General features: G+C 73.9%; 55 protein-coding genes and 1 pseudogene (1 of these 56 running past the window's edge). 24 read left to right on the forward strand and 32 right to left on the reverse strand.

Translation table 11 applies throughout. The features are described 5' to 3' along the window. Positions 1-72: 72 nt before the first annotated feature. Positions 73-1,449, reverse strand: a complete 1,377-nt coding sequence (locus AB0M16_RS15170; RefSeq protein WP_365342801.1) for a carbohydrate-binding protein — start codon at positions 1,447-1,449, stop codon at positions 73-75. 68 nt (positions 1,450-1,517) lie between these two features. Beyond that, a complete protein-coding gene (locus AB0M16_RS15175) occupies positions 1,518-2,477 on the reverse strand; it encodes a LysR family transcriptional regulator (RefSeq protein WP_365342803.1) in 960 nt (319 codons plus the stop codon). Positions 2,478-3,106: 629 nt separating this feature from the next. Between AB0M16_RS15175 and AB0M16_RS15180 the strand changes: the two genes are divergently transcribed. Then, positions 3,107-4,012 carry an arginase family protein gene (locus AB0M16_RS15180; protein ID WP_365342806.1) on the forward strand — a complete coding sequence of 302 codons (906 nt, stop codon included), beginning with the start codon at positions 3,107-3,109 and terminating at the stop codon, positions 4,010-4,012. Positions 4,013-4,030: 18 nt separating this feature from the next. Here the strand turns inward: AB0M16_RS15180 and AB0M16_RS15185 are convergent. Together AB0M16_RS15185 and rpmG are read right to left on the reverse strand one after the other, a co-directional pair. Next, positions 4,031-4,774 (reverse strand): annotated as a pseudogene (locus AB0M16_RS15185) (aminoglycoside adenylyltransferase family protein); the annotation flags it as partial. 184 nt (positions 4,775-4,958) lie between these two features. Beyond that, a complete protein-coding gene (gene rpmG / locus AB0M16_RS15190; protein ID WP_365342808.1) occupies positions 4,959-5,123 on the reverse strand; it encodes a 50S ribosomal protein L33 in 165 nt (54 codons plus the stop codon). Between the two features lie 330 nt (positions 5,124-5,453). Here rpmG and AB0M16_RS15195 point away from each other — a divergent pair, with 330 nt between their 5' ends. Together AB0M16_RS15195 and AB0M16_RS15200 are read left to right on the forward strand one after the other, a co-directional pair. Next, complete coding sequence (locus AB0M16_RS15195; protein WP_365342811.1) at positions 5,454-7,313, forward strand: serine/threonine-protein kinase; 1,860 nt, start codon at positions 5,454-5,456, stop codon at positions 7,311-7,313. Positions 7,314-7,414: 101 nt separating this feature from the next. Then, on the forward strand, positions 7,415-8,683 hold the full coding sequence (locus AB0M16_RS15200; RefSeq protein ID WP_365342813.1) for an MFS transporter: 1,269 nt from the start codon (positions 7,415-7,417) through the stop codon (positions 8,681-8,683). A gap of 599 nt (positions 8,684-9,282) precedes the next feature. On the opposite strand, the gene AB0M16_RS15205 is transcribed toward AB0M16_RS15200, so the two are convergent. Then, positions 9,283-10,182: a sigma-70 family RNA polymerase sigma factor gene (locus AB0M16_RS15205; protein ID WP_365342815.1), complete on the reverse strand. Its 900-nt coding sequence runs from the start codon at positions 10,180-10,182 to the stop codon at positions 9,283-9,285. 58 nt (positions 10,183-10,240) lie between these two features. Continuing rightward, positions 10,241-10,636 (reverse strand): DUF4440 domain-containing protein, encoded by a 396-nt coding sequence (locus AB0M16_RS15210; RefSeq protein ID WP_365342817.1) that lies wholly within the window; start codon positions 10,634-10,636, stop codon positions 10,241-10,243. A gap of 157 nt (positions 10,637-10,793) precedes the next feature. On the opposite strand from AB0M16_RS15210, the gene AB0M16_RS15215 reads away from it, so the two are divergent. The 4 genes from AB0M16_RS15215 (at position 10,794) to AB0M16_RS15230 (ending at position 14,976) form a co-directional block, all read left to right on the forward strand. Further along, on the forward strand, positions 10,794-11,708 hold the full coding sequence (locus tag AB0M16_RS15215; RefSeq protein ID WP_365342819.1) for a diiron oxygenase: 915 nt from the start codon (positions 10,794-10,796) through the stop codon (positions 11,706-11,708). A gap of 63 nt (positions 11,709-11,771) precedes the next feature. After that, entirely contained in the window at positions 11,772-13,412 is a 1,641-nt protein-coding gene (locus AB0M16_RS15220; protein ID WP_365342821.1) for an FAD-dependent oxidoreductase, read from the forward strand. 74 nt (positions 13,413-13,486) lie between these two features. Then, positions 13,487-14,416 carry a universal stress protein gene (locus tag AB0M16_RS15225; protein ID WP_365342824.1) on the forward strand — a complete coding sequence of 310 codons (930 nt, stop codon included), beginning with the start codon at positions 13,487-13,489 and terminating at the stop codon, positions 14,414-14,416. A 164-nt stretch (positions 14,417-14,580) separates the two neighbouring features. After that, positions 14,581-14,976 carry an STAS domain-containing protein gene (locus tag AB0M16_RS15230; protein WP_365342826.1) on the forward strand — a complete coding sequence of 132 codons (396 nt, stop codon included), beginning with the start codon at positions 14,581-14,583 and terminating at the stop codon, positions 14,974-14,976. Positions 14,977-15,005: 29 nt separating this feature from the next. Here the strand turns inward: AB0M16_RS15230 and AB0M16_RS15235 are convergent, their stop codons facing one another. From AB0M16_RS15235 to AB0M16_RS15245, 3 genes are all read right to left on the reverse strand, one after another. Then, on the reverse strand, positions 15,006-15,731 hold the full coding sequence (locus AB0M16_RS15235; protein WP_365342828.1) for a GNAT family protein: 726 nt from the start codon (positions 15,729-15,731) through the stop codon (positions 15,006-15,008). Positions 15,732-15,995: 264 nt separating this feature from the next. Then, a complete protein-coding gene (locus AB0M16_RS15240) occupies positions 15,996-16,694 on the reverse strand; it encodes an RNase H family protein (protein ID WP_365342830.1) in 699 nt (232 codons plus the stop codon). Positions 16,695-16,723: 29 nt separating this feature from the next. Then, positions 16,724-17,845 (reverse strand): PfkB family carbohydrate kinase, encoded by a 1,122-nt coding sequence (locus AB0M16_RS15245; RefSeq protein ID WP_365342832.1) that lies wholly within the window; start codon positions 17,843-17,845, stop codon positions 16,724-16,726. A 108-nt stretch (positions 17,846-17,953) separates the two neighbouring features. On the opposite strand from AB0M16_RS15245, the gene AB0M16_RS15250 reads away from it, so the two are divergent. Continuing rightward, on the forward strand, positions 17,954-19,174 hold the full coding sequence (locus AB0M16_RS15250; RefSeq protein WP_365342834.1) for an aromatic acid exporter family protein: 1,221 nt from the start codon (positions 17,954-17,956) through the stop codon (positions 19,172-19,174). A 42-nt stretch (positions 19,175-19,216) separates the two neighbouring features. Here AB0M16_RS15250 and AB0M16_RS15255 read toward each other — a convergent pair whose 3' ends face one another. The 5 genes from AB0M16_RS15255 to AB0M16_RS15275 all read right to left on the reverse strand — a co-directional run bounded on the left by AB0M16_RS15255 (position 19,217) and on the right by AB0M16_RS15275 (position 23,856). Continuing rightward, on the reverse strand, positions 19,217-20,545 hold the full coding sequence (locus AB0M16_RS15255; protein ID WP_365342836.1) for a radical SAM protein: 1,329 nt from the start codon (positions 20,543-20,545) through the stop codon (positions 19,217-19,219). 130 nt (positions 20,546-20,675) lie between these two features. Continuing rightward, positions 20,676-21,383, reverse strand: coding sequence for a DUF2993 domain-containing protein (locus AB0M16_RS15260; protein ID WP_365342838.1), 708 nt, complete (start codon positions 21,381-21,383; stop codon positions 20,676-20,678). Positions 21,384-21,440: 57 nt separating this feature from the next. Continuing rightward, entirely contained in the window at positions 21,441-22,352 is a 912-nt protein-coding gene (locus AB0M16_RS15265) for an AAA family ATPase (protein WP_365342840.1), read from the reverse strand. Positions 22,353-22,354: 2 nt separating this feature from the next. After that, positions 22,355-23,572, reverse strand: coding sequence for a T4 RnlA family RNA ligase (locus AB0M16_RS15270; RefSeq protein ID WP_365342841.1), 1,218 nt, complete (start codon positions 23,570-23,572; stop codon positions 22,355-22,357). Between the two features lie 62 nt (positions 23,573-23,634). Further along, positions 23,635-23,856 (reverse strand): peptidase dimerization domain-containing protein, encoded by a 222-nt coding sequence (locus tag AB0M16_RS15275; RefSeq protein ID WP_365342843.1) that lies wholly within the window; start codon positions 23,854-23,856, stop codon positions 23,635-23,637. Between the two features lie 176 nt (positions 23,857-24,032). Between AB0M16_RS15275 and AB0M16_RS15280 the strand changes: the two genes are divergently transcribed. The 3 genes from AB0M16_RS15280 to AB0M16_RS15290 all read left to right on the forward strand — a co-directional run bounded on the left by AB0M16_RS15280 (position 24,033) and on the right by AB0M16_RS15290 (position 25,364). Continuing rightward, a complete protein-coding gene (locus AB0M16_RS15280) occupies positions 24,033-24,254 on the forward strand; it encodes a hypothetical protein (RefSeq protein WP_365342845.1) in 222 nt (73 codons plus the stop codon). 38 nt (positions 24,255-24,292) lie between these two features. Then, complete coding sequence (locus AB0M16_RS15285) at positions 24,293-24,961, forward strand: class I SAM-dependent methyltransferase (protein WP_365342847.1); 669 nt, start codon at positions 24,293-24,295, stop codon at positions 24,959-24,961. A gap of 250 nt (positions 24,962-25,211) precedes the next feature. After that, positions 25,212-25,364 carry a hypothetical protein gene (locus tag AB0M16_RS15290; protein ID WP_365342849.1) on the forward strand — a complete coding sequence of 51 codons (153 nt, stop codon included), beginning with the start codon at positions 25,212-25,214 and terminating at the stop codon, positions 25,362-25,364. A gap of 1 nt (position 25,365) precedes the next feature. Here the strand turns inward: AB0M16_RS15290 and AB0M16_RS15295 are convergent, their stop codons facing one another. Then, positions 25,366-27,390: a prolyl oligopeptidase family serine peptidase gene (locus tag AB0M16_RS15295; RefSeq protein ID WP_365342851.1), complete on the reverse strand. Its 2,025-nt coding sequence runs from the start codon at positions 27,388-27,390 to the stop codon at positions 25,366-25,368. Between the two features lie 59 nt (positions 27,391-27,449). Beyond that, entirely contained in the window at positions 27,450-27,875 is a 426-nt protein-coding gene (locus AB0M16_RS15300) for a nuclear transport factor 2 family protein (RefSeq protein WP_365342853.1), read from the reverse strand. 224 nt (positions 27,876-28,099) lie between these two features. Here AB0M16_RS15300 and AB0M16_RS15305 point away from each other — a divergent pair, with 224 nt between their 5' ends. Then, positions 28,100-30,142, forward strand: coding sequence for a phosphocholine-specific phospholipase C (locus AB0M16_RS15305; protein WP_365342855.1), 2,043 nt, complete (start codon positions 28,100-28,102; stop codon positions 30,140-30,142). 60 nt (positions 30,143-30,202) lie between these two features. Here the strand turns inward: AB0M16_RS15305 and AB0M16_RS15310 are convergent, their stop codons facing one another. Continuing rightward, positions 30,203-30,589 carry a RidA family protein gene (locus AB0M16_RS15310; RefSeq protein WP_365342857.1) on the reverse strand — a complete coding sequence of 129 codons (387 nt, stop codon included), beginning with the start codon at positions 30,587-30,589 and terminating at the stop codon, positions 30,203-30,205. A 156-nt stretch (positions 30,590-30,745) separates the two neighbouring features. Between AB0M16_RS15310 and AB0M16_RS15315 the strand changes: the two genes are divergently transcribed. Continuing rightward, positions 30,746-32,113: an NAD(P)/FAD-dependent oxidoreductase gene (locus AB0M16_RS15315; protein WP_365342859.1), complete on the forward strand. Its 1,368-nt coding sequence runs from the start codon at positions 30,746-30,748 to the stop codon at positions 32,111-32,113. On the opposite strand, the gene AB0M16_RS15320 is transcribed toward AB0M16_RS15315, so the two are convergent. Beyond that, positions 32,058-33,311, reverse strand: a complete 1,254-nt coding sequence (locus AB0M16_RS15320; protein WP_365342861.1) for an MFS transporter — start codon at positions 33,309-33,311, stop codon at positions 32,058-32,060. The genes AB0M16_RS15315 and AB0M16_RS15320 overlap by 56 nt on opposite strands. A gap of 56 nt (positions 33,312-33,367) precedes the next feature. Between AB0M16_RS15320 and AB0M16_RS15325 the strand changes: the two genes are divergently transcribed. Beyond that, complete coding sequence (locus tag AB0M16_RS15325) at positions 33,368-33,943, forward strand: CGNR zinc finger domain-containing protein (protein WP_365342862.1); 576 nt, start codon at positions 33,368-33,370, stop codon at positions 33,941-33,943. Between the two features lie 4 nt (positions 33,944-33,947). Here AB0M16_RS15325 and AB0M16_RS15330 read toward each other — a convergent pair whose 3' ends face one another. The 3 genes from AB0M16_RS15330 to AB0M16_RS15340 all read right to left on the reverse strand — a co-directional run bounded on the left by AB0M16_RS15330 (position 33,948) and on the right by AB0M16_RS15340 (position 36,173). After that, positions 33,948-34,418 (reverse strand): hypothetical protein, encoded by a 471-nt coding sequence (locus AB0M16_RS15330; protein WP_365342864.1) that lies wholly within the window; start codon positions 34,416-34,418, stop codon positions 33,948-33,950. A 125-nt stretch (positions 34,419-34,543) separates the two neighbouring features. After that, positions 34,544-35,272, reverse strand: coding sequence for a helix-turn-helix domain-containing protein (locus tag AB0M16_RS15335; RefSeq protein ID WP_365342866.1), 729 nt, complete (start codon positions 35,270-35,272; stop codon positions 34,544-34,546). A 139-nt stretch (positions 35,273-35,411) separates the two neighbouring features. Further along, positions 35,412-36,173, reverse strand: coding sequence for a L,D-transpeptidase family protein (locus tag AB0M16_RS15340; RefSeq protein ID WP_365342868.1), 762 nt, complete (start codon positions 36,171-36,173; stop codon positions 35,412-35,414). A gap of 182 nt (positions 36,174-36,355) precedes the next feature. Between AB0M16_RS15340 and AB0M16_RS15345 the strand changes: the two genes are divergently transcribed. From AB0M16_RS15345 to AB0M16_RS15355, 3 genes are all read left to right on the forward strand, one after another. After that, entirely contained in the window at positions 36,356-36,799 is a 444-nt protein-coding gene (locus AB0M16_RS15345; protein ID WP_365343214.1) for a GNAT family N-acetyltransferase, read from the forward strand. A 483-nt stretch (positions 36,800-37,282) separates the two neighbouring features. After that, positions 37,283-38,362, forward strand: a complete 1,080-nt coding sequence (locus AB0M16_RS15350) for a dihydrodipicolinate reductase (protein WP_365342870.1) — start codon at positions 37,283-37,285, stop codon at positions 38,360-38,362. After that, the gene (locus AB0M16_RS15355) at positions 38,359-38,838 is read left to right on the forward strand and encodes a carboxymuconolactone decarboxylase family protein (RefSeq protein WP_365342872.1); all 480 of its coding nucleotides are present in this window, start codon (positions 38,359-38,361) and stop codon (positions 38,836-38,838) included. Before AB0M16_RS15350 ends, AB0M16_RS15355 begins: the two co-directional genes overlap by 4 nt. Before the next feature lie 62 nt (positions 38,839-38,900). On the opposite strand, the gene AB0M16_RS15360 is transcribed toward AB0M16_RS15355, so the two are convergent. The 3 genes from AB0M16_RS15360 to AB0M16_RS15370 all read right to left on the reverse strand — a co-directional run bounded on the left by AB0M16_RS15360 (position 38,901) and on the right by AB0M16_RS15370 (position 41,926). Then, positions 38,901-40,553: a GMC oxidoreductase gene (locus tag AB0M16_RS15360; protein WP_365342874.1), complete on the reverse strand. Its 1,653-nt coding sequence runs from the start codon at positions 40,551-40,553 to the stop codon at positions 38,901-38,903. A 216-nt stretch (positions 40,554-40,769) separates the two neighbouring features. Continuing rightward, positions 40,770-41,066, reverse strand: coding sequence for a hypothetical protein (locus AB0M16_RS15365; RefSeq protein WP_365342876.1), 297 nt, complete (start codon positions 41,064-41,066; stop codon positions 40,770-40,772). 95 nt (positions 41,067-41,161) lie between these two features. After that, the gene (locus AB0M16_RS15370; protein WP_365342878.1) at positions 41,162-41,926 is read right to left on the reverse strand and encodes an alpha/beta hydrolase; all 765 of its coding nucleotides are present in this window, start codon (positions 41,924-41,926) and stop codon (positions 41,162-41,164) included. 122 nt (positions 41,927-42,048) lie between these two features. Between AB0M16_RS15370 and AB0M16_RS15375 the strand changes: the two genes are divergently transcribed. After that, entirely contained in the window at positions 42,049-44,598 is a 2,550-nt protein-coding gene (locus tag AB0M16_RS15375; RefSeq protein ID WP_365342880.1) for a SpoIIE family protein phosphatase, read from the forward strand. Positions 44,599-44,615: 17 nt separating this feature from the next. Here the strand turns inward: AB0M16_RS15375 and AB0M16_RS15380 are convergent, their stop codons facing one another. Beyond that, positions 44,616-44,834, reverse strand: coding sequence for a hypothetical protein (locus AB0M16_RS15380; protein WP_365342882.1), 219 nt, complete (start codon positions 44,832-44,834; stop codon positions 44,616-44,618). A 53-nt stretch (positions 44,835-44,887) separates the two neighbouring features. Further along, positions 44,888-45,286, reverse strand: coding sequence for a hypothetical protein (locus tag AB0M16_RS15385; RefSeq protein ID WP_365342884.1), 399 nt, complete (start codon positions 45,284-45,286; stop codon positions 44,888-44,890). A gap of 311 nt (positions 45,287-45,597) precedes the next feature. On the opposite strand from AB0M16_RS15385, the gene AB0M16_RS15390 reads away from it, so the two are divergent. Beyond that, positions 45,598-45,849, forward strand: coding sequence for a type B 50S ribosomal protein L31 (locus AB0M16_RS15390; RefSeq protein WP_365342886.1), 252 nt, complete (start codon positions 45,598-45,600; stop codon positions 45,847-45,849). Between the two features lie 154 nt (positions 45,850-46,003). Further along, positions 46,004-46,843 (forward strand): NAD(P)H-binding protein, encoded by an 840-nt coding sequence (locus AB0M16_RS15395; RefSeq protein ID WP_365342888.1) that lies wholly within the window; start codon positions 46,004-46,006, stop codon positions 46,841-46,843. 98 nt (positions 46,844-46,941) lie between these two features. Here AB0M16_RS15395 and AB0M16_RS15400 read toward each other — a convergent pair whose 3' ends face one another. Continuing rightward, the gene (locus AB0M16_RS15400) at positions 46,942-47,439 is read right to left on the reverse strand and encodes a peptidylprolyl isomerase (RefSeq protein WP_365342890.1); all 498 of its coding nucleotides are present in this window, start codon (positions 47,437-47,439) and stop codon (positions 46,942-46,944) included. A gap of 132 nt (positions 47,440-47,571) precedes the next feature. Next, positions 47,572-47,790 (reverse strand): hypothetical protein, encoded by a 219-nt coding sequence (locus AB0M16_RS15405; protein WP_365342892.1) that lies wholly within the window; start codon positions 47,788-47,790, stop codon positions 47,572-47,574. Between the two features lie 182 nt (positions 47,791-47,972). Between AB0M16_RS15405 and AB0M16_RS15410 the strand changes: the two genes are divergently transcribed. The 3 genes from AB0M16_RS15410 to AB0M16_RS15420 all read left to right on the forward strand — a co-directional run bounded on the left by AB0M16_RS15410 (position 47,973) and on the right by AB0M16_RS15420 (position 50,390). Further along, complete coding sequence (locus AB0M16_RS15410; protein ID WP_365342895.1) at positions 47,973-48,494, forward strand: hypothetical protein; 522 nt, start codon at positions 47,973-47,975, stop codon at positions 48,492-48,494. A 157-nt stretch (positions 48,495-48,651) separates the two neighbouring features. Beyond that, a complete protein-coding gene (locus tag AB0M16_RS15415; RefSeq protein ID WP_365342897.1) occupies positions 48,652-49,563 on the forward strand; it encodes an ATP-binding cassette domain-containing protein in 912 nt (303 codons plus the stop codon). Next, a complete protein-coding gene (locus AB0M16_RS15420) occupies positions 49,560-50,390 on the forward strand; it encodes an ABC transporter permease (RefSeq protein WP_365342899.1) in 831 nt (276 codons plus the stop codon). The genes AB0M16_RS15415 and AB0M16_RS15420 overlap by 4 nt, the downstream gene beginning before the upstream one ends. Before the next feature lie 3 nt (positions 50,391-50,393). On the opposite strand, the gene AB0M16_RS15425 is transcribed toward AB0M16_RS15420, so the two are convergent. Next, on the reverse strand, positions 50,394-51,272 hold the full coding sequence (locus AB0M16_RS15425) for a YhjD/YihY/BrkB family envelope integrity protein (RefSeq protein ID WP_365342901.1): 879 nt from the start codon (positions 51,270-51,272) through the stop codon (positions 50,394-50,396). Positions 51,273-51,343: 71 nt separating this feature from the next. Beyond that, on the reverse strand, positions 51,344-51,817 hold the full coding sequence (locus tag AB0M16_RS15430; RefSeq protein WP_365342903.1) for a helix-turn-helix domain-containing protein: 474 nt from the start codon (positions 51,815-51,817) through the stop codon (positions 51,344-51,346). Positions 51,818-51,929: 112 nt separating this feature from the next. Between AB0M16_RS15430 and AB0M16_RS15435 the strand changes: the two genes are divergently transcribed. After that, positions 51,930-52,418, forward strand: coding sequence for a PaaI family thioesterase (locus AB0M16_RS15435; protein ID WP_365342905.1), 489 nt, complete (start codon positions 51,930-51,932; stop codon positions 52,416-52,418). Between the two features lie 60 nt (positions 52,419-52,478). On the opposite strand, the gene AB0M16_RS15440 is transcribed toward AB0M16_RS15435, so the two are convergent. Both AB0M16_RS15440 and AB0M16_RS15445 read right to left on the reverse strand, forming a co-directional pair. Further along, a complete protein-coding gene (locus AB0M16_RS15440) occupies positions 52,479-52,856 on the reverse strand; it encodes a luciferase family protein (protein WP_365342907.1) in 378 nt (125 codons plus the stop codon). A gap of 83 nt (positions 52,857-52,939) precedes the next feature. Continuing rightward, positions 52,940-53,813, reverse strand: partial view of a PP2C family protein-serine/threonine phosphatase gene (locus AB0M16_RS15445; RefSeq protein ID WP_365342909.1) — the 3' portion only. It continues 299 nt past the right edge of the window; the window shows 874 of its 1,173 coding nt (coding positions 300-1,173); its start codon lies beyond the right edge, outside the window — the gene reads right to left on this strand; its stop codon occupies positions 52,940-52,942.

Genomic DNA, 53,813 nt, shown 5'->3' on the forward strand with positions numbered 1-53,813 from the left:
GCGGGTCAGGGCCCGCACCCGGTGGAGCGGCACCACCGGGTGTCTCGGCGCGGCCCGCTCCGGGTCTCCTGCTCAGAGGCGCTGCCAGAGCGCCGGGACGTTCGGCGGCTCCCAGCCCGCCTGTGCCTGGTGGCCCTGGAGGCAGCGGTAGCTCGCACCGCCGTACGTGACGGTGTCACCGGCCGAGTAGACCGTGCCCGCCTTCCAGGTGCCGCCGGGCGCGGGCTCGCCGGGGCCGGGGCCCGGGCCGGGGTCGGAGCTGGTGGTCCGCAGGGTCAGGCCGTAGCTCTGCAGGATCGGGTTGAGCGGCTGGAAGAAGGTCGTACCGCCGCTGGAGCAGTTGCCGGAACCGCCCGAGGTGACGCCCTGGGCCTGACTGCCCGAGATGTACGAGCCGCCCGAGTCGCCCGGCTCGGCGCAGACCGTCGTCCGGGTCACGCCCGAGACGGTGCCCTCCTGGTAGGTGACGCTGGTGTTGTGCTGCTGGATGGTGCCGCAGTGCCACCCGGTGGTCGAACCGGAGCGGCACACGGACGAGCCGACGGGCTGCAGGACGGAGCCGGTCACCTGCACGTTGGCACCGCCGGCTCCCTTGACGTAGGGAGTGGCGGTCCAGTTCGCGTTGGCGGCCACCCACGCCATGTCGTTGCCGGGGAAGACCGAGGCCTGGAAGCTGCCCTGGGCGACCTGGTTGAAGCCGGTCGTGGTGGTTCCCGCGCGACCGCAGTGGCCCGCCGTGGCGAAGCCCTGCGTGGTGCCGCGGGTCACCGGAAAGCCGACCGAGCAGCGGCCGCCGCCCATGTAATAGGCGTCGCCGCCACGGAGGCCGTACAGCGGCCGGGGCGCCCCGGCGCTGCGGACGACCCCGACGAGGGCGCGCGGTACGCCCGTCGCGGCCAGGAGCCGTGCGGCGGCGCCGGGACGGGCCTCCTCGACGACGAGGCGGTTCGCGCGGACGTCGACGTAGCGGACGGGCGTGTCGGCGGTGGCGTCCCGGTCGAGGGCGGCCTTGGCGCGCTCCAGGGCGGCCAGGCCGTGCGGCACCAGGCGGGCCCGGGCGCCCGCGGCCCGTATCGCGGCCAGGTCGGCGGCGCGGGTGGTGGCCACGGTGAGCGTCGCCGACTCGGGCCCGTCCACCCAGGCGCCGGCGAACGCGTCGCCGAGGCCTTGGCGCGCGCGGGCGGCGGTGGCCCCGGCCTCGGCCTCGTTCGCGAGGCGCCGCAGGGCCTGGGGGCCGCTGAGCCCCAGGTCGCGCCGCAGGGCACGGAGCAGCTCGGGCGGGGCCTCGGCTGCGCCGAGCGCCTCGGCGGCGGTCCTTCCGGCGGTCGTGGTGCCTGCCCGGGCATCGGCGGCCTGGACCGCGGTGGCGGGAACGGCCTGCAGGCCGGCCAGCGCCAGCCCGGCGGCGGCCAGCACGGTGCCGGCCGCACGGGCGGATCGTCGGAGCATGGGGGTCTCCTCGGTTTCGTGGGGGAACTGCCGAAACCGTAGGAATCCCTTCGCTCGGGCGGGAGTTGTCAGTCGGCCCCTGTCATCGCGTTATGGCCCGTCCGGGCGGGCGCCGCGGTGCGGGCCGCACTGCGGGCCAGGGCGTCGGCGTGCGCGCCGCGCGCGTGGTCGAGGACGACCGGGGCCCGGCTCGCGGCGCGCCCCTCCGGATGCCAGCCGAGGAGGTGGCGCCACACCAGCGGGGTGCCGACGAGGGGCCGGGAGACCAGGCCGGGTGTGGCCGGGAAGGTGGCCCGGCACAGGCCGGCGGCGCGGCCCACCTGGACGAGGTGGACGCAGGAGGCGGTATCGGTCTCGTACACACAGGCCGGAGTGAAGCCGGCGCGGACGCAGGCGGCGGCGAAGCAGTCGCCGAAGCAGCCGTCGCCGGGCACGTCGGTCCAGGCCTCGCCGGCCAGTTCGGAGAGCTCGACCTCGGCGCGGGACGCGAGGGGATGACCGGCGGCCAGCATCACGTGGACGGGGTCGCGGGCCACCTCGGTCCAGGCGAGCCGCCCCGCCTCGGGCGGGCTGCTCTCGCCGCAGACGCCCACCAGCGCGAAGTCCAGCCGGCCGGCGACCACGCCTTGGGCGATCTCCCGTTCCGACCAGGAGGTGTACGTGGTCACCGGCGCTCCCGGCCCGGTCCGGGCGAGCCGGTCGACGAGACCGCCGAGCAGGGGCCCGTGCGTGCCGCCGAGCCGGTGGCCGGCGGCGCCCTCACGGGCGAAGCGCACCGCCGCTTCCTGGAGCTCGTGCACGGCGGGCAGCAGGACCCGGGCCCGGGCCAGGACGAGGTCCCCGAGCGGGGTGGCCCGCACGCCGTCGCGGCCGCGGTCGAAGAGCGCGCCGCCCAGGACCCGCTCGATGCGCTTGAGCTGAGCACTGAGGGCGGGCTGCGCCAGCCCGAGCGCGGTGGCGGCCCGGGTGAGGCTGCCGGCGTCCGCGATCGCCCGGATCGTCTTGAGGTGCCTCAACTCCAAGTCCATGCCCTGAGCTTGACGCCCCCTCCCCTCAAGGTCCAGACCAGCGACGCGGGGGGTGGGGAGGAGGGCAGGTGCCGGGCTCGGCGCGCCGCGGAGTGGGCCTCGCCTCGGGCGCCCCCGGGCACGGTCTCGACGTCGACCTCGGACCGGCCACCGGCCGCCGGTACAGCCGTGCGTCCGCACCGGGCCCCGTGCGCCGTGCGACGGGCCGGCACACCCGAGCGGGGCCCCGCCGTGCGGCCGGGGTGTCGGCCTGTGGGCGCGGGAGCAGGCCGTCACCCGACGCGGTCGCGTGCGCGGGCACCGGCCCGCCGGCCGTCGTCGCCTCATTCGCCGGAGACGGCGGGCGGGTCGAGCCGGCCTCGTACGCCGCGGCCGGGCGCCCGGGCCCGTGGTGCGCAGGCGGGAGCCGGAGGCGGTCGCCGCGGTCACGAACGCGGGGGCCGGAGGCGGTCGCCGGTCAGGTACACGGGAGCCGGAGGTGGCCGCCGCGGTCACGAACGCGGGGGCCGGCTATGGTCACCGCGGTCACGAACGACGGGAGCCGGTGCGTCAGCAGGCGTCGGCCCCCTCGCCGGAGGCGGCGCCCAAGTCCGTTGCGGTCGCGTACCGGCGCGGCGAGGATGGCGCTCATGAGGAACATCGTGGTCATCGACGCCCCCTCCAATCTCGGCCTGCGCCCGCCCTCCCCCGGCACCGTGCCCGGCTGCTACAAGCTCGCCGGCGCGCTGCGCGAGAACGGGATCGTGCGGCGGCTCGGGGCGTTCGAGGGCGGGGTGGTGGTGCCGCCGCGGTACGACCGGGGCGACTGGCAGGAGGGCGACGGCGTCTTCAACGCGGCCGCCCTCGCCGCGTACACCGTCCGGCTCGCCGACCGGATCGAACGCCACGTGACGGCCGGGGACTTCACGCTGGTCCTCGGCGGCGACTGTTCCATCCAGCTGGGCGCCGCCCTCGCCCTGCGCCGGCTCGGGCGCTACGGGCTCGCCTCGGTCGACGCCTCCCCCGACTTCCGCAACCCGGCCAACTCGGACCGGATCGGCGCCGCCGGCGGCGAGGAACTGGCCCTGGCGACCGGCCGCGGCCAGAACGACCTGACCGATCTCGAGGGCCGGCGCCCCTACCTCCGGGACGAGGACGTCCGCGTCCTCGGCACCCGCGACGGGTACGGGGACGACCCCGAGCTCGTCCAGCTGCGCGAGCTGAAGATCCCCGTCGCGACCGTCTCCGAACTGCGCGAGTGGGGTCCGGGCGAGCTCGGCGCCGCGACCGCGGTCAGCCTGGAGACCCCGGCCCTGGACGGTTTCTGGGTGCATCTGGACGCCGACGTGCTCGACCCCACCGTCATGCCGGCCGTCGACAGCCCCGACCCGGGCGGACTCCTTCCGGACGAACTGACCGCGCTGCTAGGGCCGCTCGTCCGCTCGCCGCGCTGCGTCGGGCTCAACATCACCATCTACGACCCCGATCTCGACCCCGAGGGCACGGCCGGGGCCCTGCTCACCGACCTCCTCGTCACGGCCCTCGCCGAGGACTGACGTCCCCGCGGCCTGCCGGATCCGTTCCAGGAGGTGTTCGGCCTGCGGGCGCACGGCGCGAGCGAGGGGCGCCCAGTCCTCCTCCGCGCGCCCCTCGCACACGGCGCGCGCGTGGGCGAGCACGGGCCGCCGGTCGGCCGGCAGCCGGGCCGGCGCCCAGTCGGCGGCGGCGTCCTTGGCCCGGATCCGTCCGGTCTCCAGCGTGCCCCAGATCCGGGCGAGGGTGAGCAGCACGTTGCGGGTGTCGGACTCGAGGTCGGCCATCAGTCCGGGGATCCCGGCGACGATCGCGCTCCGTACGTCGGCGGCGGGCACCGGGTCGATCAGAGCGGACGGCGGCGGGCCGAGGAGCGGGGCGTCGCCCGCGCGGGCCATGGTGAGCAGCGTCGCCAGGTCCGGGGCGGGCTCGGGACGGGGCAGGACGCCCCGTTCGTACTCCTCGCGCAGCCACTCCCCGTACAAGTAGTCGCAGACGGCCGGGTGGCGCCAGGGCCTGATCTGCCCGGCCACCACGACGATCAGCTCGACGGGCCGGGCCGGCCCGTCGTGGGCACGCGAGCCGGAGAGGGCGAGCAGCCCCTCGGTGAGGGCACGCCGCTCGGCGGTGGTGAGGCCGCGGCGGGCGACCACGAGCACGTCGACGTCGCTGTGCGGGCGCAGCCCGCCGAGCACGGCGGAACCGTGCGGGTAGGCGCCGAGCGCCTCGTCACCCAGGACGGCGCGGACGAGCCGGACGACGGCGTCGGTCTGGCGCGTGGACATCGGCCCTCCGGGTGACGACGACTTCGCGGGGCGGGGTGAGCCCAGCGGGTGGGGCACGAGCTCGCGCGCGAGATCCGCGGTGGCGCGGGGGGCGCCTCCTCACGTGGCCCGACCCCGGTCGCCCGCGCCGCGAGGACGGGGCGAGCCGGGGTCGGCGTCGGCCCTGCCGGGCCGCACCCACGGGTCAGCGTTCCTCGCGGAACTCCACGTGGGCGCCGACGACGGGGTCGTACTTGCGCAGGACCAGGCGGTCGGGGTCGTTCTGGCGGTTCTTGCGGGTCACATAGGTCGCGCCGGTGCCGGCGGTGGACCTGAGGGTGACCACGGGGCGCTGGGTGGTACGGGTCATGGTGCTCCTTCCGGCTGCGGTCCGAGATCGTTTGACTCGGCCATGTCAGCCTCGACGGGTGTAACAGCACCCCTCCCCGTCGCATTCCCGTCCGTTCCCGCTCGTTCCCGACCGCCCGCGCCCACTCTCCCCGTGCCCTCCCTTCCTCTCCCGATCTCCCCCGTCCCCCTCCGTGGCCGGCCTTCGCGGCCTGCCCGGAGCCGCCCTCCCCACCGCGTTCCCGGCCGCCTCCCACCCCCCACGCGGCTCCGGTCCCGCCGTCGGCGCCCAGCCGATAGGGTGCCGGGCGAGAAACGGGATCCGCAGTTCCGCACGGGGAGAACAGAATTGATGAGTGGTCAGCAGCAGGGCAGCGCCGGAGCTTCCGCGATCTTCCAGCCGCTCGCCGCCGACGATCCGACGACCGTCGCCGGGTACCGGCTGGCGGCACGGCTCGGTGCCGGCGGCATGGGCAAGGTGTACCTGTCGTACACGCCCGGCGGCCGCCCCGTCGCCGTGAAGGTCATCCGGCCCGAGTTCGGCGAGGACGCCGAGTTCCGCCGCCGCTTCGCCCAGGAGGTGCGGTCCGCGCAGCGGGTGCAGGGGCTGTTCACGGCGCCCGTCATCGACGCCGACGCCGAGGGCGCGCAGCCGTGGCTGGCCACCGCCTACGTGCCCGGTCCCTCGCTCGCCGACGCGGTGGTGGCGCACGGCGCGCTGCCCGTCGAGACGGTGCTGCTGCTCGTCGCGGGGATGGCCGAGGCCCTGCACGTCATCCACGGCGCGGGGCTCGTGCACCGCGACCTCAAGCCGTCCAACGTGCTGCTCGCCGCCGACGGCCCCCGGGTCATCGACTTCGGCATCGCCCACGCCGCCGACGCGACCTCGCTCACCGGCAGCGGCGTCACCATCGGCACTCCCTCGTTCATGGCCCCGGAGCAGGCCGCGGGAAGCCGCGTGACACCGGCGACCGACATCTTCGCCCTGGGACAGGTCGCGGTGTACGCGGCGACGGGCGCCCCCGCCTTCGGCGAGGGGACCTCGCACGGGGTGCTGTACCGGATCGTGCACGAGCAGCCGAACCTGAGCGCGGTCCCGGAGCGGCTGTCCGAGCTGGTCGCCCGCTGCCTGGCGAAGGACCCCGGGGCCCGGCCGACCGTCGCGGAGGTGATCCGGCTCTGCCAGGAGGCGAACGCGGCGACGGTGCTGCGGCGCCCCGAGGACTGGCTGCCGAGCGCGGTCTCGGCGGACATCACGGCGCGGACGGCGACCCCCGCCGCGGCGCCGACACCGCCCCCTCCGCCGACGGCCCCCTCGGTGGGCTACTCCCCCGCGGCGCCGGCGCACCCGCCGACGGCCGCAGCGGATCACTCCCCCACCCCGCCGGCGTACTCGCCGACCGCCCCCGCCCACCATCCGACCGGGGCGGCCCCCACCCAGGCCCCGCCGCCGTCGGCCCCGGCCTACCCGGTCCAGGCCCCCGGCCACGTGCCCCACCCGGCGGCGCAGGCCCACGCGCACGCCTACGCCCCGACGCAGGGCCCGACCCCGGCCGTGTTCCCGACCCCGGCGCCCTACCGCGCACCGGGCGCCCCGGCCCCGGCGCGGGACGCGGGCCGGCGGACCCTGCTCGTCGGGCTCGCCGCCGCGCTCGTCTTCGGCATCGGCGGCGCCGCGACCGCGTACGTCCTCACGAAGGACGGGGACCGGGCGAACGCGGCGAGCGGCAACGGCGGCGCCAACGGCAAGACCGGCGACGGACCGAGCCAGGGCGGTTCGACGTCCGCCCCGAAGGCGTCGGCCAAGCCGGCCCCGAAGCCCGCCGATTTCAAGAACATCAACCTCACCGCCGGCTATCACCTGACCCTCGGGGACGACGTCGTGCGGCCCCAGGACGGCGAGGACGGCAACTACGAGCTCTCCTACGACACGGGCGGCTATCTCGACGCCGAGAGCACCGGCGGCAATCTGGTGCTGCTCGACCCCGGCCAGGAGGGCTCGCTGGAGACCTGCCTCGCGGACACCCGGTTCACACGGGAGGTCTACGTCAACAAGCTGTCCAAGGGCCGTCAGGTGTGCGTGACCACCGGCACGGGCCACATGGGCCTGGTCACGGTCAAGGGCTTCTCCCCGGAGGGCTCGCCCAGCACGTACATGACCCTGGACGTGACCGTGTGGCGCAACTCGGTGCCGTCGGGCTCGGGTGACTGACGGGCAGTCACCGGCTTTCCTCCGCAAGCCTCTTGCTGTTGCGAGTAATGTGCAACAAGCTTGAGGGGCCCTTACGTGCGCCCAGGAGTCGGAGACCCGTCATGCCCCAACTCGTGCCGGACACCGGACCGCAGCGCGTCATCGCGGCCTCCAACCTCGTCAACACGATGGGCAGCGGGCTCTACCTGACCGCCGGCGTCCTGTACTTCACCCTGGCGATGCACCTCCCTGCGGCACAGGTGGGGCTCGGGCTCGGCGCCGCCGGGCTGGTGTCGCTGGCCGTGGGGATCACGGCCGGACACCTCGCGGACCGGCGCGAGGCGCGCGGCGTGTACGCGGCCACGCTCGTCGTACGGGCTGCGGCCACCGGGGGGTTCCTCCTGGCGGACCGGCTCTGGGTGTTCGTCCTGACGGTCTGCGCGGCCACCGCCGCGCAGGCCGCCGGCCTCGCCGCGCGCAGCCCGATCATCCGGCGCCACGGCGGCGACCGGCCGCAGGAGTTCCGGGCGTACCTCCGTGCCGTCACGAACGTCGGCATCTCGCTCGGCGCGCTGGGCGCCGGATGGGCCGTGCAGGCCGGCACCCTCACGGCGTACCAGCTGCTGGTCGTCGGCAACACCGTCGCCTTCGCCGCCTCCGCGGCCCTCCTGGTCCTGCTGCCGCCGGTGCCGCCGGTGCCCGACGCGGGCGGGCCGCGCTGGGCCGCGCTGCGGGACCGGCCCTACCTGCTGCTCACCGCCGTCGACGGCGTCATGTCGATCCAGTTCAAGGTCCTCACCGTGGCGATCCCGTTGTGGCTGGTCCAGGCGACGAGCGCGCCGCGCGGGCTGATCGCGGGCACCATGCTGGTCAACACCGTCATCGTCATCGCGCTGCAGGTACGGGCCAGCCGCGGCGTCGACTCCCCCGCCGCCGGGGCACGGGCCTACCGCCGGGCCGGCGTGGCGTTCCTGGTGTCCTGCGCGCTCGTCTCGCTCGCGGCCGGAACCCCGGCGTGGGCGGCCACGACGCTCGTCCTCACGGCGGTGGTGGTGCACACGATCGGTGAGCTGTGGCACGCCGCCGCCGGATTCGAGCTCTCCTTCGCGCTCGCGCCGGAGCACGCGACGGGCCAGTACCTGGGCGTGTTCGGTCTCGGCGCCGGACTCGCCGAGGGCTTCGGACCCGCCCTGCTCATCGCACTCTGCGTCGGCTGGGGCCGCCCGGGCTGGTACGTCACCGGGGCGCTCTTCGCCCTCACCGGCCTCGCCGCCCCCCTCGCCGTCCGCCGGGCGCGGCGCGAACGGGGGCACCCGGCGTCCGGCACGGTCACGGTCGCTGTCGCGGCGGCGTCGAGGCCGAAGGCGGGCGCTCGCCGGGCCGGTTCGTGACCGCCCTGGTGAGCACGGCCGAGCGGCCGAGGACCGTACCCGCGGGGCCGACGGCCGTGGACCGCGTCAGGACCGTGCGCTCGCCGAGGAAGGCCGAGGTGACCCGGTCGAAGACACCGCCCCCGCCTCACCGGACGCGAAGACGTACGCGCTGACGCTCATCCATCTCGGACGCGACGGCGCGCCGACCGCCGAGCACGTCACGCATCTCACGGGGCTCTCGGGCGCGCCGGCCGGCACCACGCTCGCACCGGAGGGCCCGGCCGGCACCGTCACCGTCCAGGTGCCCAGAGGCCGTTGCCTGCTCGACAGCGCGGTCGCCGCCGAGGACTGGATCGTCCAGCCGGGCCTGGACGTGGACGGCGACACGGCCGTCGTCCTCGACGCGCGTACCACCGCGCCCGTCGACGTGCGCCCGCCGGGCGCGAACGCCGAGTGCGAGGTCCGATCAGCCGCCCTCTCGTTCGCCCGGGTCCGACCTCGCCGACCGCCGGGCGTCGGTGAGTCCGATGCGACCGGGCTCCGGGCCGGTGAGGTCGGACGCGTCCGCCTGCGGATCGTCGGAGTCCGGCCCCGGCCGGACCCGGCCTGGCCGGGCCCTACAGGTCGGTGTCCGCCGCCGCGATCTCCATCGCTCCGAGCCGCTCCGGGTCCGCGACGACGTCGATCGCGGTGATCAGGCCGTCCGTCACGACGAAGGTGAGCACCACGCGCAGGCGGCCCTGCGGTGCCATGGCCAGACCGAAGGTGCCGTCGACGAGCGCCACTCCGGTGAAGCGGGCGCGGCCCACGGCCGCCATGGCGCCCTGCGCGACCGTGCGGCCACCGGCGACGACGATCGGTTCGGGCGTCGGGACGACCATCCGGTCGGCGTGCAGGACGACGTCCGGGTGGAGCAGGGCCACCAGGGCCTCGAAGTCGCCGCCCCGGGTGGCGGCGAGGAAGGCCTCGACCACGCTCCGCCGACGCACCGCGTCGACTTCGGCACGCACCACGGTGCCGCCCCTGACCCGGCGGCGGGCCCGGCTCGCGAGCTGCCGCACGGCGGCCGGTGTGCGCTCCAGCATGGGCGCGATGTCCTCGAAGGCGACGGCGAACATGTCGTGGAGCACGAAGGCGAGGCGTTCGGCGGGCCCGAGGGTGTCGAGGACGACGAGCAGGGCGACGCCGACGGAGTCGGCCATCAGGGCCTCCTCCTCGGGGTCGCGCCCGGGCAGGTCGGCGTCGGGCTCGCGGAGCCGTTCCTCCAGGGAGTCCTCGCGACGCCGGTCGCGGGACCTGAGCATGTTCAGGCAGACGCGGGAGACGACGGTGGTGAGCCAGCCGCCGAGGTTCTCGACACCGGCGATCCCGGCGCTGTTCGCACGGAGCCACGCCTCCTGGAGCGCGTCGTCGGCCTCGGCGAGGGATCCGAGCATGCGGTAGGCCACCGCGCGAAGGTGCCCCCGGTCCCGCTCGAACCGTTCGGTCAGCACCGCGCCGTCGTCCGTCGTCCTCATGCCCTGTCTCTCCCCCGGTGGTCCCGCCTGCGTGAACGCCTCATGAGAACACGGGCGTTCAGTCTTCCGGGACGGGGGTGCCCTGGTGGTGGTAGAGCCGCCAGCCGGTCCCGGCGCAATGGCGCCAGATCGAGCTGCGGCGCGCCCGGCGCCCGTCGATGACGGTCTCGTACGTGAGGTGGACGAGGCCGGGGGCGAGGAGCACCCCGCGCATGCCGGAGGGCTCGAAGCGTGGGCCGTCCTCGGCTCCGCCGTCCAGCTCGGGCAGGGCGGCGAGCATCTCCTCGTACGTCCAGCGCCGTCCCGACGCGCCGACCTCGATGAACTCGGGGTCGAAGAGGGCGCGGGCCTCGGTCGCGGAGACGCGGACGGTGGGGTCCAAGAGGCGCAGTTCGCCGTCGATGGCCGCGGCGACCGCGGTCCGTTCCGTGTCGTTCGCGGCGCTGTCGATCATGGACGCATCCTCTCCCGGTCGTGGGGCTCCGGCAAGGAATTGCGTACCGACGGGTAGGCGAGCGAGCCGTCTTGCTATACCTTCCGTCCAACAGCTTGCTAGACACGGCGTCTAACAAGCCTCCTTCCCGCTCTCGAGGTCCCCAAGGAGCCGCACCATGGCCAGCAGCACCGTCCAGCCCGCGGACCCGGCCCGCCAGCCCGAGCGCGACGCGGCCCGCCGGTTGCTCGAGTCCTCCGCCAAGCTCTCCTACGACCCCGCCACCGAGGTGGACTGGGACACCCCGCTCGACAAGGACTTCCACGGCATGAGCCCCGAGTGGAGCACCCTCTACGGCACCAGCTACTGGCAGGAGCTGACGGAGGCCCAGCGCAAGGAGCTCACCCGGCAGGAGTCCGCGTCGGTGGCCAGCACGGGCATATGGTTCGAGATGATCCTGCAGCAGATGGTGCTGCGCGACATGTACGCCAAGGACCCGACCGACCCGCGCTTCCAGTGGGCCCTGACGGAGATCGCCGACGAGTGCCGGCACTCGATCATGTTCGGCCGCGGCGCGGCCAAGCTCGGGGCCCCCGCGTACCGCCCGCCGCGCTTCGTCCTCGAACTCGGCCGGGCCTTCAAGACGCTGGCCGTCGGCGAGGCGGCGTACGCCTCGATCCTCGTCGCCGAGGAGGTGCTGGACGTCATGCAGCGCGACTGGATGCGCGACGAGCGCGTGGTGCCCTTCGTCCGGACCATCAACAACATCCACGTCGTCGAGGAGTCGCGGCACATGAAGTTCGCCCGCGAGGAGACCCGCGCCCGGCTGCGCGAGGCCGGTCCGCTGCGCCGCCACGTGCAGGCGCTCGTCGTCTCGATCGCCTCGTACCTCATCGTGACCAGCATGGTGAACCGCGAGGTGTACGCGAACGCGGGGCTCGACACCGAGCGGGCGCTCGCCGAGGCGCGGGCCAACCAGCACCACAAGTCGCTGATGCGGTCCAGCTGCGCGGGCCTGATGGAGTTCCTGTCCTCGGCCCGGCTGCTGACCCGCCCGGCCGTCGCCGTCTACCGGCGCGCCCACCTCCTCTGACCCCCCTTCCGCCCACGCGCCCCCCGTCCGCCCCTCACCGGAGCCCCGCGAGCTGACGACGCCATGACCTACGCCATCACCCAGACCTGCTGCAACGACGCCACCTGCGTCGCCGTCTGCCCGGTCAACTGCATCCACCCGACGCCCGACGAGCCGGACTTCGGCCGCACCGAGATGCTCTACATCGACCCGAAGTCGTGCATCGACTGCGGCGCCTGCGCCGACGCCTGCCCGGTCGACGCCGTCTTCCCGGCGGACTCGCTGCCCGCCGGGCAGGAGCTGTACGCAGCCCTCAACGCGGACTTCTCCGAGCGGCGCGCGCCCCGGCCCGCCCCGGAGGACGGGTCGACCTTCCACGCGTGGGGCGCCCCGTCCTTCACGCGCTCGCTGCCGTCCGACTTCGGGCGCATCCGGGTCGCGGTGGTCGGCACGGGCCCCGCCGGCATGTACGCCGCGGAGGACCTGCTGCTGCACACGAACGCCGAGGTGACGCTGGTCGACCGGCTGCCGGTGGCGGGCGGCCTCGTACGCTACGGGGTGGCGCCCGACCACCCGGCGACCAAGCGGATCGGTGACGCCTTCGCCCGCTTCCACACCCATCCGCGGGTCCGGATGTACCTCGGCGTCGACGTCGGTACGGACGTGACCGCGGAGGAACTGGCCGCGCACCACGACGCCGTGGTGTACGCGGTGGGCGCGGCGACCGACCGACGCCTGGGCGTCCCCGGCGAGGACCGGCCGGGCAGCGTCCCGGCGACGTCCTTCGTCGCCTGGTACAACGCGCATCCCGAGGTCGCGCCCGACACGATCGACCTGTCGGCGACCGAGCGGGTCGTGGTCGTCGGCACCGGCAACGTGGCCCTGGACTTCGCCCGCATCCTGGTCTCGGACCCCGAGACCCTGGCGGCGACGGACATCGCGGACCACGCCCTCACGGCGCTGCGGGCCTCCGCCGTGCGCGAGGTGGTGCTGCTCGCGCGGCGGGGGCCGGAGGACGCCTCCTGCACGGCGCCCGAACTCCTCGCGCTGGGGCGGCTTCCCGGGGTGCGCCTGGTCGTCGACGACCACGATCCGCGGGTGTGGACGGCCGTGGAGGCCGCCGCGCCGCACGAGAAGGCGGCCCTCCTCGGCGGGGCGGTGCGCGAGCGCGTGGACTGGACCGAACCGCCGGGGCCGGGGCGGCGCATCGTCTTCCGCTTCCACTCCGCGCCGGAGGAGATCCTCGACGGGGCGGTGCGGGTGACCGGCGACGGCGGACCGGCCACCATCCCCGCCGGCATGGTCCTGCGGGCGGTCGGCTACCGCGGACTCCCGGTCGCGGGGCTGCCGTTCGACGACGCGACCGGCACGGTCCCGCACCGCGGCGGGCGGGTCGAGGGCCGGCCGGGCACGTACGTGGTGGGCTGGATCAAGCGCGGCCCCTCGGGGGGCATCGGCGCCAACCGTACCTGCGCCGCCGAGACCGTCGGCACCCTCCTGGCCGACGCCGTCGACGGGGCCCTCCCCGTTCCGACGGGCACCGCGCGGGCGTTCGACCGCCTCGCCCACGGCCGGGCCCGCACCCTGGTGGACGCCCGTGGCCTCGCCGCCATCGAGCGGGCCGAACGCGCCCGCGGCGAGGAGTCCGGCCGGCCCCGGGTGAAGTTGGGCACGCTGCCCGAGCTGGTGGCCGCGGCACGCGGACGCCGTCGGCTGCTCCGCTGACGGCGGGGACCGATCGAGTACGCCTCGGCGTGGCACCGGGAAGTGGGCGAATGATCCCTATATGAGTGCCAGGCATGAGGGAGAAATCTGCTGTGGTGGTGGGGGTCGACGGTTCCGAGCACAGTCTGCGGGCCCTGGAGTGGGCACTGCGGGCGGCGCGGAGCCTGGAGGCTCCGCTCACCGTGGCCCATGTCCGGTCCGAGGCGCTGCAGCTCGGCAGCGCCCGGATCGCCTCGCTCGGGGGGAAGCCCGAGATCCCGGACACGGTGGTGGACGCGCTGGCCGCGAAGGTGGGGCCGCGGGCCGAGGGGCTCGACGTGCGGTACGCCTCGCTGGACGGTTCGGTCGTCGACGCCCTGACCGAGGCGGCCCGGGGCGCTCGGCTGCTCGTGGTCGGGGCCCGGGGGCGGGGCGGCTTCGCGAGCCTGCTCCTGGGGTCCGCCAGCCGCGCCCTGGCCTCCTCGGCGCCCTGCCCGGTGGTCGTCGTGCCGCACGAGGCGCGTGCCGCCTCACTCGAGAGCGGCGCCGAGGCGGGCCGGGTGCTGCTCGGGCTGCACGTCGAGGAGACCGCCGACGAGGTCGTCGACTTCGCCTTCGAGGCGGCCCGCAGGCGGGGGGTGCCGCTGGAGGTGGTGACCGCCTATCCGGTGCCGCCGTCCCCGGCCCTGCTGATCGGTGCGCCCGCTCCCGCGCTCCAGGTCCCGCCGCCACTGCCCGACGAGACACCGGAACTGGAGGCCGCCACGACCCGGCACCAGGAGGAGCGCCTGCGCCCGTTCGCGGAGCGCTATCGGGAGGTCGAGGTCGTCCCGGCCGTCACTCCCGTCGACGCGGCGGGCCGCCTGGTCGAGGACTCCCGCAAGGCGGGGCTCCTGGTGGTCGGCCGACACCGCCGGCACCGTGTCGAGACCCTGCTCGTCGGTTCCGTGACGCACGCGGTGCTGCACCACGCGGCGTGCCCGGTGGCCGTCGTGCCCCCCACCGGGCGGGCGGGGACGTCCTGACCGGCCCGCACGCCCGTGGGAGAGCCGGGGCAACGCCAGGGCTCGAGCGGGCGGAAATGCACCGTATTCACCTCTTCGGGTGATGGCGGATGTGGAGAAACGTGTCTGCCTCGGTAAGGGCCGCGAACCTCGATCCACGGGGACCGATCCAGTGGAGCGTGTCCATGCATCTGATCCGACGCGGCGATCCGCACCTGGCCGTCCGGACGAGCGAGCGCCTCACCACGGTCGAGCTGCACGGCGAGCTCGACCTGGTGCTGGTGCAGCGCGTCCGGCCCGAACTCGACGTGCTGGCCCGCGAGGCGCCCGCGCTCACCGTCGACCTGCGCCACGTCACGTTCTGTGACGCGTCGGGGCTCGGGCTCCTGGTGCGCTGCGCGCAGCGCGTGCAGGCCCGCGGTGCGGAATGGCGCCTGGTGTGTGACCAGCCGATGGTCCTGCGCCTGGTGCGGCTCGCCGCGCTCGACGAGATCCTGCGGCCGTCGCCGCCCGCGCCGCCGCCCGGGAGCGCGGGTCCTCCGGCGCCACGGACGGGCCGGCCGGGGCGGCTGCCGGTGTGACCGGCAGCCGCCGGGGCCGGTTCGCGGCCTCAGGCGGGCAGCAGCTCGCCCGCGCCGCCGTGTTCGCGCGTCTCCCCGGGGAAGGCGGCCGGGTGCACGACCGACGGGCGCAGGCCCGGCAGCCGGAGCTCGATGATGCCGCGGACGGCCGACCACTCCTCGTCGAGGATGGAGTAGAAGGCCGTGTCGCGGACGATTCCGTCCAGGCCGCGCGAGTGGGCCCTGCGCACCCCTTCGCAGGTGGCACCGAGGCGCTCGATCGCGACCCGGGAACGGGTGTTGCGGGCGTCGGCCCGCATCGAGATCCGTCGGACGCCCCAGGTCTCGAACGCGTGCCGCAGCATGAGGTACTTGGCCTCGGTGTTGACGCCGGTGCCGCGGGCCTCGCCGGAGATCCAGGTGTTGCCGATCTCGGCGGCGTCCGGCACCGAGGTCAGCGGGTCCCCGTAGGGCACGCCGGTCACCGGCGGCCAGACGACGGGGCCGCGCCAGTAGTCGAGTTCCAGGAAGCGTGTGGACCCGAGCACCCGACCGGTCTGAGGATGGACCAGGGCGAAGGGGAGCACCCGGCCCTGCGCCTGTTCGGCGAGGGCGCGGGCGATGTAGTCGCAGGAGGCGTCAAGGCCGTGGGGCACGGAGGTGTAGGCATACGCCGCACGATCCATAGCACCCGCCCAGGCAATGCCCTCGGCGTGGCGCATGGCCAGCGGCTCCAGGCGCACGGTGCGCCCGGTAAGGACTACGGGAACTGGCACGGGACCTCGGGTCTTTCACGGGCAGGGGTCATCGCACGCCGGATCGCGGCGAGGATGAAAGGGAGGGGTTCCCGGCCCGTTGCCGACCGCTTCGCCCAAGAGGAAAAGGGCAAGTGAAACGGTTCGCCATCGGTGGCGGGAGGAACAGTATGCAGCCCCGAGGGCTCCGAGAACAGAACCCCACACGAACCCGTGCACACAGCTAGGTGAATGTCCGGTTTACCCCGATCCCCCGTTCGGCCCGCCGCACGCCGTCGAGCTCCCTCAGGAAGCGGCATCCGCGCAGGTCGGATGGCCCCAGCCGTCCGAGTTCTTCATGATCGTCTCGCCCTTTCCGTACGTCTGTCCACAGCGGCACCGTCCCGGGAACCTGGCCTTGAGCGAGGGCGCGGAGGAGCCGCCTCCCGAGCGCCGCGGGCGGGCGGGTCCGGAGGCCTTCGCGGGGCGCTTGGCCGCGGGGCGCGCGGAAGCCGGCTCGGGCGGGGGCAGCGCCGAACCCGCGGCGGAACCGGCGGGCTCCTGGCTGCGGGCGGTGTGGCTGGCGGCGCGGTCGGCCGCGTCGTTCAGGGGGTCACCGTCGACCTGGTGGGCCGGGGTGTAGACGAACTCGACGCGCCGGTCGGCGAGAAGCCCGTCGATGGCCACCACCAGCTCCTTGTTGGCGACCGGGGTGCCGGCCGAGGTCTTCCAGCCCTTGCGGCGCCAGCCGGGGAGCCAGGTGGTGACGGCCTTCATGGCGTACTGCGAATCCATCCGCACCTCGGCGGGCACGGCCGGGTCGAGGCGCTCCAAGAGCCTGAGGAGCGCGGTCAGTTCGGCCACGTTGTTGGTGGCCGTGCCCAGCGGCCCGGCCTCCCAGTGGGCGACCTCGCCGCTCTCGGTCCCGATGACCCAGGCCCAGGCGGCGGGCCCGGGGTTGCCCTTGGAAGCGCCGTCGCACGCCGCGATGATCTTCTCTGTCATCCTCCGATCCTGACACGCCCGCGCACCTGTCAGTGACCACCTGCCGCACCGCTCAACCGGGCCACCTCGGCCTGCAGCGCGGCACGCCCGATGGCGTCGGCACGGGTCGAGGGCACGGTGCAGGCGTACGCGCCGGCCACGGCGCCGTACAGGGCACAGGTGCGGACGGGCGCGCCGGAGAGCCAGGCGTACACGAACCCGGCGACGAAGGCGTCCCCGGCGCCGTTGCTGTCGACGACGGGGGCGGGCGGGGCGACGGCGGGGATGTGCACCAGTTCCGCGTCGGGCCCGGTGAGGAGGTGGGCACCCGCGGCGCCGGACGTCCCGACGACGGCGGAGGCACGGCCGCGGGCGGCGATGTCCCGGAGGGTGCGCTCGGGGTCGTCGAGGGCGGTCGTGGACAGGAACACCAGATCGGCGGCGAGGGCGAAGGGCTCGTGGTAGGCGGCGCGCCCGTCCCAGTCGTGCAGGTCGGTCGAGATCGTGACGCCCGACTCGCGCAGCGCGGGCAGGGTGTGGACGCAGGGCTGGGTGAGGGACACGTGCGCGTGGCCGCTCCGGGCGGCGAGCGCCTTGACGGCCCGCGCGGGCAGGCGGTCGTCGTCGTGGCCCCGGGTGGCGTCGTAGAGGGACAGCCTGCGGCCGTCCGGGCCGACAAGGTTCACGGCCCGCTTGGTCCCGGCGGGTTGGCGCACCTCGGTCAGCGGGATGCCCTGGTCCCGATGGAAGGCCCGGACGAGGTCGCCCTCGGGGTCGGCGCCGATCATGTCCAGGTGATGGGTGCGCAGCCCGAGGCGGTGCAGCCCGAGGGCGACGAAGTCCCCGGTCTGCCCGGCCCGGGTCTCGATCCCGGGCCGGATCATGTGGCTGTCCGCGTAGGGCAGGGGCAGTTCGGGGACGTACACGATGGTGTCGACCCCGGCGCCGCCGAGGACGAGGACGTCGATGTCCGTGTCGGCCCCGGTCTCGACGTCGATGCCGGTCTCGGCACCCCTGTCGGCCCCGGTCTCGACGTCGATGCCGGTCTCGGCACCCCTGTCGGTGTCGTCCCCCGTGTCGGGGCCGACGCCCGTGTCGGTGCCGGGCCCGGCGGCGATCCCGGCGTCCGCGGAGGAGCGGGCGCTGCCGAGGGCACTGTCGCTGCTGCTCATGCGGGGCAGTCAAACAGCGGACGCCGCGCTCCTGCAAGATCCTTCACCACCCTTCTGCAAGAGTGGTGACCGGTGTGGACTCGCCGTCCGCAGGGCAGGAGGCACCAGGTGACACAGTTCAGCGGACCGGCCGCCCGGTACGCCGACCTGGCGAGGCGGCTGCGGCATGACCCCTTCGTCGTCCAGACGCTGCGGTCGACCGTGGCCGCGACCCTGTCGTACGTCGTCGCGCTCTGGCTCAGCAGCGAGCCGGCCCCGCTGACGGCGCCGCTGACCGCGCTGCTCGTCGTGCAGGTCACGCTCTATTCGACGCTCACCACGAGCCTGCGCCGGGTCAACTCCGTCGTCGTCGGCGTCCTCATCGCCATCGGGTTCAGCGCGATCGTCGGGCTCTCCTGGTGGAGTCTCGCCCTGGTCATCCTGGCCTCCCTCGTCGTCGGGCGGTTCGTGAAGGTGGAGGAGTTCATCCCCGAGGTCGCCATCAGCGCGATGCTGGTGCTCGGGGTCACCCAGGTCGCCCACACCGCCTGGGACCGGGTGCTGGAGACCCTGATCGGCGCCGTCGTCGGGCTGCTCTTCAACCTGCTGCTCGCGCCGCCCGTCTGGGTGGACACGGCGGGCGACTCGATCGAGGACCTCGCCCGGCGCATGCGCCGGCTGCTGCTCGACGTGGCGGAGGAGTTCGCGGGGGCGCCCCCGGTGGAGCGGGCGGCGGCCCGGCTGCACGAGGCTCGGCGGCTCGACAACGACGTGGCCGACGTGGACGCCGCGCTGCGCACGGCCGAGGACAGTCTGCGGTTCAATCCGCGCGTCAAGGAGGGCCTGCTGCACCGCATCATGCTGCGCACCGGGCTCGACACCCTGGAGATCTGCGCCGTCGTGCTGCGCGTCCTCGCCCGCAGCGTCACCGACCTGGCGAAGGCCCGGTCGGGCGAGAGCCTGCTGCCCGTCCCCACGGCCCTCGTCCTCCAGGAGACGGCCCAGCACACCGCCGACGCCTTCGTCAGCTACGCCGTCCTCGTCACGGCCCCCGACAGCGGTGCCGCCGACGCGGCCGAGACCCGGCTGGCGGCCGAGCTGCGCGCCGCACGCGGTCGCCGCGCCCACGCCGCGGAGCTGCTGCTGGCCAGCGCTCTGCGGGAGCCCGGCCACTGGCAGCTCTACGGTGCGCTGCTCGCCGAGTTCGATCGTGTCCTCGACGAACTGGACCCCGAGCACCGGGGCCGCCGCCTCATGGAGGAACTCGACCGCCACGCGCGCGAGCGGCGCGAGCGACGGCGACGGCGACGGCTGGCACCGTGGTCCGGGCGTGCGCGCGCGGAGCGCTGACCCGCCTCCGGGCGGGGCGGCGCTCCGCGCCGGACCCGCGGGTCAGTCGGCGGCGGGCTGTGCGGCCGGGAGGCTGTCCATGAAGGAGCTCACGGAGAAGACCGCGTTGCCGGGACCGGCCGGGCCGTAGCCGGGGGGCGAGCTGAGGCCGTGGGACTCCATCGTCGCCCGGTAGGCGTCGAGGAGGCGGATGTGGTACTCCAGCGGCGCGCCCGCCGGGTTGGCCTTGCCGAGCGGGGTGGTGGGCTCGGGGCACCAGGTGGTGAACCGGGGCGTGATGCCGCGGGACATGAAGTACTCCAGGCCCTCCGTGGTGGAGGCGATGGCCTCGTCGACGGTGGTGAAGCCGAAGGGCTCGGCCATCTCCACGCCCGCCACGAAGTTCGGGATGACGTTGCGCGGGCCGAAGACCTCCGCGGAGTCGAGGATCCGGCGGTGCCACTCGTCGCGGCCCACGTACCGCTCCTTGCCGGGGCAGTACAGCTCGAACAGGCGCTTGTCCCACACCTCGTAGTTGGGGTGGTAGATCTGGATGCCGTAGTCCTTGAAGCGCTGGACGTCGGCCTTGGGCAGCGCCTGGGCGACGACCTTGCCGATCCAGCGGCCGGGGAAGCGCTCCTCGATGGCCTGGGCGTACTGGCCGTAGAAGTCGGCCTCGTCCTTGCCGCCGACCCGGGAGGTGACGGCACCGCCGGTGAGCGTGTACGCGGTGGAGGCGCCGGTGGTGTCGTACTTGTCGATGATCGCGAGCGCCTCCAGCACCTCCTCGACGTCCTTCACCCCGGTGTAGGGGCGGCCGGCGGCCTTGTGCTGGCGCCAGTTGTGGTTGATGTCGCAGTACTGGCACTCCTCCTTGGCGCCGAAGTACTGGCAGACCCGGAAGACCGTCAGGTAGATGAGGTAGCCCCACTGGATGGTGGGGGCGACCTCCATCACCGACTTCCCGTTGGCGAGGGTGTGCCGGTAGTACTCGGGCATCGGCGGGAGACCGACGTCGGCGATGCGGCGCCCGTCCAGGTAGAGGCCGAGCATGCCGTCCTCGCCCGCGGCGACCCGGTACGGCGAGGCGGGGTTGACGCGTACGGAGACGACGGTGCGCCGCAGCTCGTAGGGGCCGCCGGTGAGCACGATCTCCTCCGGCGGGCGGCGCAGCGCGGCCTGCCCGAGCTCGGGCAGGGTGCGGTGGTCGAAGGAGAAGATGAAGTACGACTTGGGCTTGACCTCGCCCGAGGCCTCGTCGCCGGAGTCGGTGAGGGCCGAGTCGTCGAACGCGATGCCGCCGCGCAGCAGGTCTTCCTTGATCACCGCCTCCTTCGGGACGTGCGGGAAGCGGTGCATGAGGTCTTCGACCTCGTCGGTGCGGCGGATCATGCGCGAATACATCTCCTCGGTCGGACGGTCGCGGGCTGTGGTGAGCCGACGTCCACCCTAGGACGGCGCCGGCGGGCTCGGCATCCGCCCCCGGTCGCAGTCGCTCTCCGCCGCAGGGCGGAAGGCCCGGTCAGCGGCCCAGGACGACCTGGTGTCCGGTCACTTCCAGCTCCAGCCCGTCCGGGTGGGACCGGGCCGCGGTGAAGTTGATGTTCTGGGGCAGGGGCACCCGCCAGGTGTACGTGGTGCCGCCGAGTTCGGGCACGCGCAGCTGGAACTCGTCGGCCGCGACCGCCACGCTCGCCGCCGTGTCCAGCGGCCGGCCGTCCCAGCTCCCGGTGATGCGCAGGGCGGCCTCCTGGCCGCCCGCGGCTCCGCCGGTGGCCGGCGCGACGGTGAGGGCGCCGCCCTTGCCGAGCAACCGGGACACGACGCCGGAGAGGTCCTCGTAGCCGATGGTGACACGGCCCGTGACCAGGTTGGCGCCGGCGCTGCGCGAGCTGAGCGAGGACGCCGTCAGGTCCTGCAGGTCCAGGTCGAGCCTCCGGATGTCGAGGTGGTCGCCTTGGGCGCCGGCCGTGGTGTTCACGGAGAAGTTCCCGGCGGTCAGGGTCACGTGGTCGAGGCTGAGGTCCGCGGCCTGGGTGAGGAACGGGAAGCCGTGGATCGAGACCTCGGTGAAGCCGTTCGTCGATCCCCCGCCGTAGCCGTACTTCTCCTCGGCGAGGGCGACGGCCTCCTTCTCCGCGTAGTGCACCGCGATCCGGTCCACCGCGACGAACAGCCCCGCGAGTACCACGACCACGATCACGAGCACCTTGACCCAGCGCCGCTTCATTCCGTACTCCCCCGTGCGTGCGGCGCCCGCCACCTGCGGGCACCGGCACGCACGATCCTAGAAGTTGCCGTAGTTGACCTGCCACGTGGGCAGGCCCATGCGGCGCCAGACGGCGACGACCCGGTCCCGGTCGTCGAGCGAGACCCGGACGGCGTAGCGGTGCCGGACGTGGCCGTCGAAGAGCTCCGCCTTGACCAGGTCGTCGGAGCGGCCGTCGTCGGAGGCCCGCATCCACAGCTCGTCGTACGGCACCTCGTAGCGCTTCAGCCAGGACTCCGTCAGCTCCCTGTGGTCCTCGCTGCGTCCGGAGAGCAGCACGATCCGGTCCTGGTGGGCGGCGCGGAAGGCACGCAGGGCCTCGCGGACGGGGACGTTGAGCAGGTCGAGGTCGCAGCGGCTGAAGTCGTACGGTCCGCGGTCGCCGCGCAGCGCCAGCGTGCCGTCGATGTCGCAGAGGACGGCGGAGGGCAGCGCGGGGTCGGGGGCGTACGGGGTGACGGCGGGGCGGTCGTTGAGCCAGGCGTCGGTGAGCCGCCAGCCGCCGCGGGTGGCCTTGGCGTGCTTGTCGGCGAGGATGCGGATGATCTCCTCGCCGACCGGCCGCTCGCGGGCGGCGTCGCGGCGGACGCACTCGTCGACGGGCACGTCGGTGAAGTCGTGCACGACGAAGGTGGCCTCGCGGCCGGCGACGGCGGCCTTGAGGCGCTTCGGGATGTGCGGCGTCAGGTGGGTGTTGTCGACGACGACGTCGAAGCCGTCGTCGACGGCCGCCCGCACCGCGACGTCCTGGATGTCGAGGACGGTCCGCTCGTGGGCGTGCGAGCGGTCGCCGCTCGGCAGGTCGAGCATGGTGCGCAGATCGTCGAGGTTGACGCGGCGCATCCGGCCCTCGGAGCTCTCTTGCAGGGCGCGGGCGGCGGTCGTCTTGCCGGACGCAGGCAGTCCGGTCATGACGTGGACCACGGGCACGGTCAGTTCTCCTCGTCGGTGCTGAAGGGGTCGGCGGCCTCGGGGCGGAGGGCACGCCATACAAGCAGGTCGGTGCGGCGCCCGTCGAGGCGCAGGAAGACGGCGGAGCGCAGCCGCGGGTCGGGCAGCGCCTTGGCGGCCCGTGCGAAGGCGCCCCGGTCGTCGGCGAGGTGGGCGAGGGACTCGTACGCCTCGTCGACGGCGCGCTCGCGCGCGGCGAACTCCTCCTCCAGGCGGCCGATCACGGACCGCACCCAGGCGTCGAACTCGTCGGGCACCTGCTCCAGGAGGGCGTCGAGGGGACGCCCGCCCGCGGAGCGGATGCCGCCGAGCTCGGCCATGGACAGTCCGAGGCCCTGGGCCAGGACCTTCGCCGAGGTGCCGGCGAAGCGCTGGATGCCGTGGCCGCGCCAGATGTCGCGCTCCGTCACGCCGGTCAGGACCTTGTGGAGGCGCACGTACTCGGCGATCTTGGCCTTGGCGCGGACGCCGGAGGCGAAGCGCAGGACGAAGCCCTCGGCGTCCGTCCCGGTGGCCGGGCTGCCGTCGGGCAGCGTGTTCGTCTCGGTGAGCTTCAGGAGCTCGTCGAGCGGCATCGGCGGGTGGACGGTGACGACCGGGCCGATGCCCTGCCAGGCGCTCGCGGCCGCGGCGAGCGGGACCTCGGTGCCGTCGGGCCCGTGGGCGGCGAGGAGCACGAGGTCCCGGCGGGCGCCGTAGTCGACCACGATCCGGTTCTCCGGGTAGACGATCTCCATGAGGTACGTCACACCGGGCACGAGGGCCGTGGTGTCGGCGGCGTCGAGGCGGCGCTGCGCCCAGGTGGCCTGGGTGCTGACGAAGGAGCCCTTGGAGGCGACCCGCCACCGGCCCTCGTAGTGGAAGACGACGCCGAGGCTGCCGTCGACCTTCTCGTACACCTCGAACGGCTCGTCGGGAAGGGCCGGCGCGTAGGGGCGGCCGGTCTCGTGCTCGGAGACGTTGAAGAACTTGGGCAGGGGCAGGGCGACGATCCGTCCGGTGCGGTCGTCGGCGACGAGGCCGCGGCACCGGGTGGTGACCTGGTTCCAGACGCCTTCGTACTGGCAGACCCGCGTGTACGTGTAGATCGACAGCGGCAGCTCGGGGTGTGACTTGCGGGTCACATGCCCGGCTTCGACGGCTGCGGCCAGCTCGTGCGGCGGCAGCAGTGCGTCGAGAGTCAGGTACGCCTGGCTCATGGGTTCCCTCCCGTGGTCAAGGTGGCCCATTCTTCTGTGCGTCCGCGGCCCTGACCAGCGAATTAGCGGGCGGCCCCGGGCGATCGGCGCGGGCGCGCGGCCACGTCCGCGAGGAGGCGGCGGCGCTGTCCGGGATCGGTGGCGAGCGCGCCCGCCTCGAAGCAGGCCCGGATCCGGGCCTTGAGCGCGGCGAGTTCCTCGGCGGTCGTGGCGCGGCAGTCGTACGCGGCGGTGGCGCGGCCGGGGATGACGTCGGCGGCCTCGCCGCCGGACGTGACGATCACGAGACGGCGGTGCTGATGCGCACGTACAAGCGGGCCGGAGTAGCGGCGGCGGAGAACCGCCCGTGACCGTCCACGGGGACGTCCGCGATCCGGGCCCGCGCCCATGGGAGGGTCGCGGGCCCCGTAGACTCGCCGCCCGAGGACGTACGTCGCAGAAGGCCGAGGAAGCGAGCGCAATGAACTACGCGGACACCACCGCCCCCATCTACGCCGAGCTCATACGTGAGCAGGGGGACGTTCCCGGCGATGTGCGCCGGGCCGCCGAGGAGGTGCTGCGCGACCTCAGCCGTGTGATCCAGATGCCGCCGTCCGGGCTCGGCCCGTCCGGCGCGCCGATGCAGACCGCACAGGCCATGCAGGCCGTGCAGGCCATGCAGCCGATGCATCCGATGCAGTAGCCGGAAGCCGCCGCGGCGGCGAACAGGGGGGCATGAGCATGACGGGCACGGACAGCACGAACGGGACCGGCGACGGGGCCCACGAGCGCGTGCGGCGCAGTTACGACGTCGTGGCCGAGGAGTACCGGTCCCGCATCGGGGGCGAGCTCGAAGGGAAGCCGCTGGACCGGGCGCTGCTCGCGGCCCTGGCCGAGCAGGCGGGCGACGGCGCGGTGATCGCCGATCTGGGCTGCGGGCCCGGGCACGTCGCCGGATGGCTCGCGGAGCGCGGGCGGACCGTGGTCGGGGTCGACCTCTCCCCCGCCATGGTGGCCCTCGGCCGCAAGGGGTACCCGGAGCTGGAGTTCCGCGAGGGGGACCTGCTGGGGCTGCCCGCACGGGACGCCGAGTTCGACGCGGCCGTCGCGCTGTACTCGCTGATCCACCTCGCCCCGGCCGAGCTGGCACCGGCCCTCGGCGAGATCCGTCGCGTGCTGCGCCCCGGCGCCCTCCTCCTCGTCTCCTTCCACATCGGCGCCGAGGTGAAGAACCTCACCGAGTGGTGGGGCCACGAGGTGGACGTCGACTTCCACTTCCTGGAGCCCACGGCCGTCGCGACCGCGCTGCGGGAGGCCGGCTTCCGTGTCGAGGCGGAGCTGGACCGCGCTCCCTACCCGCACGAGGCGGAGACGCGGCGCGCCTATCTGCTGGCCCGCCGGGAGGACTGACCCGGCAGGGCTGAGCGCGGGAGGACCGGCCCGGGAGGACCGACCCGGGAGGGCTGAGCGCGGCAGGGCTGACCCGGCAGGGCTGAGCGCGGGAGGACCGGCCCGGGAGGGCTGAGCGCGGGAGGACCGGCCGCCGGGCGCCTGGCACCGGGGAGGGCCTGAGCACCGGGAACAGCGGACGACCGCGTGGTATGCCGCGTTGTATACAAAGTCGGCGTCCGTCTGTTCCCCTTCCCTCCCGGGAGGGACCGTGCCGTCCCGGCACCCCGTCACCGCCACCGTCTTCCGGAACGTGCGCCCCCTCCACGAGGCCCCCGCCGAGCTCGTCGCCGTCGACGGGGGCCTCGTGGACGCCGCACCCGGCGGCGGGGTCGTGGACGCGGTCGACGGCGCCCTCGGGTGACTCAGGCTCCCAGGGTGCGCCAGAGGAAGGTGTGCTCCAGGGCGCTGTTGTAGGCGGTCTGTTCGTGGTCGCTCGCTCCGGCGTGGCCGCCGGACAGGGTCTCGTGGAGCAGCACCCGGTGGCCGAGCTCGCGCAGCCGGGCGGCGGCCTTGCGGGCGTGCCCGGGGTGGACGCGGTCGTCGCGGGTCGAGGTGGTGAGCAGCACGGGCGGGTAGGGCCGGTCGGCGGCGAGCCGGTGGTACGGCGAGAGCGCGGCGAGGTGCGGCCGGTCCGCGGGGTCCTCGGGGTCGCCGTACTCGGCGGTCCAGCTGGCCCCGGCGAGCAGGGTGTGGAAGCGCAGCATGTCGAGCAGCGGGACGTGGGCGACGATCGCGCCGAACAGCTCGGGGCTGCGGACGAGCATGGCGCCCATGAGCAGGCCGCCGTTGCTGGCGCCGGTGATGCCGAGGCGGTCGGGGGTGGTGATGCCCCGGGCGACGAGGTCGCGGGCGACGGCCTCGAAGTCCTCGTAGGCGCGGTGCCGGTCGGCCTTGAGGGCACTGCGGTGCCAGCGGGGGCCGTACTCCCCGCCGCCGCGGATGCCGGCCACCACGTACGTGCCGCCGCGGGCGAGCCAGGCGCGGCCGCGCACGGTGTCGTAGGAGGGGGTCAGGGAGACCTCGAAGCCGCCGTACCCGGTGAGCAGGGTGGGACCCGGGACGTGCTCGCGGGCGCCGACGACGGTGTACGGGACCCGGGTGCCGTCGGTGGAGACGGCGAAGTACTGACGGGCGTCCAGGCCCGTGGCGTCGAAGCGCTCGGGGGCCTGTTTGACGGTCTCGCCCGGCTGTCCGATCTCGCCGCGGTGGAGGGTGGTCGGGGTGAGGTGTCCGGTGATGGAGAGGAAGTACTCGTCGCCGGTGTCCGGGTCGGTGTCGGTGAGGGCCGCGGAGGCGAGCGGCGGGATGTCGGCGAGCTCGTGCCGCTGCCAGCCGTCGGGGCGGGGGGTGAGGACGTGCATGCGGCTGGCGACGTCCTGGAGGGTCTCGACGACGAGGTGGTTGCGGGTCCAGGAGTGGCCGGCGAGGGCGGTCCGCTCGTCGGGGACGAAGAGGACCTCGGGCTCGCGCCGGCCGGCGAGGAAGGCGTCGAGGCGGAAGGCGAGGAGGGCGCCGGCGGGCTGCCCGAGCCAGGGTGCCTTCGGGGTGACGAGAAGCCACTCGCGGTACACGGAGCTGTCGGCGTCGTCGGGGACGTCGATCCGGCGCAGCTCGCCGGCCTCCGTGAGCAGGTGGGTCTCGTGGTGCCAGAAGTCCCGGTAGCGGACGACGAAGTCGCGCTCGAAGCCCTCGGTCGGATCGTGCCAGGCGGAGACGGCGAGGTCCGACTCGGCGCCCTCGTGGACGAGTTCGGCGGCGTCGAGCGGGGTGCCGCGGCGCCAGCGGCGTACGGTGCGGGGGTAGCCGGAGGCGGTCATGGAGCCGGGCCCCTGGTCGGTGCCGACGAAGACGTGGTCCGCGTCGATCCAGCCGACGTCGGTCTTCGCCTCGGGCAGCCGGAAGCCGTCCTCGACGAACGCCCGCCGCTCCAGGTCGTACTCCCGCACCACCACGGCGTCGCCGCCGCCGCGGGCGAGGCTCACCAGGGCCCTGCGGAACCCGGGGCGCAGCACCTGCGCCCCGGCCCAGGTCCAGTCCTCGCCCTCGGCGGCGGCGAGCGCGTCGAGGTCGAGCAGCACGTCCCAGGCGGGCGCGTCGGTGCGGTACTCGTCCAGGGTGGTGCGCCGCCAGACGCCCCGGGTGTGCTCGGCGCTCTGCCAGAAGTTGTAGAGGTACTCCCCGCGGCGCCGGGTGTACGGGATCCGGTCGGGCGCGTCGAGCACCTCGCGCAGCTCGGCGACGAGCGCGCCGAAACCGTCGCCGTCGGCGAGCTCGTTCCTCGTCTCGGCGTTCCGCTCACGCACCCAGGCGAGCGCCCGCTCGCCCTCGACCTCCTCCAGCCAGAGGTAGGGGTCGGTGGTGCCGGTGTCCGTGCTCGTCTCGCTCATGGCGACGATTGTGGACCACGCCACCGACACCGCGCCGTCCGCCCCGGGGCGGACCCCGTTCACTCCTCCGGCAGCAGGCCGAGCTGGTCCAGGAACTCCATCTGGTCGAAGTACAGCCGGTAGCTGGTGATCCGGCCGTCCTTCACCTGGGCCAGGTCGATCCCGCGGATGTTGACGGTCCTGCCCGTCGCCGGCAGCGTCTCCCCGTCGGGGAGGGGGATCGGGCCGGTGTTCTTGCCGGTGAAGATGCCTTCGTCGACGGCGGTGTCGCCGATCTCGAAGCGGTTCCGGTAGGTGAACGTCGCGTCCGGGATCGACGTGGTCATCGAGCGCCAGTACTCGACGATCGCGTCGCGGCCCTGAATCTCGCCCTCGTCGGGTGTGAGCGCGACGGCGTCCTCGGTGTAGAGGTCGGCGATCGTCTTGAGGTCTCCATGGGTCACCGCCTCGGTGAGCCGGTCCATGACGTCACGTGCCTCGCCCATGATCCACCTCCGTGGTCCGGATCCGGATGCGTCCCGTGCTCTCATTCTCCACCAGACCGCATTGGTTCGAATCCGGACCAATCTTCAGGCCCCTTTAGTGCCACTCCTCAGCGTCTTCCGGAAGTTAACCAATCGATTACTGCACGGCCGTATACCTTTGGGCTCCGGTCCCTCATCCTGTCCTCGGCGTGCCACCGGGGCACACGGGACACGAGAGGCGGGGCATGATTCCCATCAGCCGCAGAGGGTTCGTAGGGATCGGCGCGGGGCTCGTCGCGGGAGCCGCGCTGCCCGCCGGGTCGGCCGGGGCGGCCGAGGCGAGCTCGGCGGCCGCGGCGGCGGCCACCGGGACCATCACCGACGTGAAGCACGTGGTGGTCCTCATGCAGGAGAACCGCAGCTTCGACCACTACTTCGGCCGGCTGCGCGGTGTGCGGGGCTTCGGCGACCGGGCCGCGGGGAACATACCGGGTGGCTGGGGCACCTTCAACCAGCCCAACTGGGGCGGCCGGCAGTACCCGTGGAAGCTGAGCGCCACTCCCCCCGCCGGAGGCGTGGACGGCGAGACGCTCGCGCAGTGCAACGGCGACCTGCCGCACAGCTGGACCTCGCAGCACGCCGCCTGGAACAAGGGCCGGATGGACAACTGGGTCATGGGCGTCGGCAACACCCGCACGCTCGGGTACCTGGACCGCGGCGACATCCCGTTCCACTACGCGCTCGCCGACCACTACACCATCTGTGACGCGTACTTCTGCTCGACGCTCAGCGCGACGGGTCCCAACCGCACCTTCCTGTGGAGCGGCAAGGTCGACGCCGGCAGCAAGGACGGCGGCGAGGAGTCCGGGCTGACCTGGGAGACCTACGCGGAGGCGCTGCAGCGGGCCGGGATGTCCTGGAAGGTCTACCAGAACGCCCAGGACAACTACGGCGACAACGGGCTCGCGTACTTCAAGAAGTTCACCGACGCCAAGCCGGGCGACCCGCTGTACGACCGCGGCATGGGCTCGGTGCCGAAGGTGACGGGCTCGACGCCGGACGACATCGCGGCCGCGATCCGCGCCGACGTCGTCGCGGGCACGCTGCCGCAGGTCTCCTGGGTGGTGGCGAGCGAGGCGTTCTCGGAGCACCCGTACGCCCCGCCGGGCGACGGCGCGCACTTCGTGGACCTGGTGTACCGGGCGCTGGCCGCGAACCCCGAGGTCTTCGACTCGACCGTGCTCTTCCTCAACTACGACGAGAACGACGGCTTCTTCGACCACGTGCCGCCGCCGGTCGCGCCGCCCGGAACGCCGGGCGAGTACATCGACGGGGTGCCGATCGGCCTCGGCTTCCGGGTCCCGATGATCGTCATGTCCCCGTGGACCCGCGGCGGCTGGGTCAGCTCCGAGGTCTTCGACCACACCTCCGTGCTGCGCTTCATGGAGACCTGGACGGCGGCCCTCGGCACCCCCGCCAACTGCCCGAACATCAGCACCTGGCGGCGGAAGGTGGTCGGCGACCTGACCGGCGTCTTCGACTTCGCGCACCCGGTGTACGGAGTGCCGGCCAACCTGCCCGGCACCGCCAAGGTCATCGGCCAGGCCACCTGCGCCCCGCTGCCCAACCCGGCCCCGCAGGACAACGCGCTGCCCGCCCAGGAGTCGGGCAGCCGCCCGGCGCGCGCCGTGCCGTATCAGGTGAACGGCAATCTCGACCGCTTCGAGTTCGGCGCCGCAGGCAAGATCCTCGCCTGGTTCTCCATGACCAACCAGGGCCCGGAGGCCCGCCGCCCCGCGCACTTCTCGATCCACCCGCATCAGTACCGGGACACGGCCGCCTGGCAGTACACGGTCGACCCGGGCGCCACCGCCTCCGACTACTTCAACATCGGTCTCGGCTCGGGATCCGGCAAGTACGACATCTCGATGATGGGCCCGAACCGCTTCCTGCGCCGGTTCATCGGCGACGCCTCCAAGGCGGGCAAGGACATCGAGGTCGCGGCGCGCTACGCGACCGAGCCGGGCACCGGCAGGACGGCCGTCTGGTTCAGGATGACCAACAGCTCCGCCTCCGCCGTCACATTCACCATCCGCTCCAACGCCTACCGCACGGACGGTCCCTGGACGTACACGGTCCCGGCGAAGTCCTCCCGCGAGGACTACTTCAACGCGGTCGCCTACGCCGACGGCTGGTACGACTTCACGATCCTCGCCGACCTCGACGGCACCTGGTCGCGCCGCTACACCGGCCACATCGAGACCGGCGCGCCGAGCGTCACGGGCTGATCCGCCCGCCCCGGGCCCGGCGCACCGGCGCCGGTCCCGGGGCGATCCGCCGTCAGGGCGTCAGGCCGCGGCGACGACCTCGATCTCGACGAGCCAGTCGCTCTCGAGCGTGACGGCACCGATCGCGGTCGTCGGGACCGGCCTGCCGCCGAGGGCGGCCACGCGGGCGACGGCGTTGGCCTCGGCGTAGGCGGGGTCCCTGAGGTAACTGGTGACTCGCACGATGTTGTCGACGGTCATTCCGGCCGACGCGAGGATGGTGCGGATGTTCGACCAGATCAGGTCGAGCTGCTCCGGCAGGTCGGCGCCTGGCTTCCCGGCCGGGTCCAGGCCCATGGTGCCGGCCACGAAGAGCAGCCGCCCGGGCGCTCGCACCTCCATGGCGTGGATGTAGTCGCCGCCTGCGGCGTAGACGCCTTCGGTCGGGTTGTGGGGAACGCATTCCATCTGCTGCCTCGCTCTCCGAACGGACACGACCAGCTGATCATTCCTGTCACCCGTCCGGCGGACAAGGAGGATTTCCGGATCATCGGCACGGTTAGTCAGCCTTCAAGGACCGTCGATCCGTCGGCGGCCAAGGACGTGGAAGGGCGGACTGACACCGTGTCTCGACCGAGAATCCTCGTGGTGGGCGCCGGTTTCGCCGGGGTCGCGTGCGTACGGCGCCTCGAACGGCGGCTGGTCAGACGTGAGGCGGCGATCTCGCTGCTCTCGCCCTTCTCGTACCAGCTCTATCTGCCCCTGCTCCCCCAGGTCGCCTCCGGCGTCCTCACCCCGCAGTCGGTCGCCCTGTCCCTGCGGCGCAGCGAGCGGCACCGGACCCGGATCATCCCCGGCGGCGCGGTCGGCATCGACACCGACGCCAAGGTCTGCGTGGTGCGGACCATCACGGGCGAGCTGGAGACCGAGCCGTACGACCACCTCGTCCTCGCCCCCGGCAGCGTCACCCGCACCTTCGACATCCCGGGGCTCGCCGACCACGCCCGCGGTATGAAGACCCTGGCCGAGGCGGCGTACATCCGGGACCACGTCATCGCCCAGCTCGACCTCGCCGACGCGAGCCAGGACGAGGCCGAGCGGGCCGCGCGACTGCAGTTCGTGGTGGTCGGCGGCGGATATGCGGGGACCGAGACAGCGGCCTGCCTGCAGCTGCTCACCACCAACGCGGTCAAGCGCTACCCACGGCTCGACCCGAAGCTCATCAAGTGGCACCTGGTCGACATCGCGCCCACGCTCATGCCGGAGCTCGGGCCCAAGCTGGGCGCCGCGGCCGTGAAGATCCTGCGCGAGCGCGGGATCGAGATCTCCCTCGGCGTGTCCGTGGCCTCCGTGGACGACGAGAGCGTGACCCTCACGGACGGCCGCGTGCTGCCCTGCCGGACACTCATCTGGACGGCCGGGGTCGCCGCGAGCCCGCTCATCGGGACGCTCGGCGCCGAGACGCTGCGGGGCCGGCTCGTGGTCGAGGCGGACATGACGGTGCCCGGACTGCCCGGGGTGTTCGCGCTGGGCGACGCGGCCGCGGTGCCCGACCTGGCGAAGGGCGAGAAGGGGGCGATCTGCCCGCCGACCGCACAGCACGCGATGCGTCAGGGCAAGGTCGTCGCCGACAACCTCGTGGCGACGCTGCGGGGCGAGCGGACCCACCCGTACGCACACAAGGACCTGGGCCTGGTCGTGGACCTGGGCGGCCTGGACGGCGTCTCCAAGCCGCTCGGCGTGGAACTGCACGGCATGCCCGCGCAGGCCGTCGCCCGCGCCTACCACTGGGCCGCGCTGCGGACCAACGTGGCGAAGACCCGGGTGATGACGAACTGGCTGCTCAACGCGGTGGCCGGGGACGACTTCGTCCGCACGGGCTTCCTGGCCTCCAAGTCCGGCACGCTGCGCGACTTCGAGTACACGGACGCCTACCTCACCCCCGAACAGATCCGCGCCAAGACCGCCTCGCTGCGGGCCGCGCAGTCCTGACGGCAACGCCGCCGGCCACCGCGTGAGCCGCGGCGGCGAGCAGTTGCACGGCTGCGGCCGCGAGCAGCGCGCCCTGCAGGGAGCGGGCGGCCAACGGGCCGGCCACGGCCGCCCCCAGGGCGAACGCGGTGATCTTCACGCTGGCGCCGGTCGTGAACACCTGGGCGCGCAACCGCTCCGGCGCCTCGCGGTGCCGTACCGCGAACAGGGCGGTGAGCTGCGGCCCCTCGGCGGCACCGGCCAGGAGCGCGGCGGCGACGAGCAGCCCGGCCCGGCAGCTCGCCGCGGTCGCGAAGGCCGCCGCGAGCACCAGTGGCGCCACCCACAGGACGGTGTCGGGGACCGGCGGGCGCCGGCGCCGGGCGAGGACCGCACCCGCGCCGAGGGCCGCGAGCGCGGCGCACGCCAGCAGCAGCGCGCCGTCGCCGGGCGCGCCGAGGACCCGCGCCCCGAGCAGGGGGACGCACGCGACGAACAGGCCCTGCCCCAGGCAGGACAGCGTCGAGGTGAGGGTGGCCCGGGCCAGCGGCCGGGAGTCGAACAGGCAGCCGAATCCCCGCGCCAGGTCGCCCGCGACGGCGCGCACGGTCACCGGCTCGCGTGCCGTCGGGCGGCGCGGCAGCCCCCTGGTGGCGGGCACGGCGAGGAGGATCAGTGCGGCGGCGGCCGCCACGGCGGCCGGAGCGCCGACGAGCCGGGCGAGGAGCCCGGCGAGGGCCGGGCCGAGCAGGCTCGCGGCGCTGAAGGTCATCGCGTCGAGCGCGTGGGCCCGGTGCAGCCGCTCGGCGGGCACGGCCGTGGAGAGCTGGGAGGTCCAGCCGCCCGCGAACGCGGGCGCGAGCGTCCCCGCGGCCAGTGCGACGAGCAGGGTGAACGAGAACGGGATGCGGCCGAGGCTCAGCAGCACCACCGTCAGCCCGGCCGCGTAGAGGACGAGAGAGCCGGCGAGCAGGCGGCCCGGGCGCCGCGTCCGGTCCAGGAGTGCGCCGAGGACCGGTCCGCCGAGCGCCGCGGCGGCCGTGATGCCGGCGAGGAGCGCGGCCGCGGTGCTCGCGGAACCGGTCTGGGCGTAGCCGAGCAGCAGCAGGGCGGGGCCGGACATCTCGTCGCCGGTGCGGGCCGCCGTGGCGCCTGCGAGAAGGCGCCGGGTGACGGGGCGTCGGGTGTCCTGGCGTGGGGGTCGGTGGTGGTGGGGCACCGGCCGGACGCTACGCGAGTAACGTAAAACTCCACAAGATGCGTTACATTCGCCGGATGTCCCCGACCCCGGACGACCGGTCCGCCCGCCATTCCGTACGCGCGAACGCGCAGCGCGCCGCCGCGCTCGTCAACGTGCTGAGCCGCCCGGCCCCCCGCGCCGGGCAGCTGGACGAGGTCGCGGAGGTGCTGCGCGCGTACGGCGAGAGCGAACCGCTCGGCCTGTCCGACGCCGACCTCCCCGGTCTGCGGGAGGCGGCTTCGGCGCTGCGCGCGGTGTTCGCCGCGCCCGGCGTCGACGCGGCGGCCGTGGCCCTCAACTCGCTGCTCGCCGAGCGGACCGGTCCGCTCCGGCTCACCGCGCACGGCGGCGCGAGCCCCTGGCATCCGCACGTGGACCGGGACGACGACGCCCCGTGGGCCGAGTGGTTCCTCGCCTCCTCGTGCCTGTCCCTCGCCGTGCTGCTGTGGGACCGGGGCCACGCCCCCGGCGGCGTGTGCGCGTCCGCCGCGTGCCAGGACGTGTTCGTCCCCGACGGACGCGGCCGGGAACGCCGGTACTGCTCCCGCCGGTGCGCCACCCGCGAGCGGGTCGCGGCGCACCGGCGGGGCACCGCCGACGGCGGCCGGTGACGCGTCAGATGTCGATGACGCGGTAGGCGATCGTGTAGACGCCGCCGGAGCCCTCCAGGGAGCGGTACTGGACCTCGGCGCCGACCTCGCTGCCGGTGACCAGGGTGGCGCCCAGCTTGTCGTCGCCGCCGAAGGTGTCCTTGTCCCAGAGCGTGAGCGTGCGGGCCTGCTCACGGCCGAGGATGAGGGCCGTGTTGCCGTTGCCGTCGGCCATGGAGCGCACGTAGTTGGTGCCCATGGTCTGGTACGTGATCCCGTTGCCGGGCCAGACCTTGACCTGGTTGCCGTTGGCGTCGGTGATGTTGAGGTACGCCTCGTCGTGGTCGCCCTCGCTCTGCTGGTGGCAGGTGAGCTGGATGAGCTCGATCTTCACGTAGTCGATCGGCTCCGCCTGCGCGGTGCCGGCGAAGACCCCGAGGCTGCCGAGTCCGAGCAGGGCGGCGGTGGCCATCCGGACGGTGCGGTTCTTGCGCATGGTGGATCCCCCTTGGTGACGTCACGTCAGGTGACGATCTGCGGTGCGTCCCGCCTTCCCGGCGGGCCGTTCGTGCCGTTCCCCTCGGCACGTCCCCTACTGTGCCCGGCCCGCCCGGCCCCGTTCTACGCGCGTTCCACTGGACGGAACATCACGGCGGGCGGCGCCGCGGCCCGCACCGGGGACACCCCGCGCGCAAGGCCGCGGGCGAGGGCCGCCCCGGCCTCGGCGACGGCCGCGGCCAGCGGTTCGAGCCGCTGCCCCGCCCTGACCACCCCGGCGATCGCGGCGATCGCCCGCCCGTCCGGCGCCCTGACGGGGACGGCCGCGCAGCACACCCCGGCCATCACGTCCTCCCGGTCGAACACGGCGCCCCCGCGCCGCGGCCCGCGGAGGGCCTCGCCCGCCGCCGTGTCGAGGCGGAACGCGACCCCGTCCCGTACCGGCACGACCGCCTCGAGGGCGCCCGGCACCGAACTGACCGTCAGCGCCTGGTCCTCCCGCATCACCACGAGCACCACGCTGGCCCCGGTCAGCGACCGCAGCCGGTGCATCGGCAGCCGGGCGGCGGTGCGCAGCCCCGGGTGCGGCTCCCACGCGAGGCCGAGCCGGTAGAGCTGCGGGCCCACCCGGTACCGCCGGTCGCGGCGTTCGACGGCGCCGACGGCCACCAGCTGGTCGAGCAGCCGGTGCGCGGTGCCCTTCGGCACCCCGCAGGCCCGGGCCAGTTCGGTGACGCCCGCCGCGTCGTCGCCGTGTCTTCGCAGTGCCTCCAGGAGCGCGAACGCCCCTTCCAGCACACTCCGGCCCGGGCCGTCCGTGGTCCCGGCTCCCGGCATGTCCGCGTGCTTCACGTGTCCCCCCTGGTTCCGCTCGTCCGGCCGGCGTCCCCCATGGCGCGGCTCCCGGACGCAGAGGACACCATGCGGCAGAACGGACGTACCGGCCAAGGCTTTGCCCACGACGGCGCGGCGGGGCCCGCCCCTGCCGCGGTCAGTCGGCGAGCGCCGCGGCCGGGCCCATGACCACGACGGGCTCGCGGGCCGGGTCGAGGGCGCGCAGCAGCTCCTTCATGTCCTCGCGGAGCAGCGAGACACAGGCCTGGGTGGGGCCGCCGTGGTCGACGTGGATCCAGACGCCGCCGCCCTTCTCGGGGCCGAGCGGTCGCTCCTTGTCGAGCGGGGTCCTGCCGGGGACGCGGTTGTAGTCGATGGCGACGACGTAGTCGAAGGAGCCTTCGAGGGGCTCGCCGAGGAAACCGGTGCCCGACACGCCGAACTCCTCGTCCTGGTCGTACGGCAGACGGGCCCCCGGGTCCGGCAGCCGGCCGCCGGAGTCGCCGATCCGGAACACGCCCGTGGGCGACCGCAGATCGCCTGCCACGTGGTCGTCGGTCCAGCCGCGCAGGGCGTTGTGCCCGGTCCAGGGCCCGGCGGCGCGGTGCCACCGGCCGGCCTGGTCCCGTTCGTGGAGGACGGCCGTGGCGACGTTGCCGTCGACGCCGTCGCCGCTCACCACCAGGGCCTGGGTGGTGCCGTCGGGGATGCGGGCGTAGGTCCGCGGGCCGAGTCCGGGGAGGCGCGCGGGGGCGCGGTTCGCGCCGTCGCGCCCCTCCGGCACCGAGGCCTCGGGCGACGCGGACGCCGGGGCGGATGCGGACGCGGCGGACGGTCGCTGTGCGCCGCAGCCGGTCAGCACCAGGGCCGCGGACAGGGCACAGGTGAGCACCGTTGCGGTGCCCTTGCGGACGGGCATGGGCCGGCCACCTCCGGGGGTCGGGGCAATGCGGCCATCCGTACCCGTCCGCGCCCGCGCCTGTCGCGCGGCACCCGTCGCCTCACCCGTCCGGGCCACGGGGGAAAGCAGTTGACGGGGCGTCGCGGGCGCGGTTTCCTGCCCCGGTGAGCGACCTGAGCAGCGAACTTCGCATCGAGAGCATCGACCCGGCCGACCCGGAGGCCTCGCCGGTCCTCCTGGCGGACTGGCGGCTGATCCACAACACGATCATCCCGACGGCCCCGCTGTCCGAGGACGACGTGCGCGAGCGGGCGGGCCGCAACCGGCTCGACGTCGCGTACCTGGGCACGGTGGCCGTGGGCTGCTCCACCGTCCGCCCGCCGGACGAGGAGACCCCGGCCGCGACCGTCATCTCCCGGATCCTGCCCGGGCACCGGGGACGCGGCTACGGCACGGCCCTGTACGAGCGGGGCCTCGCGCTGGCCCGGGAGCTGAGCGACGAGGGCGTGGAGACCGTGGTGCTCGCGAGCAACGAGGAGGGGCTGCGCTTCGCCCTGGCCCGCGGGTTCGAGGAGACCGAGCGGTACCTCCTGCCGGGCGACACGGTGCCGTTCGTGACGCTGCGGCTGGCGGAGGGGCGGTAGCCGACGGTCCGGACGGCATCCCGGCGGCCGCACCGCCCGCCTACCGTCTCGAGGCGGCCGCGTACGACGCGAAGCTCCGCCGAGCGAGCGGCGGCGGCCACTGGTCCTGGCCGGCCCGGGACGCCGGGCGGCTGATCGCCGGGGGCTGCGCTGCCGGCCGGAGTCGCTGTCCCGCTGGGACGCGCGATCCGGGCCTGTCGCGTCGACCTCGACGATCCGTACACGACCGTCCTCTGGTTCCTCCACCGGCCGGGGACCTTCGACGGCCGGGCGGAGGAGGACGGGCCGTGGCTCCGGTTCGTCTGGCGTCCCCCCGATGACGGCGGGAGCCCCGGTCGGCGAGGAAGGGCAGCACTGCGGAGGCTCTTGGAGGAGGACCCCGAAGGGATATGCCGACCTCCACGGAGACGGTCGCTGACGATCCGTCAGATCTAGGGCGTCGCACCTCTGGGAACCTCGCGCCCCCGGCGCTACCCTCCGCGCATGATTCCGACCGTGGTGTGGGGAACCGGAAATGTCGGGCGCGCGGCGATCCGAGCCGTCGACGCCCACCCGGCGCTCGAACTGTCGGCCGTCCTCGTCGCGAACCCCGCCAAGGTCGGCCGCGACGCGGGCGAGCTCGCCGGGCTCGGGCGCCTGCTGGGGGTCGCGGCCCGGGACGACGTCGAGGCGGTCCTGGCCGAGGGGCCGCGCGCCGTCGTGTACGCGGCGTCCGGGGACATGCGCCCCGACGACGCGCTCGCCGACGTGGTGCGGGCGGTGCGGGCCGGGGCCGTCGTCGTGACGCCCTCGCTGTATCCGCTGTACGACCATCGGGGCGCGCCCGCGGAGTTCCGCGAGCCGGTCCTGGCGGCGGTGAAGGAGGGCGGCGGGTCGCTCTTCGCCTCGGGCGTGGACCCGGGCTGGGGCAACGACGTGCTGCCGCTGCTCGTGAGCGGTCTGGGCAGCACGGTGGAGGCGATCCGCTGTCAGGAGATCTTCGACTACTCGACGTACGAGCAGGAGGAGTCCGTCCGGTACCTCGTCGGCATGGGTCAGCCCATGGAGTACGAGGCGCCGATGCTGCTGCCGTCGGTGCCGACGATGGTGTGGGGCGGTCAGCTGCGACTGATGGCCCGGGCGCTCGGCGTCGAGCTCGACGGGATCCGCGAGACGCTGGAGCGGCGGCCGCTGGAGGCGACGGTGCGGACCCGGACGATGGGCGAGTTCGCGGCCGGCACGCAGGGCGCGGTCCGCTTCGAGGTGCAGGGGATCGTCGACGGCGAGCCGCTCCTGGTGATCGAGCACGTGACCCGGATCCATCCGGACTGCGCACCGGACTGGCCGGTGCCGCCGGACGGGGCGGGGGCGCACCGGGTGATCGTGGAGGGCCGGCCGCGGATCGAGGTGACCGTGGAGGCGACGGACGAGGGCGAGAACCGGTCGGCGGGCGGGAACGCGACCGCCGTGGGGCGGCTCGTGGGGGCCGTGGACTGGCTCGCGGAGGCGGAGCCGGGGCTGTACGACGCGCTGGACGTGCCGTTGCGCCCGGCGGTGGGAAAGCTGGGAAGGAGACCGCGATGATCATCGACATTCCCGAGGGGCAGGAGCCGATCGGGTACGTATGGGGCGACATGGTGCCCGGGATCGGGATGGCGGCGGCGAACTTCTCGCTGTCCGTGTACGCCCACACGACCCTGGGGCTGCGCGAGTTCGAGGCGGCTCGGCTGCGGATCGCGCAGATCAACGGCTGCAGGTTCTGTCTGGACTGGCGCACGGACCGGGACGGCGAGAAGGTCGAGGAGGAGTTCGCGGACGCCGTCCTGGAGTGGCGGACGACGGACGCCTTCGACGAGCGCACGCGGCTGGCCGCGGAGTACGCGGAGCGGTACGCGCTGGACCATCACCGCCTGGACGAGGAGTTCTGGGCGCGGATGACGGCGGCGTACGCCCAGGTGGAGATCGTGGAGCTGACGATGAGTCTGGGCTCGTGGCTGGCCTTCGGACGGCTCAACCGGGTGCTCGGGCTCGACACGGTCTGCGTGCTGCCGACGCAGTGAGCCGCGGAAGGGGCCGGTCGGGCGGTGGCCCGGCCGGCCCCCTTCGCGTGCCGCGCGGGGTCCTACAGGTCGGTCGCGATGATCTTCTCGATGTTGCGTTCGGCGAGGGCCGTGATGGTGACGAACGGGTTGACGCTCGTACTGCCCGGGATGAGTGCGCCGTCGATGACGTACAGGCCGTCGTAGCCGTGCAGTCGCCCGTAGTTGTCGGTCGCGCTGCCGAGGACGGCGCCGCCGAGCGGATGGTACGTGAGATGGTCGCCCCAGATCTTGTACGTGCCGAAGAGGTCGGTGCGGTAGATCGTCCCCTCCTTGGCGTTGATCTTGTCGAAGATGGTCCTGGCCGCGTCGATGGAGGTCTGCTTCCAGGCGCGGTCCCAGTTCAGGTCGACGCGTCCGGTGGCGGCGTTCCAGGTGAACTCGGCTCGGTGCGGCGTCTTCGTGATGGACAGGTAGAAGGACGCGTAGGTCTCGATGCCGGTGGGCAGCGGGGCGACCTCCGCGAAGGCGCCGCCGGCGTCCCAGTTGTCGATGCCGGCCGTGGGCATGGCGGACTGGAGCTTGCCGGTGGGGTCCCACATGTGGTTGGCCCGGCCGCACATGACGTTGCCGTTGTCGCCCCAGCCCTTGCCGATCCGGTCGTTGAGTGCGGGCAGGGCCCCGGTGGCCCTGAGACGGGTGAGCAGCTTGCTGGTGCCCACGCTGCCGGCGGCGAAGAACACCCGGTCGGCGGTGACCGTCTTGGTCTCGACGGTGGCGCCGGTGGTGCCGATGCGCTCGATGGTCACGGTGTACCCGCCGCCGGCGGCGGGGGTGACCGCGGTGACCTTGTGGAGGGGCGAGACGGCGACCCGGCCGGTCTCCGCGGCGCGGGCGAGGTAGGTCTTCTGGAGGGACTTCTTGCCGTGGTTGTTGCCGTAGATGACCTCGCCCTCGAGGGCGGACCTGGGCACGGCCCCGGCGGCCTCCTGCTTCATGTAGTCCCAGTCGTAGACGTTGGGCACGAAGACGAAGGGGAAGCCGGAGCGTTGGGCGTGCTTGCGGCCGACGCGGGCGTACTGGTAGCAGTCGGCGCTCTCCCACCAGGCCTGGTCCACGCTCGTGACGCCGAGTCCGGCGTTGGCGCGCGGGTAGTAGGTGGCGTACATCTCGTCGGGGTCGACGGTCGGGAGGAGCGACGGGAAGACCTCGCGGCGCGGGGTGACGGCCATGCCGCCGTTGACGAGCGAGCCGCCGCCGACGCCGCGGCCCTGGTAGACGGTGATGCCGGCGAAGTCCTCGGCGTCGAGGATGCCCGTGTAGAGGGGCACGTCCTTGTCGAGCGGGAAGCCGAGGAAGTTGCTCAGCGGCTGCTTGGTACGGGTACGCAGCCAGAAGGAGCGGTAGTCGGGCTTGGTGGTGTTCGCGAAGATCTTGCCGTCGGACCCCGCGGTGTCCCAGGCCATGCCCATCTCGATCATGTGGACGTCGACGCCTGCCTGGGCGAGCCGGAGTGCGGCGACGGAGCCGCCGTATCCGGTGCCGACGACGAGGGCGGGGACGCGGGCGCCGTTGGGGACGGGGGCACAGACGGCGGCGACCTCGGCGGGGGTCGCGTGCGCGGCGGAGGCGTGCCCGGCGAGCGCCAGGCCACCCAGAAGAGAACCGGTTCCAGTGACGAACCGACGACGTGTCCAACCTCTGGATGCCGAGGCTGAAAGCGATCTGTCACTCACGTGATGTTCCTCACTTCAGGAGTGAATGGGAACATGTTCTACTGGCGCGTTCGTGGGAAGTCACGCGAAACCACCGGGTAACTTACGGCTGAAAAGTGCTGTTTGCGATCACGGTCCGGCACGGAAGGGCGCCTCGGGCGCCGTGCGCCCGAGGGGGCCTTCGTCAACGGAAGATCGCCGGTCTCCGGCCACCGCTCCCGGGCCGTGGCTCCGGAGCTACCGCTCCCGCTTCTCGGAGTCCTCGGGGCCGCCGTTCTCGGCGGCGGTACTCAGACCGGCCACCAGGGCGCCCGCGAGCGCCGCCCAGGCGAGGGCGCCGGGACCGGAGACGCGCCAGCCGAGCGCGGCCAGGAGCAGGCCCACGAACACCCCGGCGGCGAGGGCACGCCGGTCGTGGACGAAGGCGAGGGCGCGCCGGGCGGTGCCGGGGCTGCGCCGCTCGCGCAGGGCGATACGGCAGACGAGCAGGGCGGCGGCCACCGCCGCCGTCAGGGCCAGGATCACGCTGCACACCGCCTCTCCCCGCGGCCCGGCCGGGGTCCGTCCGCCGCCGGGCCTGGGTCCGTCCGTCTGCGGACAGTGTCCCCGGCCGCGGCCGCGGGCGCGCGTCAGGCGGCCAGGAAGGCCTCGATGGCGTCGGCGAGGGCCTTCGGAGTCTCCTCGGGGGCGTAGTGGCCCGCCTCCGGAAGGACCGCGAGCCGGGCGTTGGGGTACCAGCGCAGCCAGGTCGACTCCATGGCCTCGGCACCGAGCGCCGGGTCGTGGGCGCCGACGACGAGGAGGACGGGGGCCGGGTTGTCGCGGACCCGCTCGTGGAAGTCGGTGCGGGACCAGGAGTCGAGGTAGGCGCGGAAGGCGGTGGCCGAGGAACGCCGCAGGGAGCGCTCCACCAGACCGGAGAGCCAGGCGTCGTCGTACCGGCCCCCGGTGGTGTTGTCGATGATGGCCCGGCGGTTTCCGGGGTTCTCTGCGGCCCCCGCGAAGAGCTCCCAGGTGTCGGCGTCGAGCGGGAAGCCGGCCGCGGAGACCGGGGAGATCCCGACGATCGAGCGCACCCGCTCCGGCGCGTCGAGCAGCATCAGCTGGGCCGCCTTGCCGCCCATGGAATGCCCGACCACGGAGAAGGTGTCCCAGCCGAGGTCGTCGGCGACGGCGAAGGCGTCGGCCGCGACCTCCTCCATCGTGTAGGAGCCCTCGGCGTCGATCGCCTCACCGTACCCCCGGCAGTCGAGGAAGGCGTAGGACCCCGCGGCGTCGTCGAGGTGGTCCCGCAGCGGCGCGAAGCTCGTGCGGTCGCCGAACCAGTTGTGCAGCACCAGCGCCCGGTGCGGTCCGCTGCCGTGTACGTCGTACGGAAGAACCCGGCCCGTCATCAGTCCCCCTGGTCACGAGGTGGTGGGGCTGCAGCCCGCCGCGGCAGCCGACGACCGAGTCTCGCGAGCGGCCGCGGCGCGGTCAATGCCCCCGGAGAGTGGTTCACGCGCCTGTACTCCGGATGCGTGGTCCTTCCGGGCGGGAGCATGCTGGCTGTGTGACCTCGCACGGCGCGGCAGGCCCCGACCCGTCGGCCGAGCCCGGGCCGCCGCCCCGGGACACAGCCGCCCACGGGCCGTCGGCCGACGCGCTGGGAGTGGTCCTCGCGGAGTCGGTGCTCCGTGCGGTCGAGGCGGCGGGCGGATACGCGGGCGGGGTCTACCTGCGGTCGGGGACGCCGGGGCTGCTGCGGCTCGCCGTGCTCGCGGGCCTGCCGGGCTCCCTGTTCCGGCCGTGGTGGCGGATGCACGTGAACCGGCCGTTCCCGGTGGCGGAGGCACACCGGTCGGGGCAGCCGGTCCACCTGGGGAACGTCGAGGAGGCCATGCGGCTCTTCCCCCAGCTGGTGGCGAGCCTGCCGTTCCCCTTCGCCTCCCTGTACACCCCCGTGATCAGCGGCGGGGAGCGGTTCGGCGTCCTGGTGGTGCTGCGCGACCCGACCCCCGGCGAGTCGGTGGACTCGCGGGACCGCGGCCATCTGGTCCAGGAGGCGCGCCGGCTGGCCGTGACGCTCGCCGAGCTCAGCGCGCACGGGACCGTCGTCGAATGGCCCGGCGAGCCGGTGTCCGTGCAGCTGCCGACCCGGACCGGGCCACCGGTGCGGATCGGCTACTTCGACTGGAACCTGGACACCGGCATCGTCACGGCGGACCAAGGGCTCCGGGACATCCTGGGCGAGACCAGCCCGTTCCCCTGGACCGTCGAGGCGCTGACCGCCCGCTTGATGCCCGAGGACACCTACGCCCTGTGGGCGCTCGCCCGGCAGGCCTCCGGCGGCCCGGCCGCCCGCCGGATCCGGCTGAAGGGCCCGGACGGCGGGCTGCACCTCCTGGAGGTGACCGCCCGCCCGCTCGGCAACGACCGTGGCGGGCACCTGCTGACCGGCTCGCTCGTGGACCTCGGCACCGGACTCGTCGGCTCGGACGCCACCGACCGGCTGCCCCGGGCGATCCTGGCGATCGACCGGCTCGGGCGGATCACCTACGTCAACGAGCCCACGGAGGCGCTGCTCGGCATGCCGCGCGGCACGCTCGCCGGGCGGACGCTCTGGGAGGCGCTGCCCTGGTTCGCCCACCCGTACCACGAGGAGCAGCTGCGCGGCGCGCTGCTGTCGGACCAGCCGATCCACTTCCTGGCCCGTCCGGGGCGCGGCACGTGGCTGTCCGTCTCGCTGTACCCGGGGCAGGACGGGGTCACCCTGGTCCTGGTCCCGGAGGGCGATCCGGGCGGGCAGCCGCACCCGGGCCGTGTCGACGCCGACGACGCCGTCCTGTCCCCGCCGGAGGGCCGGGCCGCGGCGATGTACCGTCCGGTGGCCCTCGCCATCGCGCTGTCGGAGGCGGTGACGGCGCGCCAGGTGTCGGCCGTGGTCACCGAGGAACTGCTGCCGGCCTTCGGCGGACGGCAACTGGCGATCTACCTGCTGAGCGAACGCCACCTGTACCTGGCCTGGGAGACCGGCTTCCCACCGGGCTTCCTGGAGCCCTTCGACGGTGTGGGCCTGGGTGCCCAGGTGCCCGGCGTGGAGACGCTGACGACGGGCCGGCCCCTCTTCTTCGAGTCCATGGACCAGCTGCACGCCGCCTACCCCGGGCTGCCGCTCGACGCCCACACCGGAGCACGGGCCTTCCTGCCGCTGATCGCCTCGGGGCGCCCGGTGGGCTCCTGCATCCTCGGCTTCGACAAGCCGCGCGGCTTCACCGCCGAGGAGCGCACGGTGCTCACCGCGCTCGCCGGCCTGATCGCCCAGGCCCTGGAGCGTGCCCAGCGCTACGACTCGGAGTCGGCGCTCGCCCGGGGCCTGCAGGACGCCCTGCTCCCCCACCGGCTTCCGGTGTACGAGGGCGTGGAGACGGTGGGCCGCTACCTGCCGGGCACGCAGGGGATGGACGTGGGCGGCGACTGGTACGACGTGGTCGAGACGATCCCCGGGCACCTCGCCCTGGTCATCGGCGACGTGCAGGGCCACGGCGTGGCCGCGGCGGCGACGATGGGCCAGCTGCGCAGCGCGGTCCGGGCCTTCGCGCTGGGCGGTCACCCTCCGGAAGAGGTGGTGCAGGGAACGAACCGGCTGCTGATCGACCTGGATCCGGGCCAGTTCGCCAGCTGCTGCTACGTCGTCCTCGACCCGGCGACCGGCAGCGTGCAGGCGGCCCGGGCCGGGCATCCGCAGCCGCTGCTGCGCCGGGCGGACGGCTCCACTGAGGTGGCGCACCTCGCGGGCGGTGTGGTGCTCGGGGTCGACGACACGGCCACGTATCCGGAGACCCGGCTGCGGCTCGAACCGGGCGACGTCCTCGCGCTGTTCACGGACGGCCTGGTGGAAAGGCCGGACACGGACATCGACGAGGGCATCGAGCGGCTGCGCCGTACCTTCGCCGCGACCGGGGCGGCGCCGCTCTCCGAGATCGCCGACCGCCTGATCCGGGAGGCCCGGCAGGCGCCCGACCGTCCGGACGACATCGCGCTGCTCCTCGCGGCGCGCTGGGGCCGGGACGGGCGCCCCGCCTGACGGCGGGCCGGGGCGCCTCAGGGGCGGTGGTGGTGGTCCGTCATCGTCGGCAGGCTGGAGTGCACGGCCACGGACGAGAAGTTCGAACGGTCCAGGTGGGCCTGTTCCCTGCGGGCCTGCTCCAGGATGAGGCCCTCGGCGTCCTCGGTGGCGCCGTTGCCCCGGCGCAGCAGGACGACGACGAGCAGCACGGCGAGTGCCGCGAGGATGCCGAACAGCACGAGCAGTGCGGCCATGAACGTTCCCCCTTCGTTCGCGACGGCCCGTCAGCGGTGCCGTGCACGGAACCCTAACCCGGCGTCGTGCACAGCGGAACGGTCGCGCCGCCCGGTCCGTCATGACGCAGCACCGCGTTCTGCCGGGCCCGATGCCGGTCGAGCACGTCGCCGACGAGCGCCACGGCGCGGGGCAGGTCGTCACGGACGAGCAGGTCGTAGAGAGTCGCCACCGGTACGGAGCGGCCGTCGGGCCCGGTCGTGCCAAGGCCCCCGCCGATCTCGGCGCGGCCGATCCCCGCCGTGCGCAGCGCGGCGTCGAGCTCGGACTCGACGGCGAGGGAGGGGTCGTGGGGGAGCCCGCCGAGATCGAGCCGCAGCCCGAGCTCCCAGGAGTCGGCGGCGGCGAGCGGGCTCCGGCCGAACCAGCGCTTGACGAGGCTGCCCCGAGGCAGCCCGGCCAGGGTCTCCACGGCCCAGCAGGCCTCCGCCCGGGACACCGGCTCGGTGAGGGCGCGCAGGACGACGGGCTCGTCGTACCCGGCCGCGCGCAGCGCCTCGGTGAGCGGGCCGAGCTCGGCGTGGCCGCGTGCGCGCGCGCAGGCCTTGACGGTAGAGCGGCCGGAGTCCGGGGTCGGCCGAACGGGTGGTCATCTCGTCGGGCAGTGCCATGCGGTGCAGGGTGGCCGCCGTCACCCGGTCGGGCGTGCGGCGGTGGTCCTCGGGGCGGTGCCCGGAGAGGCTGGGCGCACCGGGGGACTGGCAGGGCGTCCGAGGAGGACATGTGCAGCAGGACAAGCAGCCGGAGTACCGACCCGTGGTGTTCCGCGACCGTGCCGCCGGGTTCGCGTTTCTGACCCGGTCCACGGCGACCAGCGACCAGACGATCGAGTGGGACGACGGCACCACCTACCCGGTGGTCGACGTCGAGATCTCCTCCGAGAGCCACCCCTTCTACACGGGCAAGGCGCGGACCGTGGACACCGAGGGACGGATCGCCAAGTTCGAGCGCCGCTACGGCGAGGAGGACGGCTGAGCCCTCCGCCACGTCCTCTGCCATAACTGGCCAGAGGATGACCACTTCACCTTCCAGGATGAGTGCTGTGACCGCGGCGGAGGCTCTCCGCTCCGCCGGGGCCACTCTCTCTCGACTCCTGTCTCGTCTGTGTCTTCCTGGAAGGAACCCCCTCATGATCGTGGTCACCGGAGCGACCGGAAACGTCGGACGCCTGCTCGTGGAGGCGCTGGCCGAGGCCGGCGAGGACGTGACGGCCGTCAGCCGCCGGCCGGGCGCCACCCCGCTGCCCGAGGGCGTGCGGCACCGGCCCGCCGACCTCGCACGGCCGGAGGAGCTGACGACCGCTTTCGCGGGCGCCGACGCCGTGTTCCTGCTGGTCGCCGGGGTCGGCGACGAACTGCGGCCGCGGGAGATCGTGGCCGCCGCCGTGGCGGCCGGAGTGCGCAGGCTCGTCCTGCAGTCCTCACAACTGCTCGGCACCCGCCCGGACTCCGCGTCGCACGCTCCGTTGCGGGAGTTCGAGGCCGCGGTGCGCGGGTCCGGACTGGAGTGGACGGTTCTGCGGCCCTCCGGCTTCGCGTCGAACGCCTTCCTGTGGGCCGACGCGGTGCGGACCGCGCGGACCGTGGCGGCTCCCTTCGCCGACGTGGCCCTGCCGGTCGTCGACCCGGCCGACATCGCCGACGTGGCCGCGGCGGTGCTGCTCGAGGACGGGCACGCCGGGCGCACGTACGTGCTGACCGGTCCGACGGCCGTCACCCCTCGCGAGCAGGTGGCGGCCCTGGCACGGGCGGTGGACGCGCCGGTGCGGTTCGTGGCACAGACGCGGGACGAGGCCCGGGAGCAGCTGGTGCGGTTCCTGCCGGAGGTGGCCGTGGAGGGGATGCTCACGGTGCTCGGCGAGCCGTTCGCGGAGGAGCAGCGGGTGAGCCCCGACGTGGAACGCGTGCTCGGGCGCGGCGGGCGGCCGTTCTCGGCGTGGGCGGAGCGCAACGCGTTCGCCTTCGCCTGAGCGCGGGCGAGGGCCGGGGCGCGGGCATGCGACCGCCCCCGGGCCGGTGCGGCACGGGGGCGGTGGGCCGACGCCGTAGCGTGGGCCGTGCGGTCGGATCAGGCCTCGACGACGCCGGACTTGGCGACGCGGACCTTGGCGCGGGTGGCGCCGGAGGGGGTGCCCAGGGTCTCGATCTTGTCGACGACGTCCTGGCCCTCGACGACCTCGCCGAAGACGACGTGCTTGCCGTCCAGCCAGTCGGTCACGATGGTGGTGATGAAGAACTGGGAGCCGTTGGTGTTGCGGCCCGCGTTCGCCATCGACAGCAGGTACGGGCGGTCGTGCTTCAGCTGGAAGTTCTCGTCCGCGAACTTCTCGCCGTAGATGCTCTTGCCGCCGGTGCCGTTCTCGTTGGTGAAGTCACCGCCCTGGAGCATGAACTTGGGGATGACGCGGTGGAACGGGGAGCCGGCGTAGCCGAAGCCGTGCTCGCCGGTGGCGAGCTCACGGAAGTTGCGGGCCGTCTTCGGGACGACGTCGTCGAAGAGCTTGAAGACGATGCGGCCGGCCGGCTCGTCGTTGATGGTGATGTCGAAGTAAACGTTGTTGCTCATGGGGACATCCTGTCATTCCCCGGGTACTGCGCGCGCACGGGCCGCCGCCTCCCGGGTGGCGACGACGCAACGACGTGCCCCGCACGGCCCTGGCGGGGCGGTGCGGGGCACGGGCGGTCCGGGTGGCGGTGGTCAGAGCAGGCCGCCGACCTCCGAGATCGGAAGGCCGCCCGCGCCCTCCGCGGTGTCGCCCACCAGGGTGGTGACGTCCTGGTCCTCCTGGAGGAGGCCGGTGACGCCGGGTCCCGCGCCGCCGGGCTCCGCGGCGGAGGCGTTCGGGGGCGGGGTGACGAGGGCGGTGACGACGCCTGCCGCGAGGGAGGCGATGGCGAGCATGCTGCGCTTCTTCATGCCCTGGTCAACTACCGAGGACGGCTGAGGTTACGGCGGCGCTCGCGGCGTTTCCGTACGCCCGGCGCGCGCTTGCTGAGCCACAGCGAAAGAATGCACTATCCGGACGGAACCGCCCATTCGACGCAAATGTCTTCCCTAGTGACACCACTGTCCCCATCGCAGAGAGTCCGGGGGACGCCATGCTTCACCGACAGACCCTCGCGGCCACGGCCGCGGGCATCCTTCTCGCCGGCGGGATCGGCGCCACGATCCCCGCGGGCGCCGCGTCCGCCCCGTCCCGTACGACCCCACCGGCCACGGCCCAGGTCGTCAACGTCCGCTGGGGCGGGCACCCCACCTTCGACCGACTCGTGATCGACGTCCGGGGCACGATGCCCCCGGTCGCCGTCAAGCCGGTGAAGGAGCTGCGCTACGACGGCTCGGGCAACAAGGTGCCGCTCGCCGGGAAGTACTTCCTGGAGATCAGGCTCTCGCCCGCCGCCGCCCACAACGAGTCGGGCCAGTCCGTCTACAAGGGACCCCGGCTGGTCAGGATCCACCTGCCCGCACTCAAGGGCGTCGCGCTCACCGGCGACTTCGAGGGCGTGGTCACCATCGGAGCCGCCTTCCACAGCAAGCCCTTCTACAAGACCTTCGTGCTGCACTCCCCCGAGCGCTTCGTGCTCGACGTCGCCCACCCCGCGCCCGTCTGCCGCAGGTGAGCCCGCCCTCCCGCGGGGCGGTGACCGCTCGACGGCGGCCACCGCCCCGGCCTGCGCGGAGCTACCTCCGAGCTACCTCCCGGGATGACACCCGGCGGGCCGCATTGTCACCCCCCGTCCGATGCGGGAGACACGGCGCCCACGACACCGTGGAGTCATGATCGAAGTCAGGGACCTCACCAAGCGCTACGGCGCCACGATCGCCGTGAACTCGCTCGACTTCACGGTCCGTCCGGGCCGGGTCACGGGTTTCCTCGGGCCGAACGGCGCGGGCAAGAGCACCACACTGCGGATGGTCCTCGGGCTGCACACCCCGACCTCCGGTTCGGTGACGGTCTCCGGCCGGCCGTTCCGCGACCGGCCCCGGGGACTGCGGCACGTCGGCGCGCTGCTCGACGCCGGCGACGTGCACGGCGGCCGCACGGCCCGGGCACACCTCGGGGTCCTCGCGCGCTCCAACCGGATCGCGCCGTCCCGGGTGGACGAGGTCCTCGACGAGGTGGGGCTCACCGACGCCGCCCGGCGCCGCGTCGGCGGGTATTCGCTGGGCATGCGGCAGCGGCTCGGGATCGCGGCGGCGCTGCTCGGCGATCCGCCCGTGCTGATCTTCGACGAGCCGCTCAACGGGCTCGACCCGGAGGGCGTGAAGTGGGTGCGCGGCCTGTTCCGACGCCTCGCGGCCGAGGGCCGCACCGTCTTCGTCTCCAGCCACCTGATGAGCGAGATGGAGCACACGGCGGACGAGCTCGTGGTGGTCGGCCGGGGTGAGCTGATCGCGGCCGAGAGCCTGAAGGACTTCGCCTCGCGCGGAACCCGGGCGAGCGTCACTGTCGGCACGCCGGCCGCACCGGAGCTGGCCCGGCTGCTGCTCGCGGAGGGCGCCGGGGTGCACGAGGAGGACAGCGGGCTGCTCACGGTGACGGGACTGAGCGCCGCCCGGATCGGCGACCTCGCGCTCGACCACCGGCTCCCGCTGCACCAGCTGACGCCACGTACGGCCTCCCTGGAGGAGGCGTTCATGGAGCTGACCGCCGACAGCGTCGAGTACCCCGCAGGAGACCTTCGATGACCGCACTCGCCCTTGCTCCGACGGAGCCGCGCGCCCGCTTCCGCGACCTCGTGGCGGCGGAGTGGTCCAAGCTGTGGTCGCTGCGCTCGACCGGCTGGTCGTTCCTGCTCGGTGCGCTGGCCGTGGTCGCGTTCAACGCGGGCCAGGCCTGGGACCACTACCGCTACTGGACCTCGTACGACGCGGCGAGCCGGGCGGCGTTCGTCCGTGACGGCCGGGCGCTGTGGGACGCCTTCACCGGGAACGCGGCCATGGTCCTGATCCTGTGGGCGGCGGCGACGGGCGCGATGGCGGTCGTCACCGAGTACGGCAGCGGCTCGATCCGTACGAGCTTCGCCGCCGTGCCGGCCCGCCGCTCGCTGATGGCCGCCAAGGCGCTGGTGGTGGCGGTGGCGACGACGGGCTTCGGCGGCGTGGTGGCCGGGGTGTCGTTCTGGTCCTCGCAGGCGGTCCTGTCCGCCCACGGCATCGGGCTGTCCCTCGGCCATCCGGGGGCAGTTCGGACGGTGGCCGCCTCGGCCCTGCTCGCCCCGGTGAGCGCGCTGGTGGGGCTGGCGCTGGGCACGTTGCTGCGCAGCGGCGCCGCGTCGATCGTGGCGAGCGTGGTGCTGCTCCTCGTGGTGCCGGCCGTGACGAGCGAGAAGCGGCACTGGTCGGCGGTGCTGGCGCACCTTCAGCCGGAGAGGGCCTGGCAGCGGCTGCTCCAGACGGGGAACTGGGAGGTGCCGTACCCGTGGACGGCCGGCGGGGCGTGGCTGGTGTACGCGACGTGGGCGCTGGTCGCGGCCGGGGTCGCGATCCTCGCGGTGGGGCACCGGGACCAGTGACGGTCAGGGGAACCGGTCCGGTTCCCGGGCCTCCCGGTCCAGGCGCCGCAGCAGGAGCTGTTCGTGGACGAGCCGTCCGACCAGCGCGCCCCCGTAGACGACGAAGCCGACGCCGACGAGCCAGGACTGCAGGACCAGGACGGTGCCGAACTGGCCGTAGGTGACGGCGTTCGAGGCGATCAGGGGCGAGAAGACGAGGGCGGAGAAGATCCGCAGCCCCAGCAGGCCGAGGGAGGTGAGGACGGCTCCGGGCAGCAGGGCGCGCCAGCGGATGCGGCCGCAGAGCAGGAAGCGCTGGGACCACCAGAAGAACAGGCCGGTGCCGATGACGTCACCGAGGGCCACGAGGCCGGTGACGACGGCCGAGGCGTGTTCGGGGGCGGGGGTCGCCACGAAGAGGAGCAGGGCGGCGACGAGGACGGCGAGCCAGACGACGTGGCGCCACATGGTGTGCCAGCGGGCGGTGGGCAGGTCCCAGACCCGTTCGTAGCCGGTCTGGACGGCCGATCCGAAGGTCACACCGAAGGCGGCGAGGGCGGCGAGACCGAAGGCGGTGGTGCGCTGGAGTGCCGCCCCCGGCTGACCGAAGAGGCGTTCGACCTCCTCCTCCGAGACCTCGGAGACGCCGAGGCCCTGGACGAGCCAGCGGGCGAAGCCCTGGCCGCTGGCGAGGTCGGCGGCGGCGATCACGATCAGGAGCGGGACGAGGGTGAGCAGGCTGAGAGCGGCGAACCCCATGGCGCGGTGCATGAGTTCCATCTCGCGCCCCCGGTTCCAGGCGAGTCCGACCGGGGAGGTGAGGATCCGCTCGTGGAGCCGGTGGAACCAGTGGCCGTGCTCGCTGGGGGCACCGTCGTGCGGAGCACCGGAAGTGGGGGGCATGCCTCGTCGAGTACCCCGCCGACCGGCCGAACCCGCCCGACATGCGGCCGAACGGGTGCACGGGCCGCGGCTCAGGTGTGCCGGGGGCGCGCCGCGGGACCGGACCGGACGGTCACCTCGTACGGGCTGAGGGTGGCGTGCTCGTCGCCGGTGCAGACGACCTCGACGCGGACCGGGGCGCCGCAGTCGGCGTGCCGGATGTCGAGGGGGGTGCCCGCGGGGTCTCCGGCGTGGGTGTCGCCCCACTGCTTCAGGGCGAGCAGGACCGGCCACAGGTCGCGCCCCTTGGGGGTGAGGCGGTACTGGGAGCGGGTGCGGGCTCCGGGCTCCTGGTAGGGCTCGACGCGCAGCACCCCGGCGGCGACGAGCTTGCGGAGCCGGTCGGCGAGGACGGCCTCGGAGAGTCCGATGTGGCGGCGGAAGTCGTCGTAGCGGCGCACCCCGTTGAAGGCGTCCCGCAGGATGAGCAGGGACCACTTCTCGCCCACCAGGTCGAGCGCGCGGCGGACCGGGCAGTTCTCGGTGTCCATGTCGAGGTAGTCCATCGTCACACTGTAGACAGCTGACTACGGCATTGACAGTCAGCCGACCGGACATCTAGCTTCGATCTTCGAAGTCAGATGGCGGGCGGATGCCCCGAACGGAGGGAAACCGGTGATGGAGCGGACACGGACGGTGCACTGGAACGATGCGACGGCCACCGCCGAGGCCGCCGCGGGCATGGCCGGTCTCGACTTCCTCCGCGAGCTGATCGCGGGGCGCCTCCCGGGGCCCCCGATCGGAGCGCTGCTCGGCTTCGGCCTCGACGAGGTCGAGCACGGGCGAGCGGTGTTCTCCTTCGAGCCGGGCGAGGAGCACTACAACCCGATCGGCAGCGTGCACGGCGGGGTCTACGCGACCCTGCTCGACTCGGCGGCCGGCTGCGCGGTCCACACCACGCTGCCCCGGGGCATGGGGTACACCTCGCTCGACCTGTCGACGCGCTTCCTGCGCCCGATCACGATGCACACGGGAAAGGTGCGCGCGATCGGCACGGTCCTCAGCGCCGGCAAGCGCACGGCGCTGGCCGAGGCGGGCCTGTACGACGACCAGGACCGCCTGCTCGGACACGCGACGAGCACCTGCATGCTCTTCCCGCTGGGCTGAGACCGTCCGGCCCCGAGCAGGGCCGGTTCCGGTCCACGTCAGGATCGGGTCGGCGTCGGATCACGAGCAGACGAAGGGGCGCCCCGTCCTGGTGCAGTGGTCGGGCGCCAGGTCGTCGGCGGGGTACGGGGCTCCGGTGGCCTGGAGGGCGGCGCTCACCAGGGTGGCGAGCAGGTCGATGTCCGAGCCCATGTCCAGACGGACCGTCACCCACCCGGAGCCGGCGCGCAGGCGCACCGCGCTCGACCCCAGGAGGGCCGGTCGGAGTCGGGCGATCATGGCGCGGGTCAGATGGACCTCGGCCTCGTGCTCACCGTGGAAGTGCACGATCTCCTGCGTCGCGGTGCGCAGGCCGAGCTCAGCGCCGCACGGAGCCCGTCCGGCGATCAGCGAGGGCCAGCTCATCAGGCGTTCACTGGCGTGCCTGGCTGTGTTCATACGAGGAGCGTGCCGCGCCGAGAGGGCCTGCACAAGCGTCCTGCCGAAACAATCCCGCCTTGGCGTGAAACCGCCGACTCGCTTCACGCCACGGGGCGTTCACGGACCCGTGCCGCGAGCACCGCGACGTCGTCCTCGGCGGTGCGCGCGTCCAGCCGCCGCAGCACCTCGTCGACGACCGCCTCCGGCCCCGAACCCGGCGCCAGTCGCAGCGCGGCGAGCCGGGCCAGCGACACGTCGATGTCCTCGCCGCGCCGCTCGACGAGCCCGTCCGTGAAGAGCAGCAGGGTGTCCGCCGGGCCGAGGGTGCGGACCTCCGGTTCGTAGCCCCCGAGCCCGGTGCCCAGGGGCGGCCCCACGGGCAGGTCGACGAGTTCGGCCGAGCCGTCGGCGGCGAACACGACCGGCGGGAGGTGCCCGGCGCTGGCGAAGGTGGCCGTCGAACGGGCCGGATCGACCTGGATCAGCAGACAGGTCGCGGGGCGTCGGCCCTCGTCCTCGGCCACGACGGCGTCGAGTTGACGCAGCACCCGGTGCGGTGGCAGGTCGGTGCCGGCCACCTCGCGCAGCGCGGTGCGGTAGGCGTTCATGTCCACGGCCGCGTCCAGGCCGTGCCCCATGACGTCCCCCACCACCAGCAGGCTGCGCCCGAAGTGGAGCCGTACGGTCTCGAACCAGTCGCCGCCGACCAGCGTGCGCGGGCCGGCGGGAAGGTAGCGGCCGGCGATCTCCAGATTGGGGTGCGGGCGGCCGGGTTCGGCGACCAGGGCGCGCTGCAGGTGCAGGGCGGTGGCCTCGGTGGCGGCGAGCCGGCGCGCGTGGCCGAGATGGAGGCCGGCGAGCCGCGTCGCGTGCGCGACCACGGCCGACTCGTGCGTGGAGAACCCTCCGGAGGCCCGGGCCGCCCGTACCCGGCCCAGCTCCTCGCCGTCCCCCGTCACCAGCGCCAGCTTCAGT

This window comes from Streptomyces sp. NPDC051921 (assembly GCF_040680975.1).
In the GTDB taxonomy this organism is placed as follows: domain Bacteria; phylum Actinomycetota; class Actinomycetes; order Streptomycetales; family Streptomycetaceae; genus Streptomyces.

Bases quoted from the DNA above. Each gene is read 5' to 3' on its own strand.
- AB0M16_RS15170 (WP_365342801.1), bottom strand. From the start codon at position 1,449: ATGCTCCGACGATCCGCCCGTGCGGCCGGCACCGTGCTGGCCGCCGCC.
- AB0M16_RS15175 (WP_365342803.1), bottom strand. From the start codon at position 2,477: ATGGACTTGGAGTTGAGGCACCTCAAGACGATCCGGGCGATCGCGGAC.
- AB0M16_RS15180 (WP_365342806.1), top strand. From the start codon at position 3,107: ATGAGGAACATCGTGGTCATCGACGCCCCCTCCAATCTCGGCCTGCGC.
- rpmG (WP_365342808.1), bottom strand. From the start codon at position 5,123: ATGACCCGTACCACCCAGCGCCCCGTGGTCACCCTCAGGTCCACCGCC.
- AB0M16_RS15195 (WP_365342811.1), top strand. From the start codon at position 5,454: ATGAGTGGTCAGCAGCAGGGCAGCGCCGGAGCTTCCGCGATCTTCCAG.
- AB0M16_RS15200 (WP_365342813.1), top strand. From the start codon at position 7,415: ATGCCCCAACTCGTGCCGGACACCGGACCGCAGCGCGTCATCGCGGCC.
- AB0M16_RS15205 (WP_365342815.1), bottom strand. From the start codon at position 10,182: ATGAGGACGACGGACGACGGCGCGGTGCTGACCGAACGGTTCGAGCGG.
- AB0M16_RS15210 (WP_365342817.1), bottom strand. From the start codon at position 10,636: ATGATCGACAGCGCCGCGAACGACACGGAACGGACCGCGGTCGCCGCG.
- AB0M16_RS15215 (WP_365342819.1), top strand. From the start codon at position 10,794: ATGGCCAGCAGCACCGTCCAGCCCGCGGACCCGGCCCGCCAGCCCGAG.
- AB0M16_RS15220 (WP_365342821.1), top strand. From the start codon at position 11,772: ATGACCTACGCCATCACCCAGACCTGCTGCAACGACGCCACCTGCGTC.
- AB0M16_RS15225 (WP_365342824.1), top strand. From the start codon at position 13,487: ATGAGGGAGAAATCTGCTGTGGTGGTGGGGGTCGACGGTTCCGAGCAC.
- AB0M16_RS15230 (WP_365342826.1), top strand. From the start codon at position 14,581: ATGCATCTGATCCGACGCGGCGATCCGCACCTGGCCGTCCGGACGAGC.
- AB0M16_RS15240 (WP_365342830.1), bottom strand. From the start codon at position 16,694: ATGACAGAGAAGATCATCGCGGCGTGCGACGGCGCTTCCAAGGGCAAC.
- AB0M16_RS15245 (WP_365342832.1), bottom strand. From the start codon at position 17,845: ATGAGCAGCAGCGACAGTGCCCTCGGCAGCGCCCGCTCCTCCGCGGAC.
- AB0M16_RS15255 (WP_365342836.1), bottom strand. From the start codon at position 20,545: ATGATCCGCCGCACCGACGAGGTCGAAGACCTCATGCACCGCTTCCCG.
- AB0M16_RS15260 (WP_365342838.1), bottom strand. From the start codon at position 21,383: ATGAAGCGGCGCTGGGTCAAGGTGCTCGTGATCGTGGTCGTGGTACTC.
- AB0M16_RS15270 (WP_365342841.1), bottom strand. From the start codon at position 23,572: ATGAGCCAGGCGTACCTGACTCTCGACGCACTGCTGCCGCCGCACGAG.
- AB0M16_RS15280 (WP_365342845.1), top strand. From the start codon at position 24,033: ATGAACTACGCGGACACCACCGCCCCCATCTACGCCGAGCTCATACGT.
- AB0M16_RS15285 (WP_365342847.1), top strand. From the start codon at position 24,293: ATGACGGGCACGGACAGCACGAACGGGACCGGCGACGGGGCCCACGAG.
- AB0M16_RS15295 (WP_365342851.1), bottom strand. From the start codon at position 27,390: ATGAGCGAGACGAGCACGGACACCGGCACCACCGACCCCTACCTCTGG.
- AB0M16_RS15300 (WP_365342853.1), bottom strand. From the start codon at position 27,875: ATGGGCGAGGCACGTGACGTCATGGACCGGCTCACCGAGGCGGTGACC.
- AB0M16_RS15305 (WP_365342855.1), top strand. From the start codon at position 28,100: ATGATTCCCATCAGCCGCAGAGGGTTCGTAGGGATCGGCGCGGGGCTC.
- AB0M16_RS15310 (WP_365342857.1), bottom strand. From the start codon at position 30,589: ATGGAATGCGTTCCCCACAACCCGACCGAAGGCGTCTACGCCGCAGGC.
- AB0M16_RS15325 (WP_365342862.1), top strand. From the start codon at position 33,368: ATGTCCCCGACCCCGGACGACCGGTCCGCCCGCCATTCCGTACGCGCG.
- AB0M16_RS15330 (WP_365342864.1), bottom strand. From the start codon at position 34,418: ATGCGCAAGAACCGCACCGTCCGGATGGCCACCGCCGCCCTGCTCGGA.
- AB0M16_RS15340 (WP_365342868.1), bottom strand. From the start codon at position 36,173: ATGCCCGTCCGCAAGGGCACCGCAACGGTGCTCACCTGTGCCCTGTCC.
- AB0M16_RS15350 (WP_365342870.1), top strand. From the start codon at position 37,283: ATGATTCCGACCGTGGTGTGGGGAACCGGAAATGTCGGGCGCGCGGCG.
- AB0M16_RS15355 (WP_365342872.1), top strand. From the start codon at position 38,359: ATGATCATCGACATTCCCGAGGGGCAGGAGCCGATCGGGTACGTATGG.
- AB0M16_RS15370 (WP_365342878.1), bottom strand. From the start codon at position 41,926: ATGACGGGCCGGGTTCTTCCGTACGACGTACACGGCAGCGGACCGCAC.
- AB0M16_RS15375 (WP_365342880.1), top strand. From the start codon at position 42,049: ATGCGTGGTCCTTCCGGGCGGGAGCATGCTGGCTGTGTGACCTCGCAC.
- AB0M16_RS15380 (WP_365342882.1), bottom strand. From the start codon at position 44,834: ATGGCCGCACTGCTCGTGCTGTTCGGCATCCTCGCGGCACTCGCCGTG.
- AB0M16_RS15395 (WP_365342888.1), top strand. From the start codon at position 46,004: ATGATCGTGGTCACCGGAGCGACCGGAAACGTCGGACGCCTGCTCGTG.
- AB0M16_RS15400 (WP_365342890.1), bottom strand. From the start codon at position 47,439: ATGAGCAACAACGTTTACTTCGACATCACCATCAACGACGAGCCGGCC.
- AB0M16_RS15405 (WP_365342892.1), bottom strand. From the start codon at position 47,790: ATGAAGAAGCGCAGCATGCTCGCCATCGCCTCCCTCGCGGCAGGCGTC.
- AB0M16_RS15410 (WP_365342895.1), top strand. From the start codon at position 47,973: ATGCTTCACCGACAGACCCTCGCGGCCACGGCCGCGGGCATCCTTCTC.
- AB0M16_RS15415 (WP_365342897.1), top strand. From the start codon at position 48,652: ATGATCGAAGTCAGGGACCTCACCAAGCGCTACGGCGCCACGATCGCC.
- AB0M16_RS15420 (WP_365342899.1), top strand. From the start codon at position 49,560: ATGACCGCACTCGCCCTTGCTCCGACGGAGCCGCGCGCCCGCTTCCGC.
- AB0M16_RS15425 (WP_365342901.1), bottom strand. From the start codon at position 51,272: ATGCCCCCCACTTCCGGTGCTCCGCACGACGGTGCCCCCAGCGAGCAC.
- AB0M16_RS15430 (WP_365342903.1), bottom strand. From the start codon at position 51,817: ATGGACTACCTCGACATGGACACCGAGAACTGCCCGGTCCGCCGCGCG.
- AB0M16_RS15435 (WP_365342905.1), top strand. From the start codon at position 51,930: ATGGAGCGGACACGGACGGTGCACTGGAACGATGCGACGGCCACCGCC.
- AB0M16_RS15440 (WP_365342907.1), bottom strand. From the start codon at position 52,856: ATGAACACAGCCAGGCACGCCAGTGAACGCCTGATGAGCTGGCCCTCG.